Source organism: Glaciecola sp. SC05 (genome assembly GCF_041380235.1).
In the GTDB taxonomy this organism is placed as follows: domain Bacteria; phylum Pseudomonadota; class Gammaproteobacteria; order Enterobacterales; family Alteromonadaceae; genus Glaciecola.
The window spans coordinates 1-57,671 of sequence record NZ_JBGIYY010000019.1 but is presented as its reverse complement, the minus strand read 5'-3'; the positions used below and the strand labels follow the sequence as shown (position 1 = coordinate 57,671).

Here is a 57,671-nt window from a genome sequence, read left to right as displayed (position 1 = left end):
TTATAGAAGAACAAAGTATATCTCAACCGGCTGAGCAAAGTGCTGATGTTGAGGTTGCAAACTCGTTAATGGATAAAGACCCATTACCTGTTTTAGGTGAAGAAGAATGGGCGTTTATTGATGCCTTACCAGAGTACTCGGTGGAAATAGACATCCCCGATACCGAAGACTCAGACCGCCAATATATAATGCAGTGTGGTTCGTTCAGAACTACTGAACGGGCGCAGGAACTCCGAGCGCAACTGGCCCTGCAAGGTTTAGAAGCGCAAATGCTGCAAAGTGATGGTCAAAATGGTCGTTGGTACCGTGTGGTATTAGGGCCGTACGACAGAAAACGAATGGCAGAGCGAGACCGCCATCAAGCAAGACGTGGCAATATTAACAACTGCAAAATCTATTAAGTACACCTATACCTAGAGGATGCAAGGGCCATGGCCGCTAAGCGTTTTTTGAATGTTTTACGTTGACGCAACTTATTAGCATTGGGCGGTCGCATATTGCCCTTGAATTTCCCCCCTATATCCCCCACTTACTTTTCAGGCCCGCGCTAATGCGCATGAGATTTCAGGAGTAGTAAATAGATGACCACGATTGTTTCTGTTCGTCGTAACAACCAGGTAGTGGTGGCTGGCGATGGCCAAGTATCACAAGGTAATACGGTAATGAAAGGCAATGCACGAAAAGTGCGTCGCTTGTATCACAATAAAGTATTAGCAGGTTTTGCGGGCAGCACCGCCGACGCATTCGCATTGTTTGAACGCTTTGAAAGTAAATTAGAAATGCATCAAGGGCATTTAACCAAAGCAGCAGTCGAGTTGGCAAAAGATTGGCGCACCGATCGTTCTTTACGGCGTTTAGAAGCGGTATTAGTTGTGGCAGATAAAGATGCTTCGCTGATGATTATTGGCAACGGTGATGTGGTGCAAACCGACAATGACTTAGTCACGACCGGTTCGGGTGGTTCATTTGCAAATGCGGCGGCCACGGCCCTATTAGAAAACACAGATTTAAGCGCACAAGAAATCGCTCAGAAAAGTTTAACAATTGCTGGCGATATCTGCGTATTTACCAACGCGCATCAAACCGTTGAGACTCTCGAATACTAAATACACGCGTTTTATGACGCAAGCATACCCAATTAAGCAGGAAATATTATGTCGGAAATGACACCCAGAGAAATTGTCCACGCTTTGGACAAGCACATTATTGGTCAAGCAGATGCAAAACGAGCGGTGTCTATTGCTTTACGTAATCGCTGGCGCAGAATGCAGCTAAATGACGAGCTCAGACAAGAAGTTACGCCTAAAAACATCTTGATGATTGGCCCCACCGGCGTCGGAAAGACTGAGATTGCTAGGCGTCTTGCAAAGCTTGCCAATGCGCCGTTCATTAAAGTAGAAGCAACCAAATTCACCGAAGTCGGATACGTCGGTAAAGAAGTCGAAATGATTATTCGCGACTTGGCTGACATCGCGGTTAAAATGACCAAAGAACAAGCTGCCACGAAGGTCAAATTTAGGGCCGAAGAAGCCGCAGAAGAGCGCATTTTAGACATATTAATCCCGCCACCTGAAAACAATTTTGGTACCAAAGAGCCGGTGGAAGACCGCGGTACAAGGCAAGCCTTTCGTAAAAAACTTCGTGAAGGTCAACTCGACGATAAGGAAATTGATATTAACGTTGCCTTACCCCAGGTAGGCGTAGAAATTATGGCCCCTCCGGGCATGGAAGAAATGACCAATCAGCTTCAGGGTATGTTTCAAAGTTTGTCTGGCGATAAAAAGAAGAAGAAAAAACTCAAGATTAAAGATGCGTTCAAAATTTTAGTGGAAGAGGAATCGGGCAAGCTGATTAATCAAGAAGACTTGAAAGAGCAGGCAATAGAAGCACTAGAACAAAATGGTATTGTGTTTATAGATGAAATAGACAAAATCTGTAAGCGAGAAGGTGTTGGCGGCGCGGATGTTAGTCGCGAAGGTGTGCAGCGCGACCTGCTGCCGCTCGTTGAGGGCTGCACGGTATCGACGAAGCACGGTATGGTAAAAACCGACCATATCTTGTTCATTACCTCTGGTGCCTTCCAAATGTCTAAACCTTCAGACTTGATACCAGAGTTGCAGGGCCGTTTGCCTATTAGAGTTGAGTTACAGCCCTTAACCGTGGGAGACTTTGTCAGGATACTCACAGAGCCTAGCGCTTCGCTTACAGAGCAATATCGAGCGCTTATGAAAACGGAGGGTGTCAGTATCGATTTTACCGAGTCGGGAATTCGTAAAATTGCGGAGGCCGCATGGCAGGTAAATGAAAAAACTGAAAATATCGGGGCTCGACGCTTGTATACGGTTATGGAACGCCTAATGGAGGACATTTCGTTTGATGCCTCAGATAAGAGCGGTGAGTCTTTTAGTATTGATGAAGCTTATGTTGATGCGCATCTCGAAGCACTCGTTGACAATGAAGATTTAAGTCGCTTTATTCTGTAATCTTTTTTGCCATGTGCAACTTTAAGATAGGTTAACGAGCTTGTTTACGTTAGCCTATTTTTATATAGCCATAAATATTGTGGCGTATCGAATAGGGGTAAAGCATGGATAATAGTGTTTATAGAATTCAGGCGATACTAGCTTGCACTATTTTGGTTTGTGCATGTTCAATGCTAAGCGTTAGCGCACAAAGCCCTGCGATCTACTCACCCTTTTCAATGCCTGTGGTTATTCCCTCCTTACTTGCCAGTATTTTAGATTTACCCCACTTCGTCACTGCATTTTTGGGAGCAGTACCAATTAGCGCCGTATTTTTTGTTTGTATGCTGAAAGGCAGCGCTAAAGACTTAACTATTTCCAATCTGGGCGTGATCGTTGTGACCATCACTGCTTTTTTAGCTGTGATGTTCAATGCTTTCGGTTTTCAACACGGTCTCGAGCATCAAGGAATGGTGCATACTTTTGCAATTACTGCACTGAATTTAGGTTTTATAATGGCCTTACCCATTATGTTTTGGCGTTATCGCAAACAGCCAACGCTATTCACTTATTTAGGGTTTTATTCGGTATTTTTCATATGGTTTGGTTTTAGCGCGCTTCCTTGGTTCGGTGAACTTCTCTAAACCATCGATTTAACCGCTGATCTGAACTACTTCAGCTTATGTTTGCCTCATATTTATCGACACTATGCATTTGCACGTAGAGCTATTTTATTGCGAGTGATAAACTAGACACTAAAGAAGGAACAGAGATTTACACATCCTTGTGTAGCTTTGCTTCCATTGCATAGTAGATATGTTAATTGGTTTTTTAGCGATTTATTACTGTTCTGAAGAATAGTTTTAAAAAGGGGCATTTTATTTTTCTGGTAAGACTGAATTGGCTAATGGCTATGTTGTTAGTGTTGATGCTAGCGCTTATGCCGCGAGCGAGCGTTGCCCAAGCCAAAATCGAAATTACCGGCATTAACAACGGCGATTTAGAAAAAAACGTGCGCCTGTTGCTCTCAGAGGTCGAAACCCCGCTAGGCCGAATCAATGAGGATAAATATAAACTTACCCTAGTCTCACAAATCCAAAAAGCCTTGCAGGCGTTTGGTTACTATGACGCTGCGGTGGTGATCAACAATTTACGCTTTGTCAAAGTTGACCCCGCAGACGTGGCCTCAAAAAACCAAGTGGTATTTGCAGTGAAAGTCACTTTAGGCGCTGTGGCAATAGTGGAGCGTGTTGTGATGATTAACGATGTTGCTCAAACCGACCAAACCGCGCTTCCAAGCCAGCTAAGTATGGTGATAGAGCAGGTAAAGCAGCTAAGCGGCAAGCCCATTGACCATGCGCGTTACGAAAACCTCAAAAACCGGCTAAAAACCTTCGCTCTTTTGTATGGATATTTTGATTTTAGCTTTCCGCTTCACAAGCTTATTGTGCAGCCTGGGAGCGGCTCACAAAATGCACCTTCAGAGCAGGCGTTAACGAGCAATATTCCAAGTAAAGTCATTATCCACTGGATTTTTTACCTGGGTCAGCGCTATCAATTTGGTGAACTTCAGTTCTTAGAAGAAACCCGCGGCCAAGACATTGCTCGTAATGTAAAACCGTTTAAAGAGGGTGAGTATTTTGACCAAAGTAAACTGGGTGATTTCTCTATTGATATGCAAAGTACCGATTATTTTAATAGCGCAATTGCTCGTGCGAATGCAAAAAATGCCGAAAATTTCAAAGTACCCATCGAGATAATTTTGACGCCAAAACCCAAAGACACCTTCGAGTTTGGCGTGGGAGTATCCACCGATACAGGTCCAAGATTTACGGTAGACTGGTCGCGCCCATGGGTTAATTCAAGCGGACATTCAATTGATGCCCGCTTATATCTATCTCGGCCCCGAAAGTCGGCTGAGTTGAACTATCGTATTCCTATGGCAAATCCTTTAAATGATTTTTTTAACATTCAGGGTAGTTACCGACAGGTTGATGAAAACCAAACACTGAGTGATACCATAAGTCTCGCGGTGCAGCGCCAATGGGGAGCGGTGGAAGACGAAGAGTGGGATAAAATCGCCTTTCTTAAATTTGAACAAGAATCGTTTGTTCAGGGTTTAGCTCCTAAGGAGACAACCAGGCTATTGCTACCCGGTTTCACTTATACCCGTACGCGCAAACGCGGAGATATTTTTGTTACATGGGGAGACTTGCAACAAATTACGGTAGAGGGTGGAAGTAAATCACTCTTATCTGATATTGATTTTTTTAAAGTGACGGCGCGAACTAAATGGATAAGAGAACTGGGTGAGCACCGCTTTATTTTAAGAGCAGATGCTGGCGCAATTTCTACTAGTGACTTTACTAGAGTACCGTCCTCGCAACGATTTTTTGCGGGCGGCGATCAAAGTATTCGAGGCTTTGGCCTAAACGAAGTGTCGGATTTTGATGTTGTGTTAGAAGATAATGAAGAGACAACCATACTACTTGGCGGAAAATATTTGGCAGTGGCGAGCGTTGAATATGCTTATCCGGTCGCTGAAAAATTCAGAGCGGCTACTTTCTTTGATGTAGGCAACGCCAGCGAAGATCCATTATCAAACCTGACCTATGGATATGGAATTGGTATGCACTGGCTGTCACCGATAGGTACGGTGAGAATTTACGCAGCAAGAGGCGTCAGTGATTTTGACAAAACCTTTAGGATTCACCTCGTGATTGGACCGGGCTTGTAATATGAGCATGCGTAAATTTACTCAATACCTCGCCCTAGCATTCTTAACGCTTTGTTTGTTATCTGTTTTGTTGGTCCTAGCCGCAGGCAGTAATTACGGACTGCGGGCAGCTGCGTATTTTGCCAATCAAGTCGATGGCGTCAGTATAGAAGGGATAAAAGGCAGCTTATATTCAAAGGTCTTTATTAATAGCATTCAACTGAATATCGATGAAGGAGTCAACATTAATGCGGGCGACGCTGAAATTGATATTAAGCTCAGTTGTGCCCTTGATCTTGCCGCATGTTTAAGCCATCTCCGTGTGAACAAACTGGATGTTACCTTGCCAGTGGCGAAGGTTGACCAGCTTGAACAAAGCGCTACACAATACATTACATTGCCGATACCGGTTGACATCAAAAATATATCAATCAACCAGTTTACCCTTTCTCAAACGCTTGCAGATGGTTCAGATAAAAAGGCGCATAAGCTGTTAGCAATTGTTAAGCTAAATGTTAAGGAGATATCAGTTTTTGAGCGCGTGAATATCGGCCAGCTTTTGGTTGATGATATACGGCTTTTTGCTAAGCAAACTGCTCAAGTTACAGCACCTGCACAAGCTCTCGCTGAGGGGCCCGCTTTTTCCTTAGAGATGCTTCAAGATATGCTCAAAACCGCGCCGAGCATCGCATTGCCTGAAGTATTTATTCCGGTAAACATGCGTCTAAGGCAAGCGGCGGTGAACAGATTGTGTTGGCAGGTTGACGTTCAGCCGGACCCTAAAAATTGCATGGCACTGAAAAGCGCCGCTGTTGATATACAAAATCAGAGTGTCGATGCAAGGTTGCAACTAGAAGCTGAGGCCTTGTTAGGGTCAAACGGCATCCTTGCCAAGCAACTGCACCTGCAGGCGAAGTTGAATATAGCGAATAATTGGGCCCACAATGTGCGCGCCAGTTTGGTTCAGCAACAAAATACTAATAAACAGGCGGAACTCGTTTTTACTGCACTGGGCAATGCAAGCAGCACAGACTTTGAAGCCATGGTTGTCAGAGAAAATGTTAGGAGTCCCTTGCTCAAGGCTAGTTTACAAGGTGACTGGGCTGCGTCTGAGTTTCCAATTGTATTTGCGGGCAATATTGAGGAGCTTTCACCCTTAAAGCTTTTTTTAGAGGCTGATTTTAATATTGACCTTAGCCGTGCTTCATTCAGTATTGACGGAGATTGGCAGTCCTACCGCATATCTGTTCAAACCGAGCTGATTAGCTCGGTATCTGCGGAAACAGGGCTGTCGAGTTTATCTTTATTGGCAATCATCTCACCGGCTAAACAAAGTATGGCCATCGAAAAGTTTGTAACAGACGGTCAGCTTGGCAAGGTCTCTCTTTCTGGGAACACTGGACTAGAAACATTAAAAGCCAGTCCCAATCCTCTGGCGATTATGTCTGACTTAAAACTGAGTTTGAATGCCTTAAATTTGGGTATTTTCAATCCTGACTTAGCATCAAACATTAATGGTCAACTCTCTTTGACACACGAATTTACCGAAAAGTGGATGCGTGGAGAGCTTATCTGTAAAAACCTCAAGGGCAGTTTTGCGGGTTTTCCGCTGTCGGCCAAGTGTGATGTCAGTATCTCAAAAAATGGTGTTATACATATCAAGCAATTGGCCTTTGACCAAGCCGACAGCAAGCTCAATGCCAGCGGTAAATTTACGCTTCCACATACACAATACCTGCGCTTAAATACTGAAGATATGTTGGCAACTATGGGCCAGCTTAGCTTTAGCGCTGACGTTCCCGATGCCAGTCAGTTTGATAAAGACCTGGCAGGTGCAATTGAGCTAGAGGGCAGCATGAGCGGCAGTTTGAGCGCGCCGAAGATTGCTTTGGTATCGAGTGTTACCGCTTTATTATACGATAATATTGGTTTAGAACAGGCCAATATCGATTTAACTATAGACGCAAACAACAATTATTCAGTTGCTTTAGAAATCAATATTGCGGAACTTGCGATTGATACCTTTGTAGTCAACTCATCTAATATTAGAGCAAGCGGTAATCAAGACGAACACAGAGTCAGCTTAAATGTGCAAACAAAAGATTTTTCAGCGAGTAATACTTTTACCGGAGGCCTAAGGTTAAATGAGCAGGTCACTCGCTGGCGGGGCAGATGGCTAGCGGGTGAAATACGGTTACCGTTTTCGACATTGACTATCGACAATGCAGCCGCGATTGTTGCCAACGTCACCGCCAAATCTTACAGTTTGGGCGACCACTGCTGGATCGCAGAAAATGCCAAAGACAGTATTTGTTTTAGCGATCTAAATTTCGCGGATGATATCGGCACTGGCTTACTTGATATTGCCTATGATATCGCCAGCATTCCTCGCCATTACACTCCAGAGATGGTCTTGCCAGATACTTCTTTACCCTTAAAAGGCAATGTCACTGTTCATTATTCAAAAGCAAAGGGTCTCAACCTAAAAGCATATAACAATATTATTGGCGGTGTTTTAGAAACAACTAGGCATACCCTTGATTTAACCGCGATCATCGCTAATTTTACGGTAGAAAACGAAACACTTAGCACAGTTGTTCACGCGGGAAGTGAGAGAACCGGTATCGTTGGTTTACGTTCACAACTTGATTTGAGGCCAGAGCAACGTAATCATGTCGGACGGCTGGTCATTGATAATTTTGATCTTAACTTATTTCAGCGCTTTATTCCGAGCACGCAGAGCATACTGGGCATGGTCAATGCTGACATAGGCTTTGATGGACCATTAATCGAGCCTGTCTTAAACGGCCAGTTAACGGTCAGTTCAGGAGAGCTCATCCTCGATGCTTACACTTATCCGCTGAGCGATTTCAATCATACGATGATTTTTGCCGGGCAGATGGCATCAATGCAGGGCAGCTTTCAGCTAGGCAAAGGAACAGGCACATATAATGCCGATGTTACCTTCGCCGCTCCCTTTAGCATAAGTGGCTCGCTAAGTGGCAAAGATATGCAATTTGCTTTTAGTAACAGTAAAGCGCAAATATCACCCGATTTAACGTTTAAGATATCGCCAAGCGATTTAATGTTAAAAGGGGTGGTAGCGATCCCAAGCGCACAAATCAAAGTTGAGGAGCTACCTGAAAATGCCAGAATGCCTTCGTCAGATACCATAATTATTGGTCAAAAAACTCCTGAGCCCGTTGTTCCCTTAGCCATGGATATTGATTTAAACATTCAAATAGATAAAGCGAAAAGGGGCTTTGTAACAGTCGATGCGCTCGACCTGGAAGCGACATTATCAGGAGATTTAAGCTTTAATCTTGAACAAAAACGCAGTACTACAGATGATTCTTTTCAGCCCATGCGTACGACCCTAAACGGACAAGTAAATGTATTAGATGGCAGCTATGAGGCCTACGGTCAAATGCTCGTGATCAGAGCTGGGAAGATATTCTTTAATGGCGAGCCAAGTTTGCCGCAATTTGATATTCGGGCAATCCGCAATCCCCTCAATACTGAGGGCGACGTGATTGCTGGCTTGCACGTTACGGGCAACCCTGTAGTCCCAAGAGTTGAGCTATTTTCTGAACCGCCGATGACGCAAGCGAAACAACTTTCATATCTACTGCAAGGTAGAGACCTCAGTACCAGAGGGGCGAATGCCGGTTCGAGTACCGAAACAGCGTTGATTAACGCGCTAGTGAGTTTTGGGGTAGGACGCAGTGAAAACAGATTAGGACAATTAGGGGATGCCTTAGGCTTTGATTCGCTAAATATGCAAACCGCCGGCGCTGGCGACAACTCTCAGGTGCAAATAACCGGTCGAATCGCTGAGGACATTCAAATTACCTATGGTATTGGTGTGTTAGACCAAGCCAGTGAAGTGATATTGAAATATCAAATTATGCCGCAGTTATTTATTGAGGCAAAAAGTGGTGCCTCCAGTGCGGTAGATTTGTTTTATCAGATTTCACGAGGACAGGCAGACTAGCGCGCATTTTACGCTGTTTAGCAAAAAGCACTTTACCAGCGAAAATGCGCCTAGCCTTAAATTACTATCCGAAAAACTAAGGGTCAAGCAGCTTGTCCCATCATATCTTGATAGTAAATTGCCATTAGCGAATAGCGGTTTCTTATCTCAAGTTTGCGATAGATATTGTGGCAGTGAAACTTGACGGTACGCTCGCTGATAAATAGCTGATTAGCAATTACCTTGTTAGGCAAGCCCTCCAAGATTTTCTCGGCGATTTGCTTTTCACGGTTTGACAATACTTCTCTATGTTTTAAAAATGACATAAATATCTCCTTTATTTGTCATATAGCGTTGCTAGTTTTGCTGTCGCCCGCGTCGTTCGATGTATTGAACGCCGGTTTTTGACAGCTTGATGATATGTTGCGCACTAGCGATGGTTTCGCTGCGATGCGCAATCATAATTTTGCTTATCTTTAATTGGCTTAAGTGTGCATTGAGCTGTTGCTCGGTGGCTGAGTCTAAATGACTACTCGCTTCGTCGAGCAGCAACAGTTGAGGCTCCTGATATAAAGCCCGAGCGATCAATAAGCGCTGCTTTTGACCGCCGCTGAGCGCATCTCCCATATCCCCAATAGTGGATTGATACTGCATAGTCATGTTCATGATATCGTCATGAATGCAGGCGATTTGTGCGCACATCACCGCTTTTTCGATGTTGATGTTGTCTTCAAATTGACTGATGTTTTCGAGAATACTGCCCGAGAGAAGTTGGTCATCTTGCAGCACTGCAGCGATACCGTGTGCACTGCGGTTTTCAGGGCGAAGTTTCAGACCATTGATAAAAATATGACCACTGTTGGCCTCTAGTAAGCCTAGCAAACAGTTCAGTAAGGTAGACTTTCCGCAGCCGCTTGGGCCAATAATGGCAAGACTTTCGCCTGCATTTAGCCTGAAATTGACATTTTCAAAAACATAGGGCAAATCAGCGCCATACCGGTAGCTGAGCGCTCTCACGTCAATATGCGCAGTTGCTGTGAGTGCTGCAGTGTCATCAGCACCTTGCTCTGCATTTTTGTTGGCAAGTGTTGCTACCCGCAAAGATTGTTGAGCCTGTAGTTGATGAGTCAATTCTGGCTTGCTGAGTAAAATATCAGAGACGCGCTGAAGGTGAACGCTCAGCATTTTAAATTCGATCCACGTATCAATTAAGCTGCTCATGGATTCGACAAAGCGAGTTTTATAGCTAACAAAGGCAAACAGCATGCCGACGCTTAGGCTTTGTTCAAGCACTAGCAACGCAGCTAAATAGACAACGGCTAAGTTTTCTATCCCAAACATCAGCTTATTAATAGTGGTAAAACGAATATTCCACCTAGCCAGATGAATGCGTTTGTTCATGGCAACGGTAAATTTATTCAGCCATTTAGCATGCGAGGCATTTGTGGCGTTGCCTAATTTTAACGTACGAATGGCCCTAATACTTTGCATGAAATAGCTTTGCTGTTCGGCATCAGCATAGAGGGTCTCTTTGTTAAGTCGGCGCACTGGGTAAAAGAATAGCCAGCGCAGCAGGCTGTAAAATATCACTACGACAATTACCACCAAAGTAAGCTTAAAAGAGTATGCGAGCATTACGGCTAGGGTAATGAGAGCCATCAGACCATCAATAATGGCTGTCACAATTCCCGACGTGATCAACTCGCGAATGTGCTGCACTGAATCAAAGCGACTAACAATGTCACCCATGTGCCGTCGAATAAAATAGGGGACTGGTAATGAAAGCAAATGCGAAAATACGCTTGATGATAAAATCAAGCTAAAACGCATTGAAAACGCCAACATGACACGCTCGCGTAAAAACTGCGTAGCGGTATCGATAATAAGCAGCAAAGCAAAACCCATGGCCAGTGCCATTAGCAGAGCTTTGTCTGCTTTAATGAGCACCTCATCGACTACCGTTTGCATATAAAACGGTGACGCTACGGCAAACAGCTGCAGCAGCAGTGATAAGCCAAGCAGTATCAATAATTGACGTTTTATGCCGATCACGTTTTTTGCAAAGTCACGGAGACGCAGGCCATGCTCTGGTTTTACCTTGGTAAAGTCTTGATTAGGGCTCAGCTCAAGTGCCACTCCGGTAAAACTTTGATCGACTTCTTTGATTGGTACGAATCGTTTACCGAGGGCTGGGTCGGCAATATATATACCTTTGCGGCTAACCTTTGTGAGCACCACAAAGTGTGAAAAATTCCAATGCAAAATGGCGGGACGCTGCAGTTTGTCAAGCTCCTCTAAGGGGACTTTTAAGGGGCGTGACGACATGCCAATACGTGCGGCTTGTTCAATAATGGTTTTCAGCGTTACGCCTTGACCGTCGTTGTTTAAATCCAGGCGCAGCTGCGACAGACTAATGCCGTTTCCATAGAAGTTAGCAATCATGGTTAGGCATGCCATTGCGCACTCGTTGGCTTCATTTTGCATCACCAACTTGAAACGTCTAAAAGAGCTGAAGTGCAATGCGCGGGTGATGTTTTGGTGAGATAGACTTTGTGTATTCATTACAAACTCCCTTTCATGCTATACAGCGGAGAGAGCAACCATTCAAACAATGAACGCTCCGACAGAACCACGTCAGCCTGCACAGTCATTCCTTCTTTTAAGGGGATTTGTTCGCCTTCGGCTGCGATATAGTTTTGGACTAAGCGTGCGCGCACCATAAACACCGGCTCTTGAATAGAAATGGCATGCGCATGAGTTTCGTTAGGCAGGGTAATAGTTTGAGAGACTTCGGATATCTGCGCGTTTAATGTACCGTATTTTTGATAGGGGAAGGCATCTAAACGCACTCGGACATCTTGCGAAGTGCCAATGAAACCGGCCGCACTTGCGGGTACCGCTAGTTGCAGCTGCATGTCTTGATCAGGGTGTGCGAGCTTTAACAACACGCTAAAGCGCCCGATGTCATCACCTGCTTGAGCATGTAAATTATTGACTATTCCGTCGCGAGTGGCGTAAATGGTATAGCTGTGCTGACTCTGGAGATCTTTAATTTGCTGTTCGACAGGAAGTTGCTGTAGCTCGGTTTGGGTGCTTTGCTGTGCTACTTGTTGCGCTAGCTTCGCGTATTGGGCACTTAATTGCGTTTGCGTAATATCATTGTCAGAGAGTTGCTGAGTAAACTGTGCCTGCTGCTGGCGCATACTAAGCAAAGTTTGTTTAGCAGCGTTCAATGCATTAAGGCTAACGAGCTGTTGAGCATATAAGCCATCGAGCTTTTGTACATCGAGTTGCGCCATCTCAATACGTTGATTCAGATATCGCATTTGCTGCGTGATGGCTTTATGCTGGCGCTCTGCTGATATGAGCTGCTGAGATAAAAATGCTTGTTGCTGCTGGTTCTCGTAGGCGAGTTCTTGCTGAGTGTCTTGCATTAGCTGGAGTTGATACTGCAACTGAAGCAGTTGTTCTGCAAGGTTTTGCTCGCCCATAATCAAAAGGCTAGGCCGTTTTACGCTGAGCAGAGGCTGTCCCTGCGAGACGGTATCACCATTTTGAACATAGACCTGAGTGATCACTCCCACACTTTCTTTAGGACTAATTGAGACACTAGGCTGTTGAGTCGTGATGTAGCCTACGACGGTAGTTTTTTCAGTAAAAGAATGGTTAATTAGCATGGCAATCATTGCCGCCACCCAAATCAGCAAGGCAGAGCAAATCACCCACGCTCTAAACGATGGTGTTAATAAAGCTGGGCCATGCTGCTGAAGACTTAAAGCTTGCCAGGCTGACTCTCGGTATAAAGTGTTGTTTGCTTTCACTTTTGCTTATCCTGTCTCAATTTTTGATGAGCTCAGCGTAAATCTTTGGGCAAAAGGTGGCAGTTACAGTGAAGCCAACAAATACTAAAATTGAGAGCCAGCACCTCTATGTCCAGTTTTTAAGAGGGCATTTAGCAAAGGCCGATGCTGGCTGCATTGCTTAGGGAGCGCTTAAAATTAACAGCGTATCGGCGTGTGTCTCATTTTTGAGGGGGCACTTTAGAAGCGAATGTAATGTCTATGATATGAATTTAAAAAGCAGCAAATTTTTTTTACGTTCCTATAAAAAAGACAGCTGTCTTTTTTGTCTGTTTAGCCTCGTTTATTTGCTAGAGTGCTTTAGGCCGTTACAAACTAGGCAATATGACTCAAACTAAAATCTTATTAATTGCTGGTTGTGCCGGATTGGTATCCACGGCTGTTGGATTAATTACCTTTTGCCTTAGTTGGTATTTTTACGACGTTATGCCAGGGCCAATTCCAAGGTAGGGCATACGGCATTCAGCGTGTGTTAAGCGCCAAGGTCAAAGTCTTTTTGAATCATGAAGTCATCAATCACGGCGGCTTGATCCATGCCCTAAAGTGGCAGCTCTGATTTATTTCATACTGAAGACTGACCCGAAGAAAAATACCCATAGTAACAGGTCAACTTAAATATTGGGGTTCTTTTACTTAACGGTAGGATTCTGATAATTTATTTATCAGTTGGCAAAAAACACTTTCGTGGCAAGGTGTCATGAGCTTAAGCTCTTAATAATGAAACCTCACAGATTGTAAATATTAATTGGTAATAATGATTCGAATAGCACACTGGGAAATAGATCCCCAAGATCGCACAGTAACAAATACGAAATCTGGTAATGCACATACAACAGAGCCTAAAACCATGTCTGTGTTGCTCTTGTTAATCGAGCGAGATGGGCAAGTAGTTAGTCGTGACGAGTTCATGCAAATAGTGTGGAGTGGCCGATTTACGGTAGAAGAAAGTTTAACGCGCTGTATTTCTGAATTACGCAAGATTTTTGGCGATAGTCCTAAAAATCCACAATACATAAAAACAATACACGGCAGGGGATATCAACTGCTGGTCAAAGCCACTTCGAGCAGTACCCAAAGTAATAAAGGGGCTAATGTTAATAATGAAAAAAGCCAAGGTGCTTATATTACTATTGCGTGCATGATGATATTTGCATTAGTCGCTTGGTGGATTTACGTCGCTTTGGTCCCTTTTCAAAAAGAGGTGGTGGCAGAAGCAAATCCCGTAACCGTTGAAGCAAGCGCTCTTACAAAAAATATTGCAGAGGATGTTCTTTCTATAAATGGCTTTCCCAGCAAGATTGTTCTTAGCCCCGGTGCCAACGAAAATGAATTCGAAATTATCATAGATAAGGCACAACAAAACGCTAGCGATAATAACATTGTAAACATTCAGATAAACGACAGCGATGGTCTCGTAGTTTGGCAGGGCATCCGAAATTTTGATACTCGGTCAGACCGCATACTTATGGCTGAAGACCTTTCACAAATTCTAGTCAAGATAGATAGCTCGAAGAAAGCCCCTGAATTTGTAAAATTGCCTGCAGATTTACAAGTCCAATATCAACACGCAATATACCTTATCAATAGAAGAGGTCAGGACAATTTAAACGACGCAATTGAAATTCTTGACAGAATATTGAGCCAAAGGTCTGACTTTGTCATGGCGTTTATTCAACAAGCCGTTGCGATTAGAAGCCTAAGCCTTTACGAAACCAACATTGAAGAGCGACAAAAATTTCTAACTCGATACGAGCTATTATTAAAACAGGCCAAAGCGATAGCACCTGATCACCCTGTAACAATGGCTGTGTCTTATAATTTTAATGTGACTGAGGCTAGTCTTGCGGAGTATGAACAGGTTCTAAAAGCGGCTGTTGAATACGCTCCGGCTTGCGTGATATGCGTCAGAGAGCTTGCTGAATTTTACCTGCATATTGGGTATTTTGAAAAAGCAGCAAAGCTTGTTGAAAAACATCTTGATTATTTTCCATTGTCGATTTTGATGCATAGCTATTTAGCTATCATTTATAGCCATCAAGGAAATATTGAACTTACATATTCTCAGGCACAAGTTGTCGAGTCTCTGGGAGAAAATAGAGGCTTTGATGCCTTAAGTTTGAAAGTTCAGGTCGCTATGATGAAAGGAGATACTTCAGCTTATCTCGGTTTACGAGAAGAGCTATTAGAGCAACACCCCGTCTACCTTCAACATGCTCAGGTAATCGATGCACTTATGGCCATGAATACAGAAGAAGCGAAAGCCATAATTAGGAACATGCCCTTTCTTGATTTTAATTTAGCCCTTAGCGCTGGTATGTTCGAGGAATTATTGGTTCGCATAAATAATAACCTAAGCAATGGCCAAATTAGAGATTTTAAGTTCATCCATGGTTACCTAAATCCAGAATCATACCTAGTATACGAATACTCAGTAAACTTGCTTAATTTTAAAAACTCTGAAGAGGTCCTTAATTTGTTCACAGATGTTGGAATGCTCACCTATTGGCAAGAAAACAGACAATGGCCAGATTATTGCCACTTTATTGAATACCATAAACAACGCCCTTCTTATTGCCCCTAATAAAACATAAATATTTGAATTTATTATATAAAATTTAACCTTAAAACAATTCTTTAGGTTTTCTTTAGGAATGATTAGCTTTCCGTCAGGATTTAGAGCGTAGCATCATGTGTACTCGATGTCGGTTCGTCAAGACCGTGAGCTTAGTTTGCCGGGTGAGTTGCTTACAAGAATCGAAGATTGAACGTCTTCGCCTAACTAACACCGCGAGCAAACGCGTTTGTGACTTTGTGACAAAACTGGTCTTGAACTAACTCAAACAAGAAGCTTACGCGGGTTGCTGTGCAACGATGCGTTAAATTTGCAAACACTAAAGGATTACTATGAAATATTCAAAATGCTTACTCGCCGCGGCGCTTGCCTGCTCATGTGTTGCTGCATCGAAGGCAGCGATTGCTCCTGTTAAGTTCGAGTTTACTCAAAGCGGATTCTACAGTTATGAATTCGATCAAAACGGTGACCTAGTAAAAGGAGCACTGACTAACGCATCTATCACAGGTTCCTTCACTGGCATGGACATGGACGGTGATGGCCAAATTTATGCCCGTGGCCAAGTGGCCGCAGACTTCGGCTTCGGTCCATTTGGAAATGAACTAATTGCTGCTGAAGTAACATTTAACGGCTTTGGCACAACAAACGGTCCGCAAACTATAGTTTATGATAGCACTGGGATTGATGCTTTCGGCGGTCCAAGTGATATGACAAGTCTTTTTAGTACATTTATGGGCATTGCTTATAACTTAGACGGTGGAGCGCTTGGTGACACCCCAGACGAGGGTCTAAGTTTAGGTTTATTTGCACCAAGTACTAACTTTACTGTGGGCTCCTTATTCGCGACTTACTGGGATGATCCAGACTACTTAAAGGGCGAAGTTACGGGTGTTTGTGATGGCATTATCTCTTGTGCTTCCGTATTCGAGGCTGTACCTGCTCCAACTCAGTCTGGTGCTGCCGCAATAACGCCGTTTTTCTTAACTTCAGAAACACTGCAAATGAAGCAAATAGCGGTGCCGACTCCGGCTCTTTATGGTCTTTTCGCTAGCATATTTGGTGGTTTGTTTATGCTCAGACAAACTAGAAAAGCGTACGAAGAATAAAGCGTTTTAAACACATTTTTCCTCCCTAGGTAATGCGGCGTTGCCTTATCGCAGCGCCGTGTCACTTTTAGTTATCTGTATGACAACAATTGCGAGTGCGCTTTAAGCCATTAACTACACAATTTGTAAATTAACCTAACTTTATCATGACGCTCCTCCCGTCATCGTCACGCAGGTTTAGACCTCCCAATGCGTCGCTTTGAGACATGCGCCTGCAGCATCTGCGTCGCTTGCAGCTAAATGCGACCAACTTCTCATGCTTGCAGTCACCGCACAAGACGCGCAAAAATCCGAAGTCTAACCGACCACAACGAAGAAACTCATGTTCAACATTTGGGGTGCGCAGTATTGCTGTTTGGCTCAAATAATTAGCTAGTTTTTATCAAACTGTATGAAGGTCTTGCAGTAATAAACAAATATGAGTCGTGTTCTTGGTATCATGTATATACGATATGCTGTTAGAGCGTGTAATAGCGCCGAGTAATAAAATAGAGAGGAATATGGAAACAGAACATTTTAAACGTAGTGTTATGCCTATACTTATTAAGATAAGATCGCTGTTTTTATTATTAATATTAGCTGGTTACTGCTCGCCGTCGTTCTCTGCAGAATGTGTTGTTTTGCTTCACGGCTTAGCCAGAACAGCGAGTTCGATGGAAGCCTTAGAAACCAAACTAAGCAGCGAAGGCTTTTATGTAGCAAATATCGATTATCCTTCGCGTGAGATGACTATCGAGGCACTATCGGAGCTCGCTATCGCTCAAGGTATTGAGGGCTGTAAAAAAGCCAAAGCTAGCCCCATTAATTTTGTGACTCACTCTTTGGGGGGAATATTAGTTCGCCAATTTTATAAAACTAATCAACAAGAAGACCTTAAGCGAGTCGTTATGCTAGGTCCACCAAACAAGGGGAGTGAGGTTGTTGATAATCTCAAAGATGTCCCAGGGTTTGAGTTTTATAATGGCCCAGCAGGCATGCAGCTTGGCACCGGTGAAAATGATGTGCCAAAACGGCTAGGACCCGTTAATTTTGATTTAGGTGTTATCGCTGGCACTCGCTCTATAAATTTTATATTGTCGAGGTACTTACCTGACCCAGATGACGGAAAGGTCTCTGTTGCCAGCACCAAAGTAGAGGGGATGTGCAGTTTTTTAACACTGCCGGTCAGCCACACTTTTATGATGAGCGATGATGACGTGATCGTCGAAGTGATTGAGTTTCTAAAGTCAGGTGCGTTTGTTCATGTCGACGCATTGAACTTTTGTGGGTCGAGTATGCAAGCCAGTAGAAAATTTTAAATTTAAGCAAAACATATTAAGTGCAGAGGGTAAAAATGTCGAATATCCAGAATCAAAAACGCCCCAAAACCTTGTCTAAAAAAGTCCGCATCATTATCGGTTTATTGTCGCTTCCCTCGTTGATGCTAAGCGCAATGTTGATTAGAACTGCGCTGAACGATCAGTGGGATACGGTAGATGCATTTGAAGTTGTTTATGCCGGCGTAGGGATTTTCGCCGCGTATATTGCGCTAACAGGCAAACGTTTTTTTTGAACTTTATGGTCATGTAGTCAATACAAATACCAATAGTGCGGCTTTGAAGATAACATTCAATTGAGTATCGTGCGCCACAGGAGCAAAATCTACTATGCAAGAAGTCACAACAAAAGCGCCAGGTAAAAGTGGCATTGTAAAGCTCGCCATACCAATATTGATTGCGATAATTGCACTGTTGATTTATAACTTTCAGAGCATCGACGGATACCAAAAATTATCTGATGATATTGGTCAAAGTATGATCAAAGACCCCGCAGTAAGTGCCGTTTTACTGACATATCGTGACAATCAAAACATCAAAGAACTGACCATTAACATAAAAGGTGCTACCGGCGAGCTTGGCGCTTATCGCGATGACGTGGTCAATTTTGTGTGTACATCAGATTTTTTAAGTAACGCGATAAAAGACTCCGATAGCGTGGATGTAAAAATAACGGCCTCTTTGCGTAAAAAAGATAAATACCTCGATATAAGTGTGACAAATTCACTTTGCTCAGAGCGCAACTAAGGTGCCCATTGCTTGCGAGCTACGGTACTAACTCATGAAATATGTTGAGATTTTTTGGGTCTTTTTAAAGCTGGGTTGCACGTCCTTTGGTGGCCCGGTTGCTCATTTAATCTATTTTCGTCAGGCTTTTGTTGAGCAACACAAGTGGTTAAGCGAGCAAGAATATTCAAACATCATAGCATTATGCCAAGCGCTACCTGGGCCGGCGAGCAGTCAAGTTGGCTTCACTGTTGGTCTAAATAAAGGGGGCTTGCTTGGTGCGCTACTGGCCTTTATTGGATTTACACTGCCGTCTGTATTCCTGCTGTTGGTGTTTGCCAATTATCTCTCGTTATTCGATTCCAGTGCAGGTCTTGCCGCCTTGCAAGGCTTGGCAATTTTGGCATTTGCCGTAGTGTTGCACGGCGTATTAGGAATGGGCAAAAACCTATGCTTTGATACATCAAGGTTTTCAATTGCGCTACTGACGTTTATAACGATGCTGCTGGCAGAATCAATATTAACGCAGGTTGCGGTGATTGTTATTGGTGGCTTACTCGGCTTTATTTTAATTCAAGCATCGCCTTATGACACTTCGACCAACATAAACAATAGCGTCAAAAGTAAAAAAGGGCTTAAGCTTGCACCATCGATTAGCTGGGCAGCGGTGCTGCTGGGCCTATTTTTTGCGCTGCCATTTATATCTGACACAGCCAATCAATTTTATCGCTCAGGCGCACTGGTGTTTGGTGGTGGGCACGTAGTATTGCCATTGCTCGAAGAGGCGGTTGTTGCAGCAGGTAAAGTATCTCAGGCTGATTTTTTAGCTGGCTATGGTGCCACTCAAGCGGTGCCCGGGCCGATGTTTACGTTTGCGACCTATCTTGGTTTTTTACAGTCTGAGGATGGAGGCTTACAGGGAGCCCTTATCGCAACCGTCTTTGTATTCTTGCCCGGTTTTTTACTGGTGCTAGCTATCTATCCGTTTTGGCAAAAGCTAAGTGCCAATACTAGCTTGCAAAACGCGATATCTGGTGCAAACGCTGCAGTGGTAGGTTTGTTGGCCGCTGCTCTGTACGACCCGATTTTTACACATGCTATTGGCCAGCCTAGCGATATGGTAATTGCAGCCCTTGCATATGCAGGCCTCGCTCGATTTAAGCTACCGGTATTGTGGGTAGTATTTGGCTGCATCGCTATTAAACTAGCTATGGTGTTCGTGCCCTATTAATAAAATTTAGGCTCGTAATATCGTAGATAAGGACGGCATGATTGCCGATGCATTTAATAAAAGGAAGCAATAATGCCTGAACAACGACACCATCAAATTCATTACTTAGAAATTCCGACACCGGATATAGCTGCCAGCAAAGCATTTTTTGAAGATGCTTTTGACTGGCGATTTGTCGACTATGGGCCAGATTATACTTGTTTTGTTGGACAGCAAATTGAAGGTGGGTTTTTTACATCTGCACATGCCATGAATAGTGAACAAGGAAGCGCTCTAGTAGTACTTTATTCAAAATCTCTCGAAGACAGTCTAAGTAAAGTGCAGGCGGCGGCTGGAACAATCAAACAATCAATTTTTAGTTTTCCGGGTGGACGGCGTTTTCATTTTGTTGACCCAAGTGGTAATGAATTTGCAGTTTGGAGCGAGTAACAGAACTTCGAAGCATTAATCATCCAAAAACCTGAGGTCGCACAGCAAGGAAATTTATATTTCTATTGCTCGACTAAATCACTACACTTTCACCGATTTTAATTTATAAGGATAGCGGATGAAAATAAGCATGATAAAGGTAATTGCGCTAACAACACTGATGTTGTTTTTAAGCGGCGCGCATGCCACTGCCACGTTTAGCTTTAGCGAAACACAAGAGGCAACTACTCCCACAGTGGTTGTATTTGTATCAGACCCACAAGCATTGAGCTCAATGGCAAGCACACTTGACACTCAAAGCAACGGTGCTTTAACAGCCTTACTTTCTCACAATAAGTTCGATGCAAAACTAGGGAGTACGCTGCATTTGCAAATGCTCGCGGGTGTACAAGATATTCTAGTAGTAGGAGTTGCTTCAGCGGATGCGCTTGATGCAGCCACCTTGCAAAATATTGGAGGCAGTATCGCAGGGGCGTTGAAGTCGACTACCACAGATGTTAAGGCCAGTATTTTTGTAGAAAATGTGAATAGTGATTCAGACTTCGCTGCGGCTCACATCGCCTATGGCTATGACCTTCGTCACTACAGTTTTGATAAATACAAGACGGTGAAGCACGACGGAAAATCAACAGTTGCGTTGATTTCAGATAATGCGAGTGCCAATAAAGATCTCTATGAAGGCGATCTACAATACTTGGCTGATGGCGTGCATCTGACCCGTGATATCGCATCAGAGCCAGGTAAAAGTATGTACCCTGTGGAGTTTGTTGAGCGGGTGAGCGCGATGTTCAAAGGTGTCAAGAATGTGAATATTGACGTGCTTGACGTGGCGGATATGGAGCGACTAAACATGGGTGCTTTGCTGGGTGTGGGTCAAGGCTCAATTCATGAGCCGCGCATGCTGGTGATCAACTACAAAGGCGGAAATAAATCAGATGCACCTATCGCTTTAGCTGGTAAGGGCATTACCTTTGACACCGGTGGCATCAGCCTAAAAGGCAATGAAAACATGTGGCAGATGAAGTCAGATCTGGCTGGCGCTGCTGCGGTTGCAGGGACACTTTATGCGGTAGCTAAACGCGGCGAAACCGTCAATCTAGTGGGCTTAATGCCGCTTGCTGAGAATATGCCCGCAGAAGACGCTATTCGTCCTGGCGACGTACTCAACACCATGCAAGGCACAAGTATTGAAATTATTAGTACGGATGCCGAAGGTCGCTTGGTGTTATCTGATGCGGTCTACTATGCGCAAAAAACATTTGAGCCCAAAATGTTGTTAAACATTGCTACCTTAACCGGCTCAGCCGCTCGTGCGTTAAGTGATGAATATGCAGCCGTAATTACGCGCGATTTTAGTTTGTCTACGCAAATGATGGCTATCGGTAAAAAAACCGGTGAAGACGTTTGGCCTTTGCCGTTGCATCCTAATCACTATAAGCAAATTCATTCAGACATCGCCGATATTAAAAACTCTGGCGCAGGTAATCCTGGTGCTAGCGTTGCCGCAGCAGTAATTGGTACGTTTGTCGCTGATGATTTACCTTGGGTGCATCTAGATATTGCCGGTGTAGACTGGTTATCTGACAGCATCGATACTGCCCCAAAAGGCAGCCAAGGCTGGGGCGTAAGGTTTATGGACCAGTTAGTAAGAGACAACAAATAAGGCTTAATAACCCTACATTGGCATTACTACGATTAGTCATATATTGCTAGGTTTGGGAATTGCTTGTTAAAAAGCGCGTTAGCGTCTTCAATTTTCATGAAGGTGGCTGCGCGCTTTTTTGTGCTTTGCAACAGTCTGCGCTTGATGTGCCTTAAGCGATGTCGGTAAAGCTCAGCATGAGATAATACCCAGCCACCGTTAAAGGCAAGGACACGATGGTTGAAATGGCAATAATTTGTGCCGCTAGCTGGTGGTTGCCGCCGATTTTACGAACCATGACGTAGCTTGCCGCGGCAGTAGGGCTCATGGCCATTAAAAACACCACTCCCAACGATATGCCAGTAACACCAAACCATATAGCCAAGGACACTAGCACCAATGGGTAAACGATGCATTTTCCAACACTTGCGAGCAGCACCATACGCCACTCGCGCCCTAAACTTCTAAACCTTAATGAAGCACCCGTGCACAACAACGCTAAGGGCAATGTTAATTGTGCGAAGTAACCTAAGCTATTTGTCACAAAGGTCGGTGTTGGTAGCGCAAAGTAAGAAACACCCACACCAGCAATAATACTTAAAATGATAGGATTGCTAACAATGCCTTTACTAATGCGCTTGAGACTGACTGCTGAGCCTTCAAAGACGTTTAGTACCGTTACCGACAGCACATTATAAACAATCGTCAAGGCTCCTAGGTAGATTGACGCATAGGCTAAGCCTTCTTGACCATAAGCATTGGCGCAATACGCCAGTCCAATAATGCCCATATTAGACCGAAAAGCTCCTTGCACAATCACGCCTTTGTCGTGCCGGTTTTGCACGCGATATATGACCCAAAGTAAATATGTGAAGAACACAGTTAAGGTGCCAAAAATTCCGATGGCGATAGTTTTAGGATCGGTCAGTGAACTGATGTCGCTACTGCTGATATTAACGAAAAGTAGTGCAGGTAGAGCATAATTAAAGATGAGTCGAGAGGCTTTTTCTACGAAGCTATCGTCTAATAAGCCTTGGCGATAAAAACCATAGCCAATGATAATCAGAATTAAAACCGGCCCAATGACGGTAAGTGAAAACGCTACAAACGCCTGCAGAGGAGTGGAAGATAGAATAATACTACCCCTAGGGGCTTACTAATACGTGCTTGAATTATCGCATATCAATTGATTTAAGAATACTGCCGAATGCGCGGGCGCCATGCTTTTGAATTTGCTTATCGAAGTACCAACTGCCCAGTATGGGAATGTTAATGTGTCCTTTCGATTCCCACTTGACCAAAGTCCCGCCCTCGGTTTCGCTTAAACTTATTAGGCCAAGCTCGTGTTGATATGGCAGGGGTTTACTGTATTCAATTAAATAGCCCAGTTGAAACGGGCGTTCAAATTTGACTATCCGCTCATGCAACACTGACTTGCCGGCGACGATTTCACGCAAAGCACCAAGCCCATTTTTATCGTCAGCGCCTTCTTCTATTAAACGTGACTCATCTACTCCTTTAAACGAGTCGTAGTTTGCATGGTCGCTTATTGCTGAAAAGACCTCTTCAATAGGCTTGTTAATTTGTCTTTGAATTTGAATATGAAACATTTTAATCAGCCATCATAAATTGAATGGACAGTTGCACGACTATCCGCGCAACTCTCGTCGCAGGATCTTACCAACAGTCGACTTTGGTAGCTCGTCGATAACGTTTATTTCTTTGGGTACTTTGTAATTTGTGAGGTGCTTTTTGCAATGCTCAACCAATGCAGCTTGGTCATAATCTTCAGTAACCGTTACATAAGCACATACACGCTCTTGCGTGCGGTCATCAGGTTTACCAACCACAGCAGCTTCTAATACCGAAGGGTGCTGGGTGAGAATATCTTCAACCTCATTAGGATAGACATTAAAGCCCGATACGATGATCATATCTTTTAGACGGTCAACAATTTTAATGCAGTTGTCGGCAGTGATCACGCCGATATCACCGGTTTTAAAATATCCATCTTGGGTCATGACCTTATCGGTTTCATCTTGACGTTGCCAGTAACCTTTCATGACCTGTGGACCTTTAACTGCGATTTGTCCTTCTTGACCCTCACCTACTGGCTGATCGTTTTCATCAAGTAGCAAGATATGCGTTTCGTCCAATGCAGGACCGACTGTGCCCATGTGCTCTTTGCCAGGAAGGTTAAAAGAAACAACTGGAGACGTTTCTGATAAGCCGTACCCTTCAGTCACAGAGCAACCCGTTGTTTGTTGCCATAAAGTCGCAGCAGAACGGGTCAGCGCGGTGCCACCCGACATGGTTAGTTTAAGTTTACTGAAATCGAGTTTCTTGAAGTCGGCTTGTGCACATAAGCCCATAAACAAGGTGTTAATGCCAGCAAATGCAGTAAATTTATGACCTTGTAATGATTTCACAAAGCCGTCCATATCCCTTGGATTGGGGATCAGCAATATCATCGAGCCTTTCGCAAAAAAAGTCATCATACAAACAACAAACGCGTAGATGTGGTAAAGCGGAAGTGGGCAAACTACTAGTTCTTCGCCATCTACTAGTGCCTCGCCAAGCCGGCTAAGAGTTTGCAGACTGTTTGCTAACACATTTTGGTGAGACAGCTCTGCACCTTTGGAGACTCCAGTTGTCCCGCCGGTATATTGCAGGAAGCAGGTGTCATCTAAGTTTGTTGCTGGTCGAGCTTGCAGTGTCAGCCCTTCTGCCTGCTCAAATATTTGTGTATAACACGTGTATTCGGCATGCCCAACCGGCGCGTTACTTAATAGCTGTGCAGCGCTAGTCACAATCACATGTTTAATCGAGGTGTTGGCTTTGATGTTTTCATATTTAGGTAGCAGGTCAGATAAAATGACTAATGCTTTGGTACCTGAGTCGTTAAACTGGTGCTCCATTTCGCGCTCGGTATATAAAGGATTGGTGTTTACTACCACTAAGCCAGCTCGCAGTGCTCCGTAGACTGCAATTGGATGCTGTATTAGGTTAGGTAGCTGGATGGCAATTCTGTCGCCCGGCTTTAAAGAGGTGTGCGTTTGCAACCATGCCGCAAATTGTCGAGACAAGACTTCCATTTGCGCAAAGGTTTTTTCTTGTCCAAGCGCTGAGTATGCTGGGCGGTCGGCATATTTGGTAAATGTGTCTTCAATATAATCGGCTAAACTATTAATGTGAGCTGGAATAAGTGCAGAACGGGCCATGAGTTCCTCTTTAGTGTTTTGATTTTATAAAGTATTAACATAAAACTTACATTACCGGATCAACTACATCAAGGCTATTGTTAATGATAGATACTACAAAGCCTCCGTGATAGTTGCTATTAGCTTGATTTAGTGCGGCGAAATTGAGCAAAACAAATTCCAGCCAATACGCCAGCGCTTATCTGCAAGAGCAGGCCGATAGTGCCTCGTGCCCCAGCAATAATGGTCACGCCTAGGATAGGCTGCATTGCTATCAGCATTAGCAAAAAACCGGCGCCTCCGGCAAGCGGATATATGATGTGCTTAGATGCTTTTAATTTTTTATTGAGCAAACCTGCGACAGAAAACGACAGCAGCAAAGTGATGCAAATAATAAGGCCATAGGTGGGTGCCAAGCCGATCAAATCATGCCAAGTGGTGTTTAATCGTTCTGATACGGTAATTATCACGTCAATTTCAGTGAGCTTTGCAAGCACTGATTGCGTATGTAACATGCTGGCAAAGATAAACCCCACAATAGATGCGAGTAATGTATATCCAATACGTACTAACCATTTCATGGTAAGACCATTCCTTAAGTGCGTTTCGCGTTGATAAGTTGCAAATTAGGGTATTGGCACTTACATTGTCAACTAAATCGTTCGGTAAATATTTTTGGTGGAAACTACATTGAGACTCTTTTCAATCTTTTTGGCTATAAGCTTTTGTTCTGGGTATGCCTCAGCACAACAGGCATCTAACGACGTACCCGATTACAAAGCTCGGCAGGCACCTTCTTATTATTTGCAGTCAGTTTTGCAGGATTTGCCATTATCTTGGGCCCTGGCAGTTGCCCCAAACAACGAACTTTGGATCAGTCACCGACACGGCAATATTAGCAGAGTGAAGCAAACTGCTAAGGAGAGCGACAGTGCTAAATATGATGTGCAAATGTTGGAATTTGCGCCCGATGATTTGCTCATCGGGGGACAAGGTGGTTTGCTTGATATTATTTTTCACCCAGACTACGCCGAAAGTCCGTGGGTGTATGTGTCGTACTCCGCTGGCACAAATTCAGCCAATTCACTGAAAATTGTGCGATTCAAAGTGATTGATAATCAGGTCACACAAATTGAAAATGTATTTGCAGTGGCAAATAAAAAGAATACGCCGGTGCACTATGGCGGGCGCTTAGCGTTTGCTCAAGGCAATGCTTTGCTTGTCGCGACCGGCGACGGTTTTGACTATCGAGAACAAGCGCAGGTAAAAGACAATCAAATGGGTAAGGTCTTGCGCATGACTGACACCGGCTTGCCGCATCCACTAAATCCGTTTTTTGCTGATGGCAATGGGAATGCCGCGTACGTGATGTCTTTAGGACATAGAAATCCACAAGGACTATTAGTTACCTCAGACCAAACGGTGATTGCGCATGAGCACGGCCCTGCTGGTGGTGATGAAATCAACATTATTGAATCTGGGGTAAACTATGGCTGGCCGGTAATCACTAACGGTAAAGATTATTCCGGTGCAAGTATCTCACCCTTTACATCTTACGCGGGTATGCAGCAACCTAATCTGGATTGGACCCCCTCTATTGCTCCTTCAGGAATGACTTATTATACCGATATTAGCGTACCTGGTTTACAAAATACCTTGCTCATAAGCTCATTAAAATTCCAACAAATATATGCGGTGCCTTTTGTTAACGGTGTGTTTGGTCAAGATACCGGATTGTTAACCGAGCCAAAGGCTCGTTTGCGCGACATAGAATCTGATTTGGCAGGCAATGTTTGGGTCTTAGGTGATGGCGAGCCGGCTGAATTGTTTAAATTGCAAGCAAAGTAGACGGGCGAGAATGGCTACACTACTATCGAGAAAAATAAAAGTACGACGAGGGTCTGTTGATCTTTGCTGCAAAATCATATAGCAAAGATCAACAGACCCTAATGTATTGATGAAATACATTAACAATTAGTTTTCAATTAACACCATGAATATTGGTTATATTGTTGTTTTCACGCTTCGCCATTCATTTTTGGCCAGCAAGTGGGTATAATCCACGCCTGATCAAGTCAACGCCAAGCCATAGCAGGCTTATTTTAAAAGAGGACGTTATCGTGTTAGAAGAATATCGTAAGCATGTCGCCGAACGCGCGGCCGAGGGCATTCCCCCCAAACCACTAAATCCAGAGCAAGTAGCTGGCTTGGTTGAATTACTGAAGAACCCACCTGCAGGTGAAGAAGAATTTTTGCTTGAGCTTATTTCTGAACGTGTACCTCCCGGCGTTGATGAAGCAGCTTATGTAAAAGCTGGCTTTTTAAGCGCTATCGCGAAAGGTGAAGAAACCTGTGGCTTAATCTCTCCCGATGCAGCTGTACAGCTTCTGGGCAATATGCACGGCGGTTACAACATTGAAACCCTAGTTGCGTTGCTTGAGGACGAAAACCTTGCAGAACTTGCGGCAGAAGAGCTCAAGCACACTTTGCTAATGTTCGACTCTTTCCACGATGTAGAAGAAATGCACAAAGCCGGCAATAAATATGCGACTGAGGTCATGCACTCATGGGCGGATGGCGAGTGGTTTACCGCGCGTGATGACATGCCAGAAAAAATTACTTGCAGTGTTTACAAAGTTACCGGCGAAACAAACACCGATGACCTATCTCCCGCTCCTGATGCGTGGTCTCGTCCTGACATTCCTTTACATGCAAAAGCCATGTACAAGATGACTCGCGATGGCGTAACGCCAGAGAAGCACGGCGAAGTAGGGCCATTAGCGCAAATTGAAGCAATTAAGGCTAAAGGCTATCCCGTTGCTTTCGTAGGCGATGTAGTGGGTACTGGTTCTTCTAGAAAATCAGCGACTAACTCTGTGCTCTGGTTCTTTGGTGATGATTTGCCGGGTGTGCCAAACAAGCGCGGCGGCGGAATTTGTATCGGCTCTAAGGTTGCTCCTATCTTCTTTAACACCATGGAAGATGCGGGCGCCTTAGTATTTGAAGCTGACGTAGATAAAATGGAAATGGGTGATGTGATTGAAGTTTACCCATTTGAAGGCGTGATCAAAAATGCGGCTAGCGGCGAAGTCATCGCTGAATATAGCTACAAATCTAAAGTCTTGTTAGACGAAGTGCGTGCCGGTGGCCGTATTAATCTCATTATTGGTCGCGGATTAACCGACAAAGCGCGAGAGTCTCTAGGATTAGGCACTGCTGATTTATTCCGCAAACCTGAACTACCAACGTCTAAAGCAAAAGGCTTTACTCTGGCTCAGAAAATGGTCGGTAAAGCGTGTGGTGTTGACGGCATTCTGCCGGGCACCTACTGCGAACCTAAAATGACTACCGTTGGTTCTCAAGATACTACCGGGCCGATGACTCGTGACGAACTTAAAGATTTAGCCTGTTTAGGGTTTACCGCTGATTTGACCATGCAGTCATTCTGTCATACCGCCGCTTATCCTAAGCCAGTGGATATCGACACTCAACACACCCTACCTGATTTTATTATGAATCGCGGCGGTGTGTCTTTGCGCCCGGGTGACGGTATTATCCATTCTTGGCTAAACCGCATGTTGCTGCCCGATACAGTTGGTACCGGCGGTGATTCACATACGCGTTTTCCAATGGGTATTTCTTTCCCAGCGGGCTCTGGCTTAGTGGCCTTTGCAGCTGCTACCGGGGTTATGCCGCTAGATATGCCTGAGTCAATCTTAGTCAAGTTTAAAGGGAAAATGCAGCCGGGTATTACCCTGCGCGACCTCGTACACGCAATCCCACTATACGGCATAAAAGCGGGTCTACTAACCGTTGCTAAGAAGGGTAAGGTCAATGCCTTCTCTGGTCGTATCTTAGAAATTGAAGGCTTAGATGACTTAACTATAGAGCAGGCCTTCGAATTATCAGATGCATCTGCTGAACGTTCTGCTGCAGGCTGTACCATCAAGCTTTCAGAAGCCTCAATTGCCGAGTACTTAAGGTCAAACGTGACTATGTTGCGCTGGATGATCAACGAAGGCTATGGCGACCCACGTACCCTTGAACGCCGTGCGCTGAAGATGGAACAATGGTTAGCCAACCCGACCTTAATGGCTGCCGATGCAAACGCAGAATACGTTGAGACCTTAGAAATTGATTTAGATGAAATCAAAGAGCCGATTCTTTGCTGCCCTAACGATCCTGATGATGCTAAAACCTTATCAGAGGTTGCGGGTGACAAAGTTGATGAGGTCTTTATTGGTTCATGTATGACTAATATTGGTCACTTCCGTGCTGCGGGTAAACTACTTGAGCAGTTTACGGGCACTTTACCGACTCGTTTGTGGATGTCTCCGCCTACGAAAATGGACAAAGCGGTGTTGGAGCAAGAAGGCTACTATGACATCTATAAACGTGCTGGTGTTCGCACCGAGATGCCTGGTTGCTCACTGTGCATGGGTAACCAAGCGCGGGTAGAGCCAGGTGCAACGGTACTGTCTACTTCTACTCGTAACTTCCCGAACCGTTTAGGCGATGGGGCAAATGTATATTTGTGCTCTGCAGAAATGGCAGCGGTAGGAGCTGTGGTTGGCAAGATCCCCACACTTGAAGAGTACATGGAGTATGCAGGTAAGATAGAGTCGATGAGTTCAGAAGTATTCCGCTACTTAAACTTCGATCGCATTGAGTCGTTCAAAAAGGCCGAAGACGCTGCTAAAGCGAATATTATTCCGGCTTTAAATGTTGCCTAAATAAGTTAACTGCTTAAAGTTATGACTTATTCTGACAAGTGATTGAAAAACCCGTCGATTGACGGGTTTTTTGTTTGCGCTTTTTGTAGGTGCAGATTACTCTTTAACAGGATTCATTCGAATACTTAGTTGAGACCTATGCTTATTTATAAATGTCGTGCGCTAGTTTGCCTGTTGCTGCTTGCAATCTTGCCTTTGCAGGGCTTTGCCGACCAGGTTAAACCACAAGACAATATCGTTGCTGAAACTCGCGACGCGGACGAAAAAACCGTGGCGCTGGTTTTTTCAAACGACGTGAGCATTGAAGTGGAGTTTGCTAACGACCCTCAATCGCGCGCCTTAGGCCTAATGTATCGCAGAGAAATGTGTGAAAACTGCGGCATGTTGTTTAAGTTTGATAGCGTCAGAATTGCCAGTATTTGGATGAAGAATACCTATATTCCACTGGATTTAGCGTACATAAATGCCTTTGGAAAAATCATAGACATCAAACAGTTAGTTCCTCATGACTTAACATCTGTGGCCAGTTCAATGCCAGTGCTGTATGCGCTAGAAATGAACAAAGGCTGGTTTGAGAAAAACGGTATCGCTACTGGCGACACCGTTAAATTACCGTCCTACATTAAATAACAAAAGGAAGTTCTATGCACGGCGCCTTAAACGTTGCCAAATTTGGTGGCACAAGCGTAGCAAATTACGCGGCAATCAATAATTGCGCAAACATCGTGATCAACAATCCGAATACTAGATTAGTTGTGGTCAGTGCAGCAGCAGGGGTGACGAATCATTTGGTGTTATTAGCCAATACAGCACTTACCTCACAGCAAATTGCCGAGTTGATAGAAAATATTCGTAAAATCCAATTTGCGATCCTTAATGAGTTAAAAAATCCCAGCGAAGTTGAAGACAAGCTCTTTTCTTTGCTTGATGAGCTTGAAAGCTATGCTCGGCATGAAGAAATCAACTTTCGGGATGATTTGAAAGATGCGCTTGTATCAATGGGGGAGCGAATGTCTTCGCTGCTTGTTTCGGCCATCGTTCGAGAGCATGGTGCAAAGGTGATTAACTTTGATGTTCGCAAAGTCTTGCGCACTGACGACAGATACACCGAAGCTACCCCTAATCTTGAAATGATTGCTCAACTGTCTCAGCAGTTGTTATTGCCAGAGTTAGAGCATGCTATTGTCGTGACCCAAGGCTTTGTTGGTGCCGATGACAGTGGCAGAACAACGACACTCGGCAGAGGTGGTTCAGATTTTACCGCAGCACTACTAGCGGAAGCTTTAGGCGCACAAACTTGCGAAATATGGACTGACGTCATTGGCGTCTACACCACTGATCCAAGGATCACAGATAGAGCTCGTCCACTGCCAGAATTAAGTTTTGAAGAAGCGGCTGAAATGGCGACATTTGGTGCCAAAGTGTTACACCCAGCCACTATGGAGCCGGCTTTACGTCAAAATATAAAAGTCTTTGTTGGCTCAAGTAAAGAGCCAAGTAAAGGCGGAACATGGATTGTTAGAGATTGTGAGCATGAGCCGGCGTTTAGAGCAATAACCCGTAGAAAAGATCAGGTCTTAGTGACGGTTAAAACGCCCAAGATGATGTATGCTCAAGGTTTTGTTGCCCAAGTCTTCGAAATTATTGCCAAACATAAACTCAGCGTAGACTTAATTACTACCTCTGAAATTGCAGTGTCGTTTACTTTAGACAACCCTCCAAACAGCATGTCTGAGAAAATGAATAAAGAGACTTTGCTAGAGCTCAGCAGTATTTGCGATGTCAAAGTAGAAAGAGATTTTGATGCAGTCACGGTAGTGGGCAACAATATGCATAGTGTGGCTGGGGTTTCATCGCAGATTTTTGCAGCGATTGCAGATTTTAATTTAAGGATGATTTGTTTTGGTGCTAATGTGCACAATTTGTCATTCGTTGTTGATAAAAACGACAGTGAGAATGTCGTAAAAGTTTTGCATGCAGCTTTGTTCGAATAGTGGGAGTTTGCTGATAGGCATTTAATACGCGTCTTGACATAAGAAAGGGACCTAACAAGGTCCCTTTTTTTGCGCTGAGTTTTTATACTCTAAATTGACTTATCGAAGCCTGTAGTTCTTCTGCTAGTTTTGCCACCTCAGCACTCGATGCGGCAGTTTGCTTAGCACCAACAGTGGTGTGCTCAGCAATACCCACGATATTTTCAAGTCGCTCACTGATTTGCGAAGACACGGTATGTTGCTCTCGAGCGGCCTCTTCAATGCGAGTGCTCACTTCGTACGCGCGATGCACGGCGTCAGTGATCATGTTAAGTGCTGCGCCTGCTTTTTCAGTTTGCTCAACACACACACTCGTTTGCTCTTTACCTTGATTCATTACCGCAACAGCTTTTTCTGCGCCAGCTTGCAGCACTTCAATCATTGAGTTGATCTCTTGCGTAGATTGCTGAGTGCGACTGGCTAATGTGCGAACCTCATCAGCAACTACTGCGAAGCCGCGACCATGTTCACCTGCTCTTGCCGCCTCTATGGCTGCGTTAAGCGCAAGAAGGTTTGTTTGATCAGCAACCCCTCTGATAACGTCTAAGATACCGCCAATGCTCGCACTGTCTTGATGAAGTTGATTGATCACTTCTGCTGCTTTTTGTACTTCGTTGGCTAACACTTGAATGGTTTCTTTGTTACCCGCTGATATTTGCTTCACTTTTTCAGCCTCGGCGTCAGCATGCTTTATTTCAACCAGTGTGTCGTGCGCGCCGCTCGAGACTAATTCAGAGGTTGTATGCATCTCGGTGGTGGCTGCCGCTATTTGTGACAGCTGCGATTTTTGGTCTTCGATCGATGCGGTCGTTTGTAAGGTAATGGTCGATGTTTCGCCTGACGCTGCAGCCAACTGGTCGGCACGTTGATTGATGGCATAAATCAACTCTTTCAAATTGTTAATCAAGTTGTTGCAATTCTTTGCAAGCTCACCAAATTCGTCACTTGAGGAGTCATCAAGTTTATGTGTTAGGTCGCCAGAAGCTGCTATTTTTAAAAGCTCGTTTACCCGCTCTAGCGGACGTGTGATAGCTTTGACTGTGAAATATCCAACGCCGCCAGCGAGCGCAAATGATAATAATATGGCAATCGCAACCGTAATCGTGCTGTTAGTAATTTGTTGTTCAACACTGTCTTTAATTGCAATGGCTTTTTGGTCGGCCATTTGGTTTAGAGCATCGAGCTCGACAATTGCTTCAGTAATTTTTTTATCAGACAATACCAATGCGTCTTCAGCTGCTTGAACCTGCTGTAACTCTTCAATTTTACTGTTAATTAAGCCGTTGCTTGAGGTGAGCGTATCGCTAATTTGCTTGAGTAATGTTTGCACTTCATCGATGGTGCCGGAACTATCTTCACCATTCGCTGCTGCTACCATTTCGCTAAAGCGAGACTGCGTTTGGTCAAGTACGACTCTCACTTCTTTACTGCGAATTTCTGCTCGCTGCATCGATTCTGTTTTGCTGTAATCGGAAGCAACGCTCAGTAAAGAGAGCATGTTAGATTCGACTGCATTGGCAATTTCAGCGGCATTTTGCAGGTTGCCAGAGTCATCTATTTCCTCTAAGTCGGTAAAGTCTAGCAGTAGCGAAGACGCATCATCCGCATTTTCCTCTAAAGTAGAGACCATTTCGCTAAGACGCCCTTCTAAGGCGATGGCATTTAAATGAGCGCTGAACATGCTGGTTGAGGTTTGCACATAATCTTGATACATCTGCTCAAGGTTTGTTACTGAGCCGCGAAGCGCCGCATCGCTTTTTACCACTTCGCGCAGGTTTTCTAAGGTTTGATCAAAACTATCTTTGCTAGCACTAAATTCTTGGCGTTTGTCTAACACCATTTGTTCATCGGTGCCCACAAAACCCTCAAATGCTAAACGTCCCATATTCACAAACGAGACTTTAAGATTTGAGGTGCCCGCGACCGTAGGTAGTGCTAAATCACTCACTTCATGAGACGCATTTCCTACTTTATTGAGGCTTGACATAGAAGAAAACCCTAGCAATAACAGCAAGAAGCTGATCACCGCAAATCCGCCGATCACTCGTATTGCTACCGTAATTTTCATGTTTACTCCCGTTTATCTGTATATGTATTTTTGAGGCTATATCAGAGTATCGGTAAACGTGAAAAGAACTTAAGCGTGATGCTGAATTGTTTTTGAGGTTTCGAGGCAGTGCAGCGATAAGCTGTTACCCCATACATAACCGCTGTCTAATGCATGCACTTTTGCTGGGCAGGCATACTTTTTCGGGAGTTCGCCAAGTAGCGCCGCCCAGTGACCAAATAATAGACGGTGATCTTTGGTCAGTTTTGGGTTGTCAAACATAAACCAGGGCAATATATCTGACGGTGCGCTGCTAGGGTGAGACTTGCTATCAAACTCTAAGGCCATGGTTGCCTTCAGGTAGCGCATGCGGGTAAACGCATTTATGACAAAGCGATGGCGCTCTTTACCTTCGAGACTATTGGACCATTGGTCGGGTAGGTTGCCGTACATATCTCTCAAAAAAGCAGTAGCATTTTTGCTTTGAAGTACACTTTGTATTTCGTCAGAAAGGCTCAATGCTTTTTTGATAGACCACCGCGGGTATAAGCCAGCATGAGTAATTAAGGTCTTCTTGGCAGGCTTAACTGCTAGGGGTTTACTCAGCAACCATTCAATGGTGCCATGAAACTGCTTACTATCTAGCAGCGCTTGCAATTTGTCTTGGGGTTTAGGCGAGCGGATGCCAAATGCAATGGCGATTAAGTGCAGATCGTGATTGCCTAGAACAGTCTCAAAGTGAGGCCCGAGGTCTTGGCAATACGCCAAAGTAGAGAGTGAGTCAGGGCCTCTGGCAATCAAATCACCGACGGCCCATAGTTTATCTTTTTGTTCATTAAATTGGGCTTTCTTCAATATCTGTTTGAGCGCTTGATAGCAGCCCTGAATATCTCCGATAACAAAGTTTCGCATCGTGTTAGTGAAGCGCGTTGGGCACGGCTAAGCGAAAAACAGGGATTTGTGCCTTGCACATAGAATGATCATGTTGCTCAAATTCGTAGTGTCCCTGCATGCTACCTACCTCAGTTTTAAGCATCGATGCGCTGGTATACTGAAAGGTTTTCATGGGCGCAATTGTGGGTTGCTCTCCCACCACGCCTTCACCACTGACTTCTACTTTTTCTCCATTACCGTTGGTAATTAACCAATAACGATTGCGCAAGGTGACTGGCTTATCGCTTAAGTTTGTGATGCTCACAGTATAGCTAAATACAAAAACCTCTTGGTCTGCATGTTTCCTCTGTTTACCAATATATTTGGTGTCTACTGCGATATGGATATGTTCACTCACTGCCGGCCTCATAAACATAGTTAGCGATAGAAGAGAATTCTGCTAATGAAAGCGTTTGTGCACGCCTTTGAGCATCAATATTAAGTGCATTTAGAGTATCTTCACTGATCAAGTTTTTCAAACTGTTACGTACGGTTTTTCGGCGTTGGTTAAATGCAGCACCAACAACTTGTTCTAATGACTCTACATTATGCAGTTCAACTGGGGGTGTGTCATAAGGAACTAACCTGACCACTGCGGAATCTACTTTAGGGGCAGGTTTAAAGGCGCTAGGGGGTACCATAACAACAGGCGTTGCCTGACAGTAGTATGACGCCATTACTGATAGCTTGCCGTACAGGCTATCTCCATGGCTGGCACATAGTCTTTTGACGACTTCAAGTTGCAGCATAAAATGCATGTCGTCGATATGCTGACTAAAACTGAACAGATGAAACATCAATGGCGTGGAAATATTGTAAGGTAAATTGCCAAAAATACGCATTTTGGCATCGCTAGCTAAGCTTGCAAAATCAAATTTTAATGCATCTTGCTCAATCACATTTAACTTGCTTTGAATAAAGGGGTGTTCGCGTAAGCGTTTGGCTAGATCTCTATCGAGTTCCACCACTGTTAAGCTGTCAACTAATTCCGCAACAGGCTCGGTCAAAGCACCTAAACCTGGCCCAATTTCAACTAGGTTTTCACCTTTTTGAGGGCCAATAGCGGTGACGATTTGATCAATCACATACTGATCAAACAAAAAATTCTGCCCAAAGCGTTTTCGCGCGGTGTGGCCTAAATGAGTTTTACCTTCATGAGAAGTGCTCAAAGCTTTTTCTTCGCTAGTTTTATCGCTTTGTTAATGGCGCGTTTCATACTGCCAATGTCGACATCACCGCTACCTGCTAAGTCAGCAGCCGTGCCATGGTCAACAGAGGTGCGAATAAAAGGTAAACCCAATGTGATATTCACTGAATTCCCAAAGCCTTTAAATTTCAAGACAGGTAAACCTTGGTCATGATACATGGCCAGCACGGCGTCGGCTTTGTCTAAGTACTTTGGTTGGAAAATAGTGTCAGCCGGTAGCGGCCCTATCAAATTTAGACCTTGGGAGCGAAGCATATCCAGAGTCGGCGTGATAACTTGAATTTCTTCTTTTCCTAAATGTCCATCTTCGCCCGCATGGGGATTTAAACCACACACATAAATTGTAGGATCAGCAATACCAAACTTTAGTTTCAAATCTGTATTCATAATGCGAATCACTTTTTCGATACGCTCGGGGGTGATTGCTCTTGAAACATAGGCCAATGGGATGTGCGTGGTGGCTAGGCATACGCGCAGACCATCTGTTGCCAGCATCATGACCACATCCGCCGTGTTCGATTGCTGCGCAAAATACTCAGTATGACCGCTAAACGATACGCCAGCCTTGTTGATGATGCCTTTGTGAACCGGCCCGGTGACGACTGCATCGAAGTTTCCACGCATGTTCTCTTCGCAAGCTTGACGAAGAGTTTCTACCACATATTGCCCGTTGTTGCTGTCGAGTTGACCTGCAACAACGGCGACATCAGTAGGAATGTGGTGGACAATCATTTGTCCGCGTTGCTGTATGGTATCCATGCCCGGTTCAAAGGGTATGATTTCTAAATTAACACCTAAGAGCTGCGCGCGTTGCACCATCATTTCGCGGTCGGCAAAGACAACAATTTGCGCTTCACAAGGCTCTTTAGCCAGCATGATGATAAGGTCAGGACCAATGCCAGCTGGCTCACCAGGGGTAACCGCTACTCTTATCGCTTGAGTCATCGCGCTGATTCCCTAAACATCGACTACTTCGATATAGGCTTCATCGCGCATTTCACGCAGCCAGGCGTCGCTTTCTTCTTGGAATTTCCGATTAAAGATAAGCTGATAAGCTCGCTCTTCTTTGCGTCGGTCAGTTGCATCGTCTACGCGTCGGTCGATGAGCTGAATCAAATGCCAGCCATGTTGAGAGCGAATGGGCATGCTATATTCGTCTTTTTGAAGAGGAGCAAGGGCTTCTTTAAAGGCCGGTACATAGATGTTCGGGTCATTCCAACCGAGCACGCCGCCTCTCAAGGCAGAACCGGGATCTTCGGAGTGTTCTTTGGCTAGATCGGCAAACTCGGCTTCACCTGCAATAAGCTGCTCTCTGAACTCCAAAAGCATTTGCTCTGCTTTATTGTCACTTAGGATGATCGAAGGTGTAATTAAGATATGCCGAGCATTCACTTCTTCAATTTCTACTGTTTCTACACCGCGGGTATCAATGACTTTTAGGATGTGAAAGCCGGCACCTGAGCGAATTGGACCAATCAGCTCGTCCTTCGGTTTGTCTACAACGGCTTCTGCAAACAGGGTCGGCATTGAGTTGATATTCATCCAGCCCATGTCTCCGCCGTCAAGAGCTTCAGAGCCTGAAGAAGAAGCAATAGCGATTTTTTGGAAATCAGAACCGTTGTTTAACAATTCGAGGACCCGATCAGCGCGATCACGCGCTTCAGTTATCTCGGTCTCAGAGGCGCTGCTAGGTAAGCCCAATAAGATGTGACCAAGACGGTACTCTGCTTGAGCCTCCCCTTGCTGATTGAGCAACTCGACTAGGGTACTAATTTCTTGAGGTGTGATATAGATACGGCGTCTAACGTTTGCGCGTCTTACTTCGCCCATTATCAGTTCTTTGCGCACGGATTCTCTGTAACTCTCATATGCAATGCCGTCTCCGGCAACCGCTGCTCTGAACTGTTGAGGGCTTAAGCCTTCACTAGATGCAATATTCGCAATTGTTTGGTCGAGCTGTGGATCACTTATTTGAATTCCCATACGCTCAGCCATTTGCGTTTGCAAATTTTCAAGAATAAGGCGCTCAATTGCTTGTGTTCTTAACGCTCTATCTGAGGGTAAGGCTTGGCCATTGGCCATAGCGTTAGCTTTTACGCTACGCACTAAATCTTCAATTTCACTTTCTAATACCACGCCTTGGTCGACAATTACTGATACTTTATCGAGTAACTGTTTTGCCTGCCCAGTAAAGGCCGTGAGACACAGCAAAGCAATAACGCTGATATTTACTAATATTTTTTTCATAATCTCTCAAATATTAAGGTCTAGATTAATTTAAAACAAAGGGCTGACGATATCCAAATAAGCCTTGTCGAAGCATGTCAACTTTATTCGACGGGCTACCCATCCCCTTAAACACAAATTGTAACGCAATTCCTGAATCAAATTCATTTACATCTCTGAAGCCATCGTTGTTAAAGCGGGTGGCTAAATTTCTCTGCACCGTCAGTCTTAAAGCCCAACAGCAGCTTTCATACTCGATACCCATAAAGCTCTCGGTGGTGCGTGAGCGTTCAAAGTCTCTATAATAACGGCCAACCCAATGCCAATTGTCACCCATTGGCCAACTTGCCGAGACACCAAATTGGTCAATTTTTTCGTTAGAAAGTTCGCGAATATAACGATGATTTATCTGTATTAGCTTATTTTCAGACAAACGGTACTCGGTGGAAAAACTGCTTCTTTCAACTTTATTAGTGTCGTTACCTACCTGAAAATCTGAATGTACAAACCAATTGCGATTAATTCTCCAATCTAACTCAGCCGCGATGGATGAACGATTATCTTGGCGCTGACTGGCCTGCAGCTGCGCACTCTCCACGTAGAATATCTGACCAATACTGGCAACCAACATTTCGCGGTTATTATCGTCGATAATACGAGTAGTTGCACCCAAGGTAAATTGATTATTGTCATTGATACGATCAAGCCCTGTAAACTCTTGACCTCTAAACAAATTTGAGAAAGTTGTTAGCAGCTCCGTGGTGTCGTAGAAACCAATATTAGATTGGTCTTGATAGCTGGTGTAAAGATATTGTGTCTTTGGTTCAAAAGTCACTAAATAGTCGGTATCGCCTATGGTTTGCTCTCGCTCAAATATTAAAGAGCCGTAAAATCGAGCCTGTCCAAGGGTTCTTTCAACAGTCTCTTCTAAGTTGGTGTTTGGCATACCTTCGATGTCTTGGTCGTAATAGGTGTGCATTACACTGACTTCGGCTAAAAGTTCTCCCCAAGCTCGTTGATATGGAATACTGAGCGAGGGCTCAATGTGAAATCTGAGGGCATCCGGTCGCTGCTCCAAGCGATTATCAAAGTAAGCCAGTTCGGATTTGATATCAAAATCAAACCACTCATTGAGACTGGTAGAATAAGCCAATTTGGCTTCTGGAAGCGCTCTGTAATTATCGTCAAAATTACCGATTGTTGTGAAGTCCCGAACAAACACGTTAAAATCTAGGTCTTCGCTAAAGTAACTAAGCCCAGCCTGTCGATATAAATGCGTGTCAGCTTGGTTGTAGTAATCTGAGCGCAAATCAACGATATAGTTGTTATCGCTAATATCACTGACATCAGCGGTAACTGACCAATTTTCACTTAACTTTCCTTTATGACTAAAGCGATAAAAGTAGCGCGGGTCATCGTTACCTATGTCTGTGTCTTTTGCCAAGTACTCTAACTGTAGCTCCCCATAATGGTTGTTGGTTAAATAACGCCACTCATTTTTAAGCTGTAAGCCTCTATTCGACATATATCGCGTTGAAATTGTTGTGTCGACATTGGGCGCTATATTCCAATAAAAAGGTTGTTCGTACTCAATGCCAGTGCTGCCAGTGCTGCCAATTTTGGGAAACAAAAATCCAGTTTGACGCTCGGTGGTGATCGGAAAGGCAAAATAAGGTAAATAAAATACTGGTACGCCACCCACATAAAAGCGAGTGTGCTTCGCTTCGCCAAAGGGCATGCCTTTTCGTATGGATATTTCCGACGCCTGTATTTTCCAGTCTTCATCGCCTTTAGGGCATGTAGTAAAAGACACGTTCTCTAAAATAACGCCGCGCTCTCGAGAAATGGATAATAAATCAGCGCCACCGCGCCCATTCACTCCTTTAATTTGGTATTCAGTAGACTGTAGTTGCAGAAGTTCGATTTCGGCGTTCGCTTCAATGCCTAGGCTTTCGACGTGCAGCAGTTCATCGGTGTAGGTAACGTTACCGCTAGCTTGCAGGCGTTGTCCATTTTCGCGCAGATTGGCAGAGTCCGCCTGAATAATAGAATCTGGTGTAGTAATCAGTACGTTGCCTTCAAATACGGCTATTTCGTCTTTTATAATTTGCGCAGCATTAGAGCGGACTTCAATAGAGCCATCAGCGATTTTTGGAAGTTCGAAATCGAAGCTTTGCACCTCACACGTAAGCTGTGCGTGCAGATTTGAGCTGCTCATTAAAATCACTGCTAGCAGCGCTGTGTATGCTATTTTCATTCAGACATCATAGTTGCGTATAAGGAGTTACGAATTCGGAGACGTTACGTAAATAACAAACCTTAGTAATTTTAAAGGGTAATCCTTGAAAACCCAAGTTTAACTTCATAAAAAGCCTCAAAAAGCGGGAATAATGATACTTTTTACCGAAAACCATTTAATATTGGGGTTAATTACCACTGTTAATCAAAGCAAGTTACTCAGAACATATGTCATATTGGGGAAAAATCATTGGCGCCGTTATTGGAATGGCCATACTTAAATTGCCAGGAGCAATCATTGGGTTGATTGTTGGGCATATGTTTGACATCAATTACGCTAGGGATTTTTCACGGCAAGGTGGCTTTGCCCGATTTTTTAGCTCTAAAGAAACCATCCAGCAGCAGGCTGTATTTTTTCATGCCTTATTCTCTGCTCTCGGTCATGTCTGCAAAGCAGACGGTCAGGTCACACCCGAAGAAATCCAAGTTGCCTCGCGATTAATGGACGACATGAAACTTCACGGTGAATTGCGCAAGGAAGCTCAACAAGCATTTAGAGAAGGTAAAGCACGCGATTTCCCTCTCACTGAAATGCTGCTTACTTTCAAGCAAAATGCCCATGGCAGAAGAGACATCTTGCAGGTTTTTTTGGAAATATTGATAGCGGCGGCCTGCGCCGATGGGCGCCTCAGTACAGGTGAATTAAAAGTATTGCAAACCGTTGCAAGCAGTCTTGGGTTTAGCTCCGCAGATTTACAGTTTTTAATTACACGTTTTGAAGCTGGCGAGCGGTTTCGTCGTGGGTTTCATCAGCAGCGCTCAGGTCAGCGTCAACAGCAGTTTCATCAACACTATAGTTCAAAAACCGCTTTAGAAGACGCCTATAAAATATTAGGAGTAGGCGATAAAGACGATGATAAATCGATAAAGCGTGCCTACAAGAAGTTAATGTCTCAACACCACCCCGATAAGCTAGCCGCCAAAGGTCTGCCAGAGCAGGCGATGGAAATGGCCAATCAGCGCACGCAAGAAATTCAGTCGGCATATGAGCTGGTGAAAGAAAAGCGTGGCTTCTAAAGGCGCAAGGTCAAACATCAAAGAGCTGGCAACGTCGTCTGAAAAACGCAGGCTTTCGGAGTCTAACGCCAATGTTATCGAAGATTTCATTGAGATGCTTTGGCTAGAAAAGGGCTTGAGTCAGAATACCACTAGCGCCTATAAAACGGACTTGACGCAGTTTGCGCTTTTTACACAAGGAGCGCAGGCTGAAAACTTGCTAAGTGTAGACACACAAATGGTTTGTCAATATTTGTCAGAGCGTTTAGAAAGAGGATTCTCACAGCGCTCTACGGCGCGTTTTTTAAGCAGTACAAGAGCTTTTTATCGGCATCAAATAGTACGTAAAACCCTTGCTGTTAATCCGATTGATAATGTCAGCAATCCAAAGTTACCCAGCTATCTACCCGATACCTTATCGGAAAGTCAGGTAGATGCCTTGCTATCAGCTCCGCTCGAAGATGTTCCTATACAAATGAGAGACAAAGCCATGCTTGAATTACTTTATGCTACGGGCGTTAGAGTCAGCGAGCTGGTAAACCTGCAAATGCATGAACTTGGTATGCTGCAAGGTGTAATTCGAGTAACTGGTAAGGGTGGAAAAGAGCGCTTAGTCCCCATGGGTGAAAATGCCTCAGAGTGCGTGGCGCGATATTTAAAAACAGCGCGTCCAGAGTTAATGAAAAAACCCACTAATACCGTCTTTCCGAGTAACCGCGGGCTGACAATGACTAGGCAAACATTTTGGCACAGAATTAAACACTATGCGCAAGTTGCAGGCATAACCGTGCCGCTTTCTCCGCATACCTTAAGGCATGCATTTGCAACACACCTACTAAACCATGGTGCTGATTTACGAGTAGTGCAAATGCTTTTGGGGCACAGCGACCTGTCTACGACGCAAATATATACCCATGTCGCAACGGCACGTTTGCAAACCTTAGTTAAAGACCATCACCCCCGCGGTTAAGCGATGATGCTGCAAATAAATTGCACTTTTTAGCGAGCTCTGCCGTTAACTTGTCATAAGCTCGAGTAGATTAAGGGCTAAAAAGTTTAAACTTTTTCATCAAAAATACGTCTTTGTACGTATACTTGCGCAAATCATTGAAATTAACTTTGCATTTCCACGGTCTTATAATTCGGATATGCCTCACTTTGGAACTTTTGAATGACACACTCTTTTACCTTTCGATCGGCTGCGGCAGTAATAAGCGCATTTTTTTTACTTTTAGGTACCAGCGCAGTAAATGCTCAAGCTGCACTGACAGATAATGACGCCCTAGCTGCATCTTTAGGCGAAAAACTGCAGTTGCGCATCGACACTATTGCCGATTCTGCGGTACCTGGCTTGTTGGAGCTATATACAGACCGCGGTTTATTTTATGCAAGCGAAGACGGCGAGTATTTTCTTCAGGCGCGAGTTTACAAAGTAGGTAATGATATTGTAGATGTAACTGAGAACTCATTGAAAAAAATGCGTTTAGATGGGATTGGTCGGTTTAAAGACTCTGCGATTGAATTCAAAGCAAAAAATGAAAAATACGTAATCAATGTATTTACTGATGCGACCTGTGGCTATTGTAGAAAATTACATAATGAAATGGATCAGCTTAACGGTCTTGGCATTACGGTACGCTACCTTGCGTTTCCTCGCGCAGGCATCAACAGTGCGGTATATCAAGACGCGGTTTCGATTTGGTGCTCTGCAGACCCGCATGATGCCATAACAAAAGCAAAAGCTGGAGAGCAAGTGGCAAGTGCCACCTGCGAGAATGCAGTTGCTGAGCAGTATAACTTTGGTAAGCAAATAGGGGTAAACGGAACGCCAAACATAGTATTGGCCGACGGTACAGTTATACCTGGATATCAACCAGCACAGCAACTAGCCTTAATACTTGAGCAAAACGCTCAATAAACAAAGGCGCTAAACACAAACAAAAGCCGCTGCCTTGTTAGCGGCTTTTTGCTATCGCTCGAACAACATAACGTAAATTGGGATCTGCAGTGATTGAACTGAAAGGGTAGCAGGTGATCAAGGTTAAAACAGAAACATCGGTTGGTGCTAGCACTGCCACGTCGGTGTGTTTGATTACCGCATGCTCGGTTACTTCGTATAGGGTTTTCCCTAAAATGCTGTGGACTAAAATTGTATCACCAAGCGCTAAGTGCTGAAGCTCACGAAAATGGGTATCGCGATGACCCACAATAACTGTATTTCCATGCTCGTCTAAAGATGAACTAGCAGACATCAAAGTAGGCCCAAAGGCGAGGTTTCTGCCGCTTTCTCCAGCCAGCACAAACTGCTCTTGATTAAGGTATTGGAGTTTTCCCACTACCTCAGTATCAGCCCAAGGCCATGGCGCCCTTAAAATGCCGGTATGTTGAGACTCCTGCCAAGTATTGGCCATTAAGTGCTGAGCTAGCGCAGCCTTTAATTGAATGTATGTGCCTTTCATTAAAAATACTAAGCCAAGTATAAAAACAGTTAGGGCCAAAGCCTTGAATCGCTGCTTACCGGCTGGTTTTGACAGCAACTGCATTTATTTTCTGCCCCCTAGTACTAATATTAATAGCGCAAAGCTAGATAACCCGATACCCATAAATACATACAGTGTAGACATTGTGCTGGTTTGCGGCAGATGCATTTGTGTGGCGCTCCACTGTTTGTTGGTTAAGACATCGACCTGCTTTTTTTGAGCTAACATAGCTAAGAACTCAGGTGACGGTCGGCTTTGTTGTTCGTCTATGGCAATGAGACTTGTGAATTCGCTAACTAAGTGGTGCTTTAACGCAGTGTCGGTTATGGATCTTTGGGTAAACTGCTGCAAGGCTAAATAGTCCTCGCCAGCAGCATCGGTAGTATGCAAGTCGCGAGTGAGTTGCTGAATTTTATTGTAAGCCCAATGCTTGGCAATGCCGCCGCTTGAGTTGCTGCTTTTAGTGGGCAATTGGCTTTGCCAGAGCATTGGGCGCTGCTGATTTGTTTGAGCCGCTGCGTGCCATTGTGCTTGCAGAGTAAAGTTAGGGCTTTGCATGGTTTGCGCATCGACATTATGTTGTGCAACTCGATAAACCAAGGTGATGGGTTCGCCACTATAGATGTCGGGTACTTTGCTGGGATAAATTTCGAGCTCGGCAGTGCGATAAGCCGCATTCATTTTGACTTGAACATCGCTCAGAGCAGGGCGTTTAATCTTGGCAAGTAACTCAGACATTTTTACATTCACCTGTGATATATCGCCGATTAAAGTGAATGTGCCGCGCCCTGCAATGGCCGCCTCGCTCATAAAATAGGTATTTGGCGCGCTGCCAATGCCTATCGTAAATAGGCGTTGTTCTTGTAAGTTATTGCTAATCAGCTTGAGCAATTGCGCTTCGTTACTAACGCTGCCATCGGTAATAAATAGTATTTGCTGCAAAGGCTTTGACTCTGTTGGTGCAGCCTGCGCTGTGTTATTTAAACTAAATGCTAGATGTAGGGCCTCAGCGATTTCGGTGCCGCCGCTTGCTTGCAGGCTATTCACAAACTGGCTGGCGATAGCCTTGTTGGCGGAATTTGCGACTTGGGCGCTTGACCATAAATTTTGAGCGCCACTGTTAAATTCAATAACGTTGAAAGTGTCGTTATCTTGGAGTTCGGCAATGGCCGTCGTTAACGCCATTTTTGCTTGCTCGATAGCCTCTCCTACCATCGATCCGGAGGTATCTAATATAAACGTTAAGTCGCGCGCAACGGGCATCGCATCAGCCGCCGGTGGAATAATTTGAATTAGGCCATATTGATAGCCACCGCTATTTTGGCTTAAATGCGCAGCAATAGGCTTTGCCTGTTCTTTCATTTGCCATGTTAAAACAAACTCTTTATTAATGACGTTTTCCTCATCAAGAAACACCCGATATTTTTGTTCGGCATCAGTAGGCGCTTCGATATGCACTAAATGATGCTCGCTAGAGATATCGCTGAGTGCGACTCCCATATTGATGGCGACTTCAATGGATAGTTTTGAACCACTTGGCTGCGCTGCATGGTCAGCCTCATTTAACGCTGATTCTGAGACACCTTCGCTAGGGGTATAGCGCGGTGTAATGGCGCTTGGAATGCGCAGCTCATATTGACTATTGCGGGTGGTTACCTTGGCTTGAACATGCAACATCTGTTGATATTCGATGGTCACTATAATGTTGGCATTTGGCGCGACATTGGCAATTTTGTTTACAAACATATTGGGACGGAGCTGGCTCACTAAACTCGCGCTTTTGCCCGCGAGTTTAGCTGCTTCGAATGCTGCTTCTGCTTTCGCTTTTTCTTGTATTTTACCTTCGATTTTTCGCTCATCAATTTGCATGAGCATCGCATCGACGGCTGCATCTGCCGGAAGCGGAAACACATACACGCCGTTTTGCCACTCTTCACTTTCATTCCTAAAGGTCTGCGTAACTTTTGTACGCACGATGTTGCCTGTGACGGATACGTCAAACTTGCTTGCAAGTAATGGCGCAAAAAGATAAGACTGCGCTTGGTCCGCTTGATGCTCTAGCTCAATATAAAAGCTGCCGGTATCGCCCTGATAGATATTATTGGTAATGAGGGTTTGTGACACGCTAGTAAGAGACAAACTGTCTCCGCTATTAAATAGCGCATTGATTTGGCTGTTTGCGTTGCTCTGCTCTAGCACTGTAGAGCTATCGATGACTTGCAAGCCATTCACTCGATGATTGAAGAGGCCCTGCTCTGATGATGTCATTGCATGAATTAAGCTGATCACGCCAACTGCCGCAACGACCACCAGCACTTTGTAAAATTGTGTCACGATTACATTCCTTATTTTTCACGAACAAAAAGAGGTGATGGGCAACATGCTTCCCATCACCTGATAAAAACCACTATTGATTGGCTGCGGTCATTGCGGCTTGGTCGTTTAGCAATTTCAAAGTGACACGGCGATCAAAGAAAAGCGCTTCAGCCCGAACAAATGCAGGTTTTGTTTCATCTGAAGCGAGTTCGTCCGCCGCGGTATAAGCAATCTCACCTTGTCCTTGGGCAATAATTTGTTGAGGGCTAACGCGCTGCTGAATTAAAAAGTCTTTGACCGACTGAGCTCGTTGCTCCGATAAAATACGGTTGTACTGGGAGTCGCCCCTAGCATCTGCAAAGCCGCTCAAATGCACGCTTAAATTTGGATATTGATTGAGCAAACCGGCTAAGCTTTTTAATTGTGCTTTGAATGCGTCTTCGACCAAAAATGAGGCGGTCTTAAACTGAACGTTAGATTCGAGCGTGGGTAAATCACTCATCCACTCGGTGGCTACTTTTGTATCAATACTGGCTAAGTGAATCATTTGCGACTGTTCAAGCTGCGCATATTGTTGCTGTAAACTGGCAAACTCTTGTTCTTGTTTGCTGAGTTCACCACTCATATAGGCTAAAGAGGTTTCTTGAAATGTCAGTGCATTGTCTTGGTTGATATCGTTAGCCATGAAAAAGCCCAAAATACCACCGACAACACCGCCAAGCGGTCCGCCAAGCATGGCGCCAGCAACTGCACCTGAGCCCAATCCAAGCATTTCGTTTTGGGTTTTGCTTTCTTTTAATTCTTTTGTTTGCAGTTGTGCAGGACCTTTGATGGTTTGATTTGATGCGGTGGAAGCTTGCGCTTGATATGCGTGACTCAATGCGAATGCTAGGGTGCTTGCAATGATGATTTTTTTCATGTGTGGTTCCTTACTTATGTTCAATGTATTGGATGAATGAAAATCTTGGTGATTTCGAGATGCATTAAAACAAGCAAAAATGGCAATTAAGGCGCTCAAAGATGGCAATGTGGCGATCAATTGTGGCGAAAAAATGGAAATTTCCCCTGTGGGCTTTGCTTTAGTTAAAAATTCGATATAGTTGAAGCATGATTAATCATGACTACTTGAGAACGCTTAAAAGACATGCCTAAAACCATTGCTTTAGTCGAAGACGATTTAGCACTTCGTGAAAACTATATAGCGGCCTTGAGTAAGCAGGGTTATCTGGTGCGAGCCTTCGAGACTCGACCTCAGGCTGAGCAGGCGTTTTCTGAGCAATTACCCGACTTGGCGATTATTGACATAGGTTTAAAAGAGGAAATTGACGGCGGCTTTATGTTGTGTCAGCAACTGCGAGCTTTATCGAAAACGCTGCCGATTATATTTTTTACGGCAAGAGATAACGACTACGACACTATATGCGGACTGCGTATGGGAGCGGATGACTATCTCACCAAAGATATTAGCTTGCCGCACTTATTAGCGCGTATCGCCGCATTATTTAGGCGCAATGATCTATTGTCACAGCCTCAACAGCCCTCAGATGTTGTGCAAACCGGTAAGTTAGCCATGGATGCGAAACGCATGACAGTCAGGTGGGACGATAGTCCAGTAGAGTTAACGGTGACAGAATTTTGGATGCTCTATGCCATTGCAAAACATGCTGGACATGTAAAGAGTCGCCAGCAATTGATGGACGAATCAAAAATGGTGGTAGATGACACCACCATTACTTCGCATGTTAAGCGGATCCGTAAGAAATTTTTGCAGCTTGATGCTGCGTTTGATTGTGTCGAAACGGTTTATGGCATGGGCTATCGCTGGAAGTCGCAACAATGAAAAGGTGGGGCTTGGGATTACGTAGTAAGCTGCTGTTGTTTTCATCCTTTTTATTCGTGATCCCTTATTTAAGCTACCAATTTGTGTGGGAGCTTGAAACTTACCTGCGTATCGGTCAAGAGCAAACCCTTGTTGGTACTGCTCGAGCGGTGGCAACAGCATTGCATGAGCGTCCCGCATTGTTTGATAATCAATCAGCATTTTTGGCCAATGTGCGCCCCGGTAAAGATTTATATGCACATCGTATTGTGTACCCTATTCAATTAGACGGTCGTTTGTCAGACTGGCAAGACTACCAAGAGCTAGCCATTGAATATGGCGCTGCCAATCTCATTGAGCAATCAAAGGTCTATCGTCCCGACAGCCTCAGATTTACGCATATGGTTGGGCAATATGATAAATTTTTATATGCAATGTTTTCGGTGCAGGATGACCAAGTGCTATATCGACCTGAAAACGCCCTACGTATTGATCGCAACGATTTTGTGCAAATTGCACTGACCCAAGCAGATGGGCAATTTAAACGCTTTGTTATTGCGCCGTTTCAAGCAGGTTGGGTAAATGCGTTTATTTTGGACGACAACACCGAAGCCATTTCGCCCGTTGGGGTCGAAACGCGCATTCAAGGTCAGTGGCGCAGTACCGATGTGGGATATGACCTGGAGCTAAGATTTCCACTGAGTATGCTTTCGAGCAATATTGCGTTTGCGGTAACCGATGTAGACGACCCGCAAAGCCGTGAAGTGAATTATGTGATGGGCACAGCCAACCCCACTAAGTCAGATGATTTGGGGACGGTATTAGTGCCTTCTCCTGAAATCGAGCGCATTATCAAAGGACTTAAATATTCCAGTGCCAGGGTGTGGGTGGTCGACAATCACATGCGGGTACTAGCGCGCTCAGGCGATATTCAAAACGCTGGTGGCGTGAGTAATACCAGCGACTATAATGCGAGTGAAGACTCACTATGGCAGCGCTTTGAAACGAAGGTTCTACTGCCTCTATACTACAAAATATTGACCAAGCCTCCCAGCGAATTTATTGACGAGCTCTCTGATGCCTTTGCGCTGCAGGGTAAAGATATTGCTAATGCGTTGTCGGGCCGACCCGATACATTGTGGCGCTTAAGCCCCGACAATAAGGCGGTCATACTGTCGGCTGCTCACCCTATTTTTATCGACAGTGAGGTAATGGGAGCGGTGGTCGTTGAACAGACCACGAACGGCATCCGCACATTAAGAAATCAAGCATTAGAAAAGCAGTTCAATTTTATTTTGGCGGTGATGCTACTGGGCATTGCATCCTTATTCCTCATTGCCTCACGTATCTCCAATCGTATTCGGCGGCTAAGAGACGATACTGAAAACGCGATTGATGTAAATGGTAAAATTGTGGGGCAGATTAGCGCATCTCATTCAGCCGACGAAATTGGCGATCTCTCAAGAAGTTTCTTTCAGGTGCTCGGCAAGCTATCTCAATATAATCATTATCTAGAAAATATGGCCTCGCGCTTGTCTCATGAGCTGCGCACCCCGGTGGCGGTGGTCAATTCGTCTCTCGATAACTTAATGCTAGATCCCGATGCCGCCGACCGCCATATTTATGTAGAGCGGGCGAAGCAGGGGATTTCTCGCCTCAGCAAAATATTAAACAGTATGAGTGAGGCAACTCGATTAGAAGAGGCAATCAGGCGCACCGATAAAGAAACCTTTGTATTGCACGAAGTGCTTAGCGGTTGTATTGATGGTTATAAGATGGCCTTTGTGGAGCAGCAAATTAGTTTGGACAATAAACTGCCCAACGCGGTTTTGCATGGCGCGCCAGAGCTGTTTGCACAAATGCTCGACAAAGTACTTACCAATGCCATCGAATTTAGCGAGGTCAATCAACCAATATTAGTCAGAGTATTTGAAAAAGACAAACGCGTAGTGCTTACTGTGACTAACCGAGGAGCTTTGCTGCCTAATGACATGCAAAACCAATTGCTTGAATCCATGATTTCGGTGCGTTCAAACTCTGCAGATGATGCTTCGCACCTTGGTTTAGGACTATTTATTGCGAAGATGATTGTTGAGTTTCATCGCGGTACTTTACACATCGACAATTTGCCAGACCACACCGGCGTTGTGGTTTTAATGTCGTTCAAGCACAATGAAGTCTAGATGGTGAGTTAGCATATGCTTGCAGCTAATAATATGAGTCATCTTTATTCTAATAAAAATATTAAAAAGGATGCTTTGCGCCTATGGCTTTTTCTATCCTCGTAGTTTCGATTCTTCTGAATATTTTAGTGGCCATTGCTGCCTATTTCCATAGCCCCTTATTGTGGCTTGGTTTAGTTACCGTGCCTTTGCTTCTGCTTGTGATCCACGATATGAAACAAACCAAGCATGCATTATGGCGCAACTTTCCAGTGTTGGCCCGTGGACGATGGTTTATGGAAGAAATCCGTCCTTTTGTGCAGCAGTATTTGGTCGAATCTGACACTGGCGGGGCGCCCATCAATAGGATGTTTCGTAACATCGTATATCAGCGCGCAAAAAATAATCGCGACACCGTTCCTTTTGGTACCCAAGTAGATACATACAAAACAGGCTATGAGTGGATAGGCCATTCTATTTCAGCGCTCAACGTTGAAGACATTGATTGCCAGCCTCGAATAAAGGTAGGCGGTAAGCGCTGCACTCAACCTTACGAAGCAAGCATTCTTAATATTTCAGCCATGAGTTTTGGTTCACTGAGTCAAAATGCGTTGCTGGCTTTAAACAAAGGGGCCAGTTTAGGAAATTTCTATCACAACACAGGAGAGGGGGGGATCAGCCCTTACCATAAAGCAAATGGAGGGGATTTGGTTTGGCAGGTCGGTACAGGGTATTTTGGCTGTAGAACACCCGATGGACATTTTGATGCGGAAAAATTTAAAAAAGCCGCTAGCGATCCACAGGTGAAAATGATCGAGATAAAGCTATCTCAAGGTGCAAAACCCGGTCATGGAGGCATACTGCCTGCCAGTAAAAACACCATTGAAATTGCTGAAATTAGGGGGGTGGAACCGGGCACTGAGGTAGATTCTCCGCCATTTCATTCTGCCTTTAAAACACCCATTGAGCTTATTGAGTTTATTGCACAACTGCGCAAACTCTCGGGGGGTAAGCCTATTGGGTTTAAACTCGCAATCGGCAGAAAGAGTGAGTTTATGGCAATTTGTAAAGCCATGCTTCAGTTGGACGATGGACCTGATTTTATCACCGTGGATGGCGGTGAAGGCGGCACGGGCGCAGCGCCTTTGGAGTATTCAAACTCTATTGGCTCGCCCCTTCGCGAGGCTTTATCGTTTGTCGATGACGCCTTAACAGGGTTTGGACTGCGCAAAGATATAAAGCTGATAGCCAGCGGCAAGATTATTTCAGGTTTTCATTTGGTTAAAAATTTAGCCATTGGCGCGGATATTTGCAACAGCGCTCGCGGCATGATGTTGGCCCTAGGCTGCGTTCAATCGCTCAGCTGTAATACTAATCGCTGCCCAACGGGGGTCGCCACCCAAGACCCTAAGCTTTCGAAAGGCTTGGTACCTGAAGAGAAGTCTGAAAGGGTATATAACTTTCAACAAAAAACCGTGCACGCGGCGGTTGATATCATGTCGTCGGCGGGCATTCAATCCCCTCACGAGGTGAATCGAACGCATATTTTTAGGCGCGTTAGCCAAGAACAAGTAAAGCGCTATGACCAAGTATTCCCCTTGGTAAAACCAGGTGCGTTTGTGAGCGGCGATATTCCTGAGCGCTACCGCTTAGACGTCGCAGAATCATCAGCAGCGACTTTCAAGCCGGTGACACAGCTTACTGAAATAGAAAATAAAACAGAGGCGCTGAGCGCGAGCTAGGAGAGTGGCTGAAAATTCCGCTTTGTTGGTCGATGACGCCCTATTTAGCTAGCCTATTGGTCAGTGAGTATTGAGCTTAACCCATCTCACTTTGCCGATGTATCAGTCGCTCCGCCATATCGAGATTTTTTGACACATTTACTCTTGCGACCCATTGATTCTATCGGCAAACTAGCGGCATATGGTGCATATTGCCTGTTCGATCTAACATTAAAATTCATAACCCAGTTCATTTGAAATGCAGTTTGCATTACTTCTTAGCAGAGTATGTAGTAAGTATGCGTTGATAATCTTCACTTGCGAGCAGTTTATCTATGGAGGACTGCAAGCGAATAATGGTGTCTAATGAAACATTTAAAGATAACGCTAAATATCCATCGTTTGAAAAAATCAAGATAGGCGTTCGCTGAATTTCAGTTGGACGTTCTAAGTTATTCATAAAGTAAGGGTTTTCTGAGGACGCTATTAAATGCACCCGGCCACGCAGCAGTAAATCAACACATTGTGTATAAGAGTTAGCCAATATCAAATTGCTAAACCCTTTACTCTGAAGCACCGTTTGATGTATGTTTCCATTCAGCACGCAAACGCTATCCACTTTCTTCGCATCATCAAAATCCCTTAGACTTTGAGGGCGCGCTATTGCTTCATAAAAGTAGGAGCGGTATCTGCGCATGGGACCTATCCATTGCACGCTATCATTGCGCTCTTTGGTTCTTAAAATATTAAAGACCGCGATATTATCTTCCGACTGAAGCTTTCTTAGCGCCCGAGCAAAAGGCAGAACCTGTATATTATTTTTTAGATTTAAGTCCTTAATAATCCAGCGAATTATCTCCACATCCAAGGCTCGTCGTCCGCCCTTAGGTACCCCTACTAACTCACCATGCGCATTTGTTTGCACGGCTTCTTGTATTGAATGGGTATAAAACTGTAAATTTACATCATCACTAGCAAATACCGCTTTAGCCGCAGTCTGTGACGAAATAAACAAAATACATAAAGCAAGACGATTGAAAAAAAGCAAAGTCACCCCTCGGTATACATGCCGCTTACGTTAATTATTGCTTGAACTTATACATAAATACCATGTGCTTGAGCTCAAACTCAGCGATAAGTCTAGTTGCGCATGAAGCAGGTCATTCGCCTGACGAATATGGCTGCTTGCAACCGACTAGCCTCTGTGAGACATGTCTTTTAGATTGGGCTGATGTTGATTGAGGCTGGAATTTGCTGGTTTTTGTTGAAATGCCTACCATCAATTACGCAAACGTCTAGACTGTGAGTATAAAAATTTCGAGAGTTGAGCGGGTGGCCCTACCACGCAATAGTGTATCGTTTAGCACAGTGTGTTGACTTGCCGTTTAAGCGCCAAAACTGCAGTCGCGTTTAAGGCTTTGTGTATCGGATAATCAACTCACAATCTTTGCCTGATATGGCTTATCAGATTGATTGTTTTCTTGATTAACTCTCGGTTGGTTGGCCGGGATTGTGCCAGCAGATGCCTTTAGTGTGCACTCTGGCTTCAACGAAACCATGACCGGTGAAGATATTTTAGAGAGTATTTTGCATACCGAGTTGCGAGTCGCTATCTCTAGACCCGAAGAATTTATTGAAATAATATTCCAACAACATATGCAAAAATCATAAAACATTTAACGCATTCGCAAGGAGAATCAATAATGGCTGACGACGGCAGCGCAAAATCGCAATCACTATGGCCAATGCCAAAATTTTATTTTCAAGTGAAGTGGGATTCAAAAGTAATGTCTTTTCAAGAAGTATCGGGATTAGATGCTGAGTCACAGACAATTGAGTATCGAGCAGACAACAGTAACATGTTTTCGACGGTTAAAATGCCCGGTATTCAAACATCTGGCAATGTGACGATGAAAAAAGGCGTTTGTAAATCAGATGACAAGTTTTGGGACTGGTTTAGCCAAATCAAGATGAACACCATAAAACGCTTACCCATGACGATTAGTTTGCTTGATGAAACGGGTGCTCCAACCATGGTGTGGAAGCTTGTTAACGCATGGCCAACCAAAATCACAGGAACCGATTTAAAATCCGATGGCAATGAAGTGGCAATTGAAAGTATTGAAATTGCTCATGAAGGTTTAACCATCGAAAACAGCAACTAAAGAAGAAGGCCCTTATTAGCCAATTGACCTAAGTCCCTTGTAAATTGCAAACAGGTTACCTGAGTTATTATCAATGCTTGCCCTAGGTTCAGACACTAAAATACGGTAATCTAATAGCAACTAGACATGAGCGACAAAACCACTGTGCAAATCCAATATCGTGACGTAGTTTGTGAACAAGCCATTGACTCAACATTGCCGCCACTTTTAGATAAAATTTTGCGGCATCGAGGGGTATCTGACGTCAGCGAGGTCAGCACCAAAGCATCGCAACTGCTGCATTATCAGTCCTTAAAGGGTATCGATGCCGCAGCAGCGGTCATAAGCGACGCAATAACCGGGCAAAAGAACATTTGCATTGTTGGCGATTTTGATGCCGACGGAGCCACCAGTACCGCTCTGTGCATGCTTAGCCTGCGAGATTTTGGTCATGCTCAAGTTCAATTTATTGTGCCCAATCGCTTTGATTTTGGTTATGGCCTGACTCCTCCGGTTGTGCAAATGGCGCATGAGCAAGGCGCAAATCTCATTATCACAGTAGATAACGGTATTTCGAGCATAGACGGCGTGGCGCTCGCCAACTCGCTGGGAATGCAGGTGGTGATCACTGATCATCATTTGGCAGGTCAAGATTTGCCTGCCGCCGCTGCCATTGTCAACCCCAATCAACCGGGCTGCGAGTTCCCGTCTAAACATCTTGCGGGAGTGGGCGTCGCATTTTATGTGATGTCAGCGGTTAAGGCTTTACTCACCAGTAAGGACTATTTTACCGATAGGACGATTACAGCGCCCAATTTAGCTAAATACTTAGATATTGTAGCGCTGGGTACAGTGGCTGACGTTGTGCCTCTTGACCAAAATAATCGTATTTTGGTGCATCAAGGTGTCGCGAGAATTCGCGCTCGCAAAACCAGAGTGGGCATTTTGGCCATGCTCGATATCGCTAGCCGCGACCCTGCGCGCATCGCCTCTTCAGATCTAGGCTTTGTGTTAGGTCCGCGTTTAAATGCAGCCGGTCGTTTGCAAGATATGTCGGTAGGCATTCATTGCTTGATGACTGAAAACAACGAAGATGCGTATAAAATTGCGGCGCAGTTAGATGCCTTGAACAGAGAGCGGCGCAGCATCGAACAAGACATGCAGCAAGCCGCGGAGCTTGCATTAGCCGATTTAGAACTTTCTGATAGTGATATGCCCTCCGGCATTATTTTATATGATGAAGATTACCATCAAGGGGTCGTGGGGATCCTCGCAGGTCGCATCAAAGAAAAGTACTATAAACCCACCATTGCCTTTGCCAATGAAGACGAAGTGTCGATAAAAGGCTCCGCTAGGTCTATCCCTGGCGTGCATATTCGAGATGTATTGGAGCGTATTCATACTCAGTATCCGCTTATGATTAAGAAGTTTGGTGGGCATGCAATGGCGGCCGGCTTGTCTTTGCATAAAACCCATTTAGCCGAATTTAAAGCCGCTTTTGAGCAAGAAGTCGCGATTGCGAGTAAACATCTTCCAAAAGCACAAACGCTGCTGTCTGATGGCTCTTTAGACACCAAAGATATGATTTTAGAAACCGCCGAATTGTTGAAAATGTCGATCCCTTGGGGACAACAGTTTGAAGAGCCCTTGTTTGACGATGAGTTTACCTTAGTTAGCCATCGTATTGTTGGCGAGAAGCATTTGAAAATGGTGGTGCAAAAACAGCAGCAGGTATTTGATGCGATTGCCTTTAATATCGATCCAGAAGAATGGCCCAACCCAGAGGTGAGCAAAGTGCATTTAGCCTACCGGCTTGATGTGAACGAATTTCGTGGGCAGGTGAATGTGCAGTTAATGGTTTCTTGCATAGATGTGATTGGGTAATGTTTATGAGTATTGTTTATAGGCAATGTCTATTTGTAATGTCCACAGGTAATGTCTATGGCCGGTAAACGAATACTTATAGAGTTTTATGAGCAAGCTTGAAGCGACAGGTTATGTGATACACCGCCGGCCATATCGTGAAACCAGCCTGATTGTAGATTTTTTTACGCGTCAGTATGGACGCATTAGCGCAGTGGCAAAAGGCGCTAGAGGGGCCAGTAAATCTGACCGAAAAAGCTTGATCCAACCTTTGCAGTTGCTTTCGTTTGAGCTAAGTGGTCGCAGTCAACTCAAAAACTTAGGCATTGCCGAGGCTTTGCAAAGCTCGCTGAATTTAAAGGGTACAAGTTTGTACAGTGCCTTTTACCTAAATGAACTGCTGATGCGAGCAATCCCTGAAACTGAGCCTATGAGTATGCTATTTGAACAATATCAACGGACCCTCACAGCCCTTGAAAGAGTCTCAAACGACAATACAGCTGCAGAAATTAACGCAAACTCAATTCCTACAGGCGATGTGGAGCCTATTCTTCGAGAGTTTGAGCTTTTGTTACTGCAAGAGCTAGGGTACTTACCCGACTTTAACTATACCGCTGATACGGGTGAACAAATTATAGCCGACTTAAGCTACAGCTTTGTCTCTGAACAAGGTTTTATCGCCTGCTCGGCTAAGCAAGCCTATGCATTGAGCGGACGAGATATTATTTCGATTGCACAAAAAGATTTTTCGCCGAGCGCAAGAAGAGCCGCTAAGTATATTTGCAGACAGGCTTTTTTGCCTATTATTGGCGATAAACCACTAAAGTCGCGAGAGCTTTTTATCTCAAGATAGTGCTGGTTACATGTTTAGCTAGTCACAAATTATCTATTTACTCCTACTGCCTGCTGTGGAATCGAGCTAGTGTTGATGCAGCAACTCGCAAATGTTAAGCCGAGTCCCAGTGTTAGCAACAAAGGTAATGCAGATGCCTTGTTGAGTGATGTAATGTTATAAAGGCTATTTGCATTCTAGGGTTGGAAATTACAATTTCTGATAATTTGGAAAAACTTCTGTTTTGTGCAAAATTAGGTAGGTTTGCAATGGGCAGATTGCCACTATTGAGTTTTTACTGAAAATGACCGCAATGCCCTCGATAACTGGCCATATTGGATTTTTGAGTTGTCACTCCCTGGAGCGGACGTTCAAGGTAAAACGGCAATACTACACACCCCAAAATCAGGCTGATTGTTCAGTCGTTTTCTGAGCGCTTGTTTGACATCCTAGAATACCACGATTTAAGGATGAAAGATTTTTCTGTCAATACAGCAAGAACAAAAGTACAAACGACATCGCCCTGAAACTACCTTACTGTATCAATTGGTAGAACGTTTCTATCCAGAGTTTACCGACAGCTTAGCAGAGCAAGGAAAATACTTACCCAAATATGTTGAACGTGAGT

General features: G+C 44.4%; 46 protein-coding genes and 1 pseudogene (1 of these 47 running past the window's edge). 28 read left to right on the top strand and 19 right to left on the bottom strand.

Features of this window, described 5'->3' with window-relative positions; genetic code table 11:
* The 6 genes from AB9H30_RS16020 to AB9H30_RS15995 form a co-directional block, all read left to right on the top strand.
* A protein-coding gene (locus AB9H30_RS16020; RefSeq protein ID WP_371195722.1) for an SPOR domain-containing protein crosses the window boundary here: on the top strand, positions 1-401 show its 3' portion. It extends 160 nt beyond the left edge of the window; only the last 401 of its 561 coding nucleotides appear in the window; its start codon lies off the left edge, out of view; the stop codon is at positions 399-401.
* Between the two features lie 180 nt (positions 402-581).
* Positions 582-1,106: an ATP-dependent protease subunit HslV gene (gene hslV, locus AB9H30_RS16015; protein ID WP_371195721.1), complete on the top strand. Its 525-nt coding sequence runs from the start codon at positions 582-584 to the stop codon at positions 1,104-1,106.
* Positions 1,107-1,154: 48 nt separating this feature from the next.
* Positions 1,155-2,483 (top strand): HslU--HslV peptidase ATPase subunit, encoded by a 1,329-nt coding sequence (hslU, locus tag AB9H30_RS16010; RefSeq protein WP_371195720.1) that lies wholly within the window; start codon positions 1,155-1,157, stop codon positions 2,481-2,483.
* Positions 2,484-2,587: 104 nt separating this feature from the next.
* Complete coding sequence (locus AB9H30_RS16005) at positions 2,588-3,106, top strand: hypothetical protein (protein ID WP_371195719.1); 519 nt, start codon at positions 2,588-2,590, stop codon at positions 3,104-3,106.
* Between the two features lie 263 nt (positions 3,107-3,369).
* Positions 3,370-5,199: an autotransporter assembly complex family protein gene (locus AB9H30_RS16000; protein WP_371195718.1), complete on the top strand. Its 1,830-nt coding sequence runs from the start codon at positions 3,370-3,372 to the stop codon at positions 5,197-5,199.
* A 1-nt stretch (position 5,200) separates the two neighbouring features.
* Complete coding sequence (locus AB9H30_RS15995) at positions 5,201-9,172, top strand: translocation/assembly module TamB domain-containing protein (RefSeq protein WP_371195717.1); 3,972 nt, start codon at positions 5,201-5,203, stop codon at positions 9,170-9,172.
* An 83-nt stretch (positions 9,173-9,255) separates the two neighbouring features.
* Here the strand turns inward: AB9H30_RS15995 and AB9H30_RS15990 are convergent, their stop codons facing one another.
* From AB9H30_RS15990 to AB9H30_RS15980, 3 genes are read right to left on the bottom strand one after another with little or no spacing between them, the layout of a single operon-like run.
* On the bottom strand, positions 9,256-9,477 hold the full coding sequence (locus tag AB9H30_RS15990) for a LuxR C-terminal-related transcriptional regulator (protein WP_371195716.1): 222 nt from the start codon (positions 9,475-9,477) through the stop codon (positions 9,256-9,258).
* 31 nt (positions 9,478-9,508) lie between these two features.
* Positions 9,509-11,713, bottom strand: a complete 2,205-nt coding sequence (locus AB9H30_RS15985) for a peptidase domain-containing ABC transporter (protein WP_371195715.1) — start codon at positions 11,711-11,713, stop codon at positions 9,509-9,511.
* On the bottom strand, positions 11,713-12,972 hold the full coding sequence (locus AB9H30_RS15980; protein WP_371195713.1) for an HlyD family secretion protein: 1,260 nt from the start codon (positions 12,970-12,972) through the stop codon (positions 11,713-11,715). The genes AB9H30_RS15985 and AB9H30_RS15980 overlap by 1 nt, the downstream gene beginning before the upstream one ends.
* A gap of 793 nt (positions 12,973-13,765) precedes the next feature.
* Between AB9H30_RS15980 and AB9H30_RS15975 the strand changes: the two genes are divergently transcribed.
* Positions 13,766-15,592, top strand: coding sequence for a winged helix-turn-helix domain-containing protein (locus tag AB9H30_RS15975; RefSeq protein WP_371195712.1), 1,827 nt, complete (start codon positions 13,766-13,768; stop codon positions 15,590-15,592).
* A 323-nt stretch (positions 15,593-15,915) separates the two neighbouring features.
* A complete protein-coding gene (locus AB9H30_RS15970) occupies positions 15,916-16,689 on the top strand; it encodes a hypothetical protein (RefSeq protein WP_371195711.1) in 774 nt (257 codons plus the stop codon).
* Between the two features lie 187 nt (positions 16,690-16,876).
* Here the strand turns inward: AB9H30_RS15970 and AB9H30_RS15965 are convergent.
* Positions 16,877-17,011: pseudogene (locus AB9H30_RS15965) on the bottom strand (transposase zinc-binding domain-containing protein); the annotation flags it as partial.
* A gap of 178 nt (positions 17,012-17,189) precedes the next feature.
* On the opposite strand from AB9H30_RS15965, the gene AB9H30_RS15960 reads away from it, so the two are divergent.
* From AB9H30_RS15960 to AB9H30_RS15935, 6 genes are all read left to right on the top strand, one after another.
* Positions 17,190-17,987: an esterase/lipase family protein gene (locus AB9H30_RS15960; protein WP_371195710.1), complete on the top strand. Its 798-nt coding sequence runs from the start codon at positions 17,190-17,192 to the stop codon at positions 17,985-17,987.
* Between the two features lie 35 nt (positions 17,988-18,022).
* Positions 18,023-18,241 (top strand): hypothetical protein, encoded by a 219-nt coding sequence (locus AB9H30_RS15955; protein ID WP_371195709.1) that lies wholly within the window; start codon positions 18,023-18,025, stop codon positions 18,239-18,241.
* 94 nt (positions 18,242-18,335) lie between these two features.
* Complete coding sequence (locus tag AB9H30_RS15950) at positions 18,336-18,752, top strand: hypothetical protein (protein WP_371195708.1); 417 nt, start codon at positions 18,336-18,338, stop codon at positions 18,750-18,752.
* Between the two features lie 34 nt (positions 18,753-18,786).
* Positions 18,787-19,962 (top strand): chromate efflux transporter, encoded by a 1,176-nt coding sequence (gene chrA / locus AB9H30_RS15945; RefSeq protein WP_371195707.1) that lies wholly within the window; start codon positions 18,787-18,789, stop codon positions 19,960-19,962.
* Positions 19,963-20,034: 72 nt separating this feature from the next.
* Positions 20,035-20,391 (top strand): VOC family protein, encoded by a 357-nt coding sequence (locus AB9H30_RS15940; protein WP_371195705.1) that lies wholly within the window; start codon positions 20,035-20,037, stop codon positions 20,389-20,391.
* Positions 20,392-20,509: 118 nt separating this feature from the next.
* A complete protein-coding gene (locus AB9H30_RS15935; protein ID WP_371195704.1) occupies positions 20,510-22,054 on the top strand; it encodes a leucyl aminopeptidase in 1,545 nt (514 codons plus the stop codon).
* 151 nt (positions 22,055-22,205) lie between these two features.
* Here AB9H30_RS15935 and AB9H30_RS15930 read toward each other — a convergent pair whose 3' ends face one another.
* The 4 genes from AB9H30_RS15930 to AB9H30_RS15915 all read right to left on the bottom strand — a co-directional run bounded on the left by AB9H30_RS15930 (position 22,206) and on the right by AB9H30_RS15915 (position 25,814).
* Entirely contained in the window at positions 22,206-23,117 is a 912-nt protein-coding gene (locus AB9H30_RS15930) for an AEC family transporter (protein WP_371195747.1), read from the bottom strand.
* Between the two features lie 88 nt (positions 23,118-23,205).
* Positions 23,206-23,643 (bottom strand): SRPBCC family protein, encoded by a 438-nt coding sequence (locus tag AB9H30_RS15925; RefSeq protein ID WP_371195703.1) that lies wholly within the window; start codon positions 23,641-23,643, stop codon positions 23,206-23,208.
* A gap of 39 nt (positions 23,644-23,682) precedes the next feature.
* Positions 23,683-25,254: an AMP-binding protein gene (locus AB9H30_RS15920; RefSeq protein WP_371195702.1), complete on the bottom strand. Its 1,572-nt coding sequence runs from the start codon at positions 25,252-25,254 to the stop codon at positions 23,683-23,685.
* A gap of 119 nt (positions 25,255-25,373) precedes the next feature.
* Positions 25,374-25,814 carry a hypothetical protein gene (locus AB9H30_RS15915; RefSeq protein WP_371195701.1) on the bottom strand — a complete coding sequence of 147 codons (441 nt, stop codon included), beginning with the start codon at positions 25,812-25,814 and terminating at the stop codon, positions 25,374-25,376.
* Positions 25,815-25,923: 109 nt separating this feature from the next.
* On the opposite strand from AB9H30_RS15915, the gene AB9H30_RS15910 reads away from it, so the two are divergent.
* From AB9H30_RS15910 to lysC, 4 genes are all read left to right on the top strand, one after another.
* Positions 25,924-27,081, top strand: a complete 1,158-nt coding sequence (locus tag AB9H30_RS15910; RefSeq protein ID WP_371195700.1) for a PQQ-dependent sugar dehydrogenase — start codon at positions 25,924-25,926, stop codon at positions 27,079-27,081.
* A 272-nt stretch (positions 27,082-27,353) separates the two neighbouring features.
* A complete protein-coding gene (gene acnB, locus AB9H30_RS15905; RefSeq protein ID WP_371195699.1) occupies positions 27,354-29,966 on the top strand; it encodes a bifunctional aconitate hydratase 2/2-methylisocitrate dehydratase in 2,613 nt (870 codons plus the stop codon).
* 138 nt (positions 29,967-30,104) lie between these two features.
* The gene (locus AB9H30_RS15900; protein ID WP_371195698.1) at positions 30,105-30,596 is read left to right on the top strand and encodes a DUF192 domain-containing protein; all 492 of its coding nucleotides are present in this window, start codon (positions 30,105-30,107) and stop codon (positions 30,594-30,596) included.
* A gap of 14 nt (positions 30,597-30,610) precedes the next feature.
* The gene (gene lysC, locus AB9H30_RS15895; protein ID WP_371195697.1) at positions 30,611-31,960 is read left to right on the top strand and encodes a lysine-sensitive aspartokinase 3; all 1,350 of its coding nucleotides are present in this window, start codon (positions 30,611-30,613) and stop codon (positions 31,958-31,960) included.
* Between the two features lie 82 nt (positions 31,961-32,042).
* Here lysC and AB9H30_RS15890 read toward each other — a convergent pair whose 3' ends face one another.
* The 7 genes from AB9H30_RS15890 to AB9H30_RS15860 all read right to left on the bottom strand — a co-directional run bounded on the left by AB9H30_RS15890 (position 32,043) and on the right by AB9H30_RS15860 (position 40,669).
* Positions 32,043-34,067 carry a methyl-accepting chemotaxis protein gene (locus AB9H30_RS15890; protein WP_371195696.1) on the bottom strand — a complete coding sequence of 675 codons (2,025 nt, stop codon included), beginning with the start codon at positions 34,065-34,067 and terminating at the stop codon, positions 32,043-32,045.
* Positions 34,068-34,136: 69 nt separating this feature from the next.
* A complete protein-coding gene (locus AB9H30_RS15885) occupies positions 34,137-34,958 on the bottom strand; it encodes a symmetrical bis(5'-nucleosyl)-tetraphosphatase (RefSeq protein ID WP_371195695.1) in 822 nt (273 codons plus the stop codon).
* Positions 34,959-34,962: 4 nt separating this feature from the next.
* Entirely contained in the window at positions 34,963-35,337 is a 375-nt protein-coding gene (gene apaG / locus AB9H30_RS15880) for a Co2+/Mg2+ efflux protein ApaG (protein ID WP_371195694.1), read from the bottom strand.
* Positions 35,330-36,148 carry a 16S rRNA (adenine(1518)-N(6)/adenine(1519)-N(6))-dimethyltransferase RsmA gene (rsmA, locus tag AB9H30_RS15875; protein WP_371195692.1) on the bottom strand — a complete coding sequence of 273 codons (819 nt, stop codon included), beginning with the start codon at positions 36,146-36,148 and terminating at the stop codon, positions 35,330-35,332. Before rsmA ends, apaG begins: the two co-directional genes overlap by 8 nt.
* Complete coding sequence (pdxA, locus tag AB9H30_RS15870; RefSeq protein WP_371195691.1) at positions 36,145-37,131, bottom strand: 4-hydroxythreonine-4-phosphate dehydrogenase PdxA; 987 nt, start codon at positions 37,129-37,131, stop codon at positions 36,145-36,147. The genes rsmA and pdxA overlap by 4 nt, the downstream gene beginning before the upstream one ends.
* Before the next feature lie 12 nt (positions 37,132-37,143).
* Positions 37,144-38,433 (bottom strand): peptidylprolyl isomerase SurA, encoded by a 1,290-nt coding sequence (gene surA, locus AB9H30_RS15865; RefSeq protein WP_371195690.1) that lies wholly within the window; start codon positions 38,431-38,433, stop codon positions 37,144-37,146.
* A gap of 25 nt (positions 38,434-38,458) precedes the next feature.
* Complete coding sequence (locus AB9H30_RS15860) at positions 38,459-40,669, bottom strand: LPS-assembly protein LptD (RefSeq protein ID WP_371195689.1); 2,211 nt, start codon at positions 40,667-40,669, stop codon at positions 38,459-38,461.
* A gap of 209 nt (positions 40,670-40,878) precedes the next feature.
* Here AB9H30_RS15860 and djlA point away from each other — a divergent pair, with 209 nt between their 5' ends.
* The 3 genes from djlA (at position 40,879) to dsbC (ending at position 43,624) form a co-directional block, all read left to right on the top strand.
* Positions 40,879-41,727, top strand: coding sequence for a co-chaperone DjlA (gene djlA / locus AB9H30_RS15855; RefSeq protein WP_371195687.1), 849 nt, complete (start codon positions 40,879-40,881; stop codon positions 41,725-41,727).
* A gap of 25 nt (positions 41,728-41,752) precedes the next feature.
* Positions 41,753-42,676 carry a site-specific tyrosine recombinase XerD gene (gene xerD / locus AB9H30_RS15850; RefSeq protein ID WP_371195746.1) on the top strand — a complete coding sequence of 308 codons (924 nt, stop codon included), beginning with the start codon at positions 41,753-41,755 and terminating at the stop codon, positions 42,674-42,676.
* Between the two features lie 201 nt (positions 42,677-42,877).
* Positions 42,878-43,624 carry a bifunctional protein-disulfide isomerase/oxidoreductase DsbC gene (gene dsbC, locus AB9H30_RS15845; protein WP_371195685.1) on the top strand — a complete coding sequence of 249 codons (747 nt, stop codon included), beginning with the start codon at positions 42,878-42,880 and terminating at the stop codon, positions 43,622-43,624.
* Between the two features lie 37 nt (positions 43,625-43,661).
* Here dsbC and AB9H30_RS15840 read toward each other — a convergent pair whose 3' ends face one another.
* The 3 genes from AB9H30_RS15840 to pdsO all read right to left on the bottom strand — a co-directional run bounded on the left by AB9H30_RS15840 (position 43,662) and on the right by pdsO (position 47,421).
* Positions 43,662-44,249 carry a class GN sortase gene (locus AB9H30_RS15840; RefSeq protein ID WP_371195683.1) on the bottom strand — a complete coding sequence of 196 codons (588 nt, stop codon included), beginning with the start codon at positions 44,247-44,249 and terminating at the stop codon, positions 43,662-43,664.
* Complete coding sequence (locus AB9H30_RS15835; RefSeq protein WP_371195682.1) at positions 44,250-46,520, bottom strand: marine proteobacterial sortase target protein; 2,271 nt, start codon at positions 46,518-46,520, stop codon at positions 44,250-44,252. It lies immediately after the preceding gene.
* Between the two features lie 73 nt (positions 46,521-46,593).
* Entirely contained in the window at positions 46,594-47,421 is an 828-nt protein-coding gene (gene pdsO / locus AB9H30_RS15830) for a sortase-associated OmpA-like protein PdsO (RefSeq protein ID WP_371195681.1), read from the bottom strand.
* A gap of 225 nt (positions 47,422-47,646) precedes the next feature.
* Here pdsO and pdsR point away from each other — a divergent pair, with 225 nt between their 5' ends.
* The 3 genes from pdsR to AB9H30_RS15815 all read left to right on the top strand — a co-directional run bounded on the left by pdsR (position 47,647) and on the right by AB9H30_RS15815 (position 52,225).
* A complete protein-coding gene (gene pdsR / locus AB9H30_RS15825; RefSeq protein WP_371195679.1) occupies positions 47,647-48,342 on the top strand; it encodes a proteobacterial dedicated sortase system response regulator in 696 nt (231 codons plus the stop codon).
* Complete coding sequence (pdsS, locus tag AB9H30_RS15820; RefSeq protein WP_371195678.1) at positions 48,339-50,504, top strand: proteobacterial dedicated sortase system histidine kinase; 2,166 nt, start codon at positions 48,339-48,341, stop codon at positions 50,502-50,504. The genes pdsR and pdsS overlap by 4 nt, the downstream gene beginning before the upstream one ends.
* 83 nt (positions 50,505-50,587) lie before the next feature.
* Entirely contained in the window at positions 50,588-52,225 is a 1,638-nt protein-coding gene (locus AB9H30_RS15815; RefSeq protein WP_371195676.1) for an FMN-binding glutamate synthase family protein, read from the top strand.
* A 250-nt stretch (positions 52,226-52,475) separates the two neighbouring features.
* Here AB9H30_RS15815 and AB9H30_RS15810 read toward each other — a convergent pair whose 3' ends face one another.
* The gene (locus tag AB9H30_RS15810) at positions 52,476-53,252 is read right to left on the bottom strand and encodes a substrate-binding periplasmic protein (protein WP_371195675.1); all 777 of its coding nucleotides are present in this window, start codon (positions 53,250-53,252) and stop codon (positions 52,476-52,478) included.
* Positions 53,253-53,716: 464 nt separating this feature from the next.
* On the opposite strand from AB9H30_RS15810, the gene AB9H30_RS15805 reads away from it, so the two are divergent.
* The 4 genes from AB9H30_RS15805 to recO all read left to right on the top strand — a co-directional run bounded on the left by AB9H30_RS15805 (position 53,717) and on the right by recO (position 57,064).
* Entirely contained in the window at positions 53,717-53,875 is a 159-nt protein-coding gene (locus AB9H30_RS15805) for a hypothetical protein (RefSeq protein ID WP_371195674.1), read from the top strand.
* A 32-nt stretch (positions 53,876-53,907) separates the two neighbouring features.
* Complete coding sequence (locus tag AB9H30_RS15800) at positions 53,908-54,369, top strand: phage tail protein (protein WP_371195673.1); 462 nt, start codon at positions 53,908-53,910, stop codon at positions 54,367-54,369.
* Between the two features lie 126 nt (positions 54,370-54,495).
* Positions 54,496-56,232: a single-stranded-DNA-specific exonuclease RecJ gene (gene recJ / locus AB9H30_RS15795; RefSeq protein WP_371195671.1), complete on the top strand. Its 1,737-nt coding sequence runs from the start codon at positions 54,496-54,498 to the stop codon at positions 56,230-56,232.
* Between the two features lie 88 nt (positions 56,233-56,320).
* Complete coding sequence (gene recO, locus AB9H30_RS15790) at positions 56,321-57,064, top strand: DNA repair protein RecO (RefSeq protein WP_371195670.1); 744 nt, start codon at positions 56,321-56,323, stop codon at positions 57,062-57,064.
* Positions 57,065-57,671: the final 607 nt, after the last annotated feature.

Coding starts and splice junctions, on each gene's coding strand:
- hslV (WP_371195721.1), top strand. CDS start 582: ATGACCACGATTGTTTCTGTTCGTCGTAACAACCAGGTAGTGGTGGCT.
- hslU (WP_371195720.1), top strand. CDS start 1,155: ATGTCGGAAATGACACCCAGAGAAATTGTCCACGCTTTGGACAAGCAC.
- AB9H30_RS16005 (WP_371195719.1), top strand. CDS start 2,588: ATGGATAATAGTGTTTATAGAATTCAGGCGATACTAGCTTGCACTATT.
- AB9H30_RS16000 (WP_371195718.1), top strand. CDS start 3,370: ATGGCTATGTTGTTAGTGTTGATGCTAGCGCTTATGCCGCGAGCGAGC.
- AB9H30_RS15995 (WP_371195717.1), top strand. CDS start 5,201: ATGAGCATGCGTAAATTTACTCAATACCTCGCCCTAGCATTCTTAACG.
- AB9H30_RS15990 (WP_371195716.1), bottom strand. CDS start 9,477: ATGTCATTTTTAAAACATAGAGAAGTATTGTCAAACCGTGAAAAGCAA.
- AB9H30_RS15985 (WP_371195715.1), bottom strand. CDS start 11,713: ATGAATACACAAAGTCTATCTCACCAAAACATCACCCGCGCATTGCAC.
- AB9H30_RS15975 (WP_371195712.1), top strand. CDS start 13,766: ATGATTCGAATAGCACACTGGGAAATAGATCCCCAAGATCGCACAGTA.
- AB9H30_RS15970 (WP_371195711.1), top strand. CDS start 15,916: ATGAAATATTCAAAATGCTTACTCGCCGCGGCGCTTGCCTGCTCATGT.
- AB9H30_RS15960 (WP_371195710.1), top strand. CDS start 17,190: ATGGAAACAGAACATTTTAAACGTAGTGTTATGCCTATACTTATTAAG.
- AB9H30_RS15955 (WP_371195709.1), top strand. CDS start 18,023: ATGTCGAATATCCAGAATCAAAAACGCCCCAAAACCTTGTCTAAAAAA.
- AB9H30_RS15950 (WP_371195708.1), top strand. CDS start 18,336: ATGCAAGAAGTCACAACAAAAGCGCCAGGTAAAAGTGGCATTGTAAAG.
- chrA (WP_371195707.1), top strand. CDS start 18,787: ATGAAATATGTTGAGATTTTTTGGGTCTTTTTAAAGCTGGGTTGCACG.
- AB9H30_RS15940 (WP_371195705.1), top strand. CDS start 20,035: ATGCCTGAACAACGACACCATCAAATTCATTACTTAGAAATTCCGACA.
- AB9H30_RS15935 (WP_371195704.1), top strand. CDS start 20,510: ATGAAAATAAGCATGATAAAGGTAATTGCGCTAACAACACTGATGTTG.
- AB9H30_RS15925 (WP_371195703.1), bottom strand. CDS start 23,643: ATGTTTCATATTCAAATTCAAAGACAAATTAACAAGCCTATTGAAGAG.
- AB9H30_RS15920 (WP_371195702.1), bottom strand. CDS start 25,254: ATGGCCCGTTCTGCACTTATTCCAGCTCACATTAATAGTTTAGCCGAT.
- AB9H30_RS15915 (WP_371195701.1), bottom strand. CDS start 25,814: ATGAAATGGTTAGTACGTATTGGATATACATTACTCGCATCTATTGTG.
- AB9H30_RS15900 (WP_371195698.1), top strand. CDS start 30,105: ATGCTTATTTATAAATGTCGTGCGCTAGTTTGCCTGTTGCTGCTTGCA.
- lysC (WP_371195697.1), top strand. CDS start 30,611: ATGCACGGCGCCTTAAACGTTGCCAAATTTGGTGGCACAAGCGTAGCA.
- AB9H30_RS15890 (WP_371195696.1), bottom strand. CDS start 34,067: ATGAAAATTACGGTAGCAATACGAGTGATCGGCGGATTTGCGGTGATC.
- AB9H30_RS15885 (WP_371195695.1), bottom strand. CDS start 34,958: ATGCGAAACTTTGTTATCGGAGATATTCAGGGCTGCTATCAAGCGCTC.
- pdxA (WP_371195691.1), bottom strand. CDS start 37,131: ATGACTCAAGCGATAAGAGTAGCGGTTACCCCTGGTGAGCCAGCTGGC.
- surA (WP_371195690.1), bottom strand. CDS start 38,433: ATGAAAAAAATATTAGTAAATATCAGCGTTATTGCTTTGCTGTGTCTC.
- AB9H30_RS15860 (WP_371195689.1), bottom strand. CDS start 40,669: ATGAAAATAGCATACACAGCGCTGCTAGCAGTGATTTTAATGAGCAGC.
- djlA (WP_371195687.1), top strand. CDS start 40,879: ATGTCATATTGGGGAAAAATCATTGGCGCCGTTATTGGAATGGCCATA.
- dsbC (WP_371195685.1), top strand. CDS start 42,878: ATGACACACTCTTTTACCTTTCGATCGGCTGCGGCAGTAATAAGCGCA.
- AB9H30_RS15840 (WP_371195683.1), bottom strand. CDS start 44,249: ATGCAGTTGCTGTCAAAACCAGCCGGTAAGCAGCGATTCAAGGCTTTG.
- pdsO (WP_371195681.1), bottom strand. CDS start 47,421: ATGAAAAAAATCATCATTGCAAGCACCCTAGCATTCGCATTGAGTCAC.
- pdsR (WP_371195679.1), top strand. CDS start 47,647: ATGCCTAAAACCATTGCTTTAGTCGAAGACGATTTAGCACTTCGTGAA.
- pdsS (WP_371195678.1), top strand. CDS start 48,339: ATGAAAAGGTGGGGCTTGGGATTACGTAGTAAGCTGCTGTTGTTTTCA.
- AB9H30_RS15815 (WP_371195676.1), top strand. CDS start 50,588: ATGGCTTTTTCTATCCTCGTAGTTTCGATTCTTCTGAATATTTTAGTG.
- AB9H30_RS15800 (WP_371195673.1), top strand. CDS start 53,908: ATGGCTGACGACGGCAGCGCAAAATCGCAATCACTATGGCCAATGCCA.
- recJ (WP_371195671.1), top strand. CDS start 54,496: ATGAGCGACAAAACCACTGTGCAAATCCAATATCGTGACGTAGTTTGT.
- recO (WP_371195670.1), top strand. CDS start 56,321: ATGAGCAAGCTTGAAGCGACAGGTTATGTGATACACCGCCGGCCATAT.